Annotated in this window: 59 protein-coding genes and 1 tRNA gene (2 of these 60 only partly in view); 32 read left to right on the forward strand and 28 right to left on the reverse strand. The window is 64.3% G+C overall.

Annotated features, from left to right (window positions below):
• Positions 1-565, forward strand: partial view of an ROK family protein gene (locus B2V17_RS00910; RefSeq protein WP_292994227.1) — the 3' portion only. It extends 329 nt beyond the left edge of the window; only the last 565 of its 894 coding nucleotides appear in the window; the start codon falls outside the window, past its left edge; its stop codon occupies positions 563-565.
• A gap of 20 nt (positions 566-585) precedes the next feature.
• On the opposite strand, the gene B2V17_RS00915 is transcribed toward B2V17_RS00910, so the two are convergent.
• Positions 586-660 (reverse strand) — tRNA-Thr (locus tag B2V17_RS00915).
• Between the two features lie 112 nt (positions 661-772).
• Here B2V17_RS00915 and B2V17_RS00920 point away from each other — a divergent pair.
• The 10 genes from B2V17_RS00920 (at position 773) to B2V17_RS00965 (ending at position 10,016) form a co-directional block, all read left to right on the forward strand.
• On the forward strand, positions 773-916 hold the full coding sequence (locus B2V17_RS00920; RefSeq protein ID WP_292994229.1) for a hypothetical protein: 144 nt from the start codon (positions 773-775) through the stop codon (positions 914-916).
• A gap of 33 nt (positions 917-949) precedes the next feature.
• Positions 950-1,636: a 2,3-diphosphoglycerate-dependent phosphoglycerate mutase gene (gene gpmA / locus B2V17_RS00925; protein ID WP_292994231.1), complete on the forward strand. Its 687-nt coding sequence runs from the start codon at positions 950-952 to the stop codon at positions 1,634-1,636.
• Between the two features lies 1 nt (position 1,637).
• Positions 1,638-2,117, forward strand: coding sequence for a 5-(carboxyamino)imidazole ribonucleotide mutase (gene purE / locus B2V17_RS00930; protein WP_292994233.1), 480 nt, complete (start codon positions 1,638-1,640; stop codon positions 2,115-2,117).
• An 8-nt stretch (positions 2,118-2,125) separates the two neighbouring features.
• Positions 2,126-3,187, forward strand: a complete 1,062-nt coding sequence (locus tag B2V17_RS00935) for a 5-(carboxyamino)imidazole ribonucleotide synthase (protein ID WP_292994235.1) — start codon at positions 2,126-2,128, stop codon at positions 3,185-3,187.
• Complete coding sequence (locus tag B2V17_RS00940; RefSeq protein ID WP_292994237.1) at positions 3,184-3,684, forward strand: dihydrofolate reductase; 501 nt, start codon at positions 3,184-3,186, stop codon at positions 3,682-3,684. Before B2V17_RS00935 ends, B2V17_RS00940 begins: the two co-directional genes overlap by 4 nt.
• Positions 3,685-3,697: 13 nt before the next feature.
• The gene (locus B2V17_RS00945; RefSeq protein ID WP_292994239.1) at positions 3,698-4,894 is read left to right on the forward strand and encodes a dipeptidase; all 1,197 of its coding nucleotides are present in this window, start codon (positions 3,698-3,700) and stop codon (positions 4,892-4,894) included.
• Entirely contained in the window at positions 4,891-5,832 is a 942-nt protein-coding gene (locus B2V17_RS00950; protein WP_414690737.1) for a bifunctional riboflavin kinase/FAD synthetase, read from the forward strand. The genes B2V17_RS00945 and B2V17_RS00950 overlap by 4 nt, the downstream gene beginning before the upstream one ends.
• Before the next feature lie 251 nt (positions 5,833-6,083).
• A complete protein-coding gene (gene ileS / locus B2V17_RS00955; RefSeq protein ID WP_292994241.1) occupies positions 6,084-9,077 on the forward strand; it encodes an isoleucine--tRNA ligase in 2,994 nt (997 codons plus the stop codon).
• Entirely contained in the window at positions 9,074-9,601 is a 528-nt protein-coding gene (gene lspA, locus B2V17_RS00960; RefSeq protein ID WP_292994243.1) for a signal peptidase II, read from the forward strand. The genes ileS and lspA overlap by 4 nt, the downstream gene beginning before the upstream one ends.
• A gap of 4 nt (positions 9,602-9,605) precedes the next feature.
• On the forward strand, positions 9,606-10,016 hold the full coding sequence (locus B2V17_RS00965) for a DUF3035 domain-containing protein (RefSeq protein ID WP_292994244.1): 411 nt from the start codon (positions 9,606-9,608) through the stop codon (positions 10,014-10,016).
• 208 nt (positions 10,017-10,224) lie between these two features.
• Here the strand turns inward: B2V17_RS00965 and B2V17_RS00970 are convergent, their stop codons facing one another.
• Positions 10,225-11,538: a hemolysin family protein gene (locus tag B2V17_RS00970; protein ID WP_292994245.1), complete on the reverse strand. Its 1,314-nt coding sequence runs from the start codon at positions 11,536-11,538 to the stop codon at positions 10,225-10,227.
• 133 nt (positions 11,539-11,671) lie between these two features.
• On the opposite strand from B2V17_RS00970, the gene B2V17_RS00975 reads away from it, so the two are divergent.
• A complete protein-coding gene (locus B2V17_RS00975; protein ID WP_292994247.1) occupies positions 11,672-12,361 on the forward strand; it encodes an OmpA family protein in 690 nt (229 codons plus the stop codon).
• A gap of 60 nt (positions 12,362-12,421) precedes the next feature.
• Here B2V17_RS00975 and B2V17_RS00980 read toward each other — a convergent pair whose 3' ends face one another.
• Positions 12,422-13,207, reverse strand: a complete 786-nt coding sequence (locus tag B2V17_RS00980; protein ID WP_292994249.1) for a 3'(2'),5'-bisphosphate nucleotidase CysQ — start codon at positions 13,205-13,207, stop codon at positions 12,422-12,424.
• 152 nt (positions 13,208-13,359) lie between these two features.
• Here B2V17_RS00980 and sucC point away from each other — a divergent pair, with 152 nt between their 5' ends.
• From sucC to B2V17_RS01005, 5 genes are all read left to right on the forward strand, one after another.
• The gene (gene sucC, locus B2V17_RS00985) at positions 13,360-14,556 is read left to right on the forward strand and encodes an ADP-forming succinate--CoA ligase subunit beta (protein ID WP_292994251.1); all 1,197 of its coding nucleotides are present in this window, start codon (positions 13,360-13,362) and stop codon (positions 14,554-14,556) included.
• Entirely contained in the window at positions 14,556-15,008 is a 453-nt protein-coding gene (locus tag B2V17_RS00990; protein ID WP_292994252.1) for a hypothetical protein, read from the forward strand. The genes sucC and B2V17_RS00990 overlap by 1 nt, the downstream gene beginning before the upstream one ends.
• A 190-nt stretch (positions 15,009-15,198) precedes the next feature.
• Complete coding sequence (locus B2V17_RS00995; RefSeq protein WP_292994254.1) at positions 15,199-15,951, forward strand: electron transfer flavoprotein subunit beta/FixA family protein; 753 nt, start codon at positions 15,199-15,201, stop codon at positions 15,949-15,951.
• A 1-nt stretch (position 15,952) separates the two neighbouring features.
• Positions 15,953-16,882, forward strand: coding sequence for an electron transfer flavoprotein subunit alpha/FixB family protein (locus tag B2V17_RS01000; RefSeq protein WP_292994256.1), 930 nt, complete (start codon positions 15,953-15,955; stop codon positions 16,880-16,882).
• A 141-nt stretch (positions 16,883-17,023) separates the two neighbouring features.
• Positions 17,024-17,893: an energy transducer TonB gene (locus tag B2V17_RS01005; protein WP_292994258.1), complete on the forward strand. Its 870-nt coding sequence runs from the start codon at positions 17,024-17,026 to the stop codon at positions 17,891-17,893.
• Here the strand turns inward: B2V17_RS01005 and B2V17_RS01010 are convergent.
• The 6 genes from B2V17_RS01010 to B2V17_RS01035 all read right to left on the reverse strand — a co-directional run bounded on the left by B2V17_RS01010 (position 17,890) and on the right by B2V17_RS01035 (position 25,274).
• Positions 17,890-18,420 (reverse strand): GNAT family N-acetyltransferase, encoded by a 531-nt coding sequence (locus B2V17_RS01010; RefSeq protein WP_292994260.1) that lies wholly within the window; start codon positions 18,418-18,420, stop codon positions 17,890-17,892. The two genes, B2V17_RS01005 and B2V17_RS01010, sit on opposite strands and share 4 nt — an antisense overlap.
• Positions 18,417-19,625 carry a DUF445 domain-containing protein gene (locus tag B2V17_RS01015; RefSeq protein WP_292994750.1) on the reverse strand — a complete coding sequence of 403 codons (1,209 nt, stop codon included), beginning with the start codon at positions 19,623-19,625 and terminating at the stop codon, positions 18,417-18,419. The genes B2V17_RS01010 and B2V17_RS01015 overlap by 4 nt, the downstream gene beginning before the upstream one ends.
• A 68-nt stretch (positions 19,626-19,693) precedes the next feature.
• A complete protein-coding gene (locus B2V17_RS01020; protein WP_292994262.1) occupies positions 19,694-23,185 on the reverse strand; it encodes an efflux RND transporter permease subunit in 3,492 nt (1,163 codons plus the stop codon).
• A gap of 25 nt (positions 23,186-23,210) precedes the next feature.
• On the reverse strand, positions 23,211-24,389 hold the full coding sequence (locus tag B2V17_RS01025; RefSeq protein ID WP_292994264.1) for an efflux RND transporter periplasmic adaptor subunit: 1,179 nt from the start codon (positions 24,387-24,389) through the stop codon (positions 23,211-23,213).
• Between the two features lie 283 nt (positions 24,390-24,672).
• On the reverse strand, positions 24,673-24,972 hold the full coding sequence (locus B2V17_RS01030) for a DUF1153 domain-containing protein (RefSeq protein ID WP_292994752.1): 300 nt from the start codon (positions 24,970-24,972) through the stop codon (positions 24,673-24,675).
• The gene (locus B2V17_RS01035) at positions 24,972-25,274 is read right to left on the reverse strand and encodes a hypothetical protein (protein ID WP_292994266.1); all 303 of its coding nucleotides are present in this window, start codon (positions 25,272-25,274) and stop codon (positions 24,972-24,974) included. The genes B2V17_RS01030 and B2V17_RS01035 overlap by 1 nt, the downstream gene beginning before the upstream one ends.
• 123 nt (positions 25,275-25,397) lie before the next feature.
• Between B2V17_RS01035 and mnmA the strand changes: the two genes are divergently transcribed.
• On the forward strand, positions 25,398-26,552 hold the full coding sequence (gene mnmA, locus B2V17_RS01040) for a tRNA 2-thiouridine(34) synthase MnmA (protein ID WP_292994268.1): 1,155 nt from the start codon (positions 25,398-25,400) through the stop codon (positions 26,550-26,552).
• Positions 26,553-26,564: 12 nt separating this feature from the next.
• On the opposite strand, the gene B2V17_RS01045 is transcribed toward mnmA, so the two are convergent.
• From B2V17_RS01045 to B2V17_RS01055, 3 genes are read right to left on the reverse strand one after another with little or no spacing between them, the layout of a single operon-like run.
• Positions 26,565-27,359, reverse strand: a complete 795-nt coding sequence (locus B2V17_RS01045) for a class I mannose-6-phosphate isomerase (protein ID WP_292994270.1) — start codon at positions 27,357-27,359, stop codon at positions 26,565-26,567.
• Positions 27,356-28,399: a mannose-1-phosphate guanylyltransferase gene (locus B2V17_RS01050; RefSeq protein ID WP_292994272.1), complete on the reverse strand. Its 1,044-nt coding sequence runs from the start codon at positions 28,397-28,399 to the stop codon at positions 27,356-27,358. Before B2V17_RS01050 ends, B2V17_RS01045 begins: the two co-directional genes overlap by 4 nt.
• Positions 28,400-28,445: 46 nt before the next feature.
• On the reverse strand, positions 28,446-28,793 hold the full coding sequence (locus B2V17_RS01055; RefSeq protein WP_292994274.1) for a hypothetical protein: 348 nt from the start codon (positions 28,791-28,793) through the stop codon (positions 28,446-28,448).
• A 32-nt stretch (positions 28,794-28,825) separates the two neighbouring features.
• Between B2V17_RS01055 and B2V17_RS01060 the strand changes: the two genes are divergently transcribed.
• Positions 28,826-29,941 carry a serine hydrolase domain-containing protein gene (locus tag B2V17_RS01060; protein WP_292994276.1) on the forward strand — a complete coding sequence of 372 codons (1,116 nt, stop codon included), beginning with the start codon at positions 28,826-28,828 and terminating at the stop codon, positions 29,939-29,941.
• Between the two features lie 21 nt (positions 29,942-29,962).
• On the opposite strand, the gene B2V17_RS01065 is transcribed toward B2V17_RS01060, so the two are convergent.
• Entirely contained in the window at positions 29,963-30,877 is a 915-nt protein-coding gene (locus B2V17_RS01065) for a cation diffusion facilitator family transporter (RefSeq protein ID WP_292994278.1), read from the reverse strand.
• Positions 30,874-31,503, reverse strand: coding sequence for a pyridoxamine 5'-phosphate oxidase (pdxH, locus tag B2V17_RS01070; protein WP_292994280.1), 630 nt, complete (start codon positions 31,501-31,503; stop codon positions 30,874-30,876). Before pdxH ends, B2V17_RS01065 begins: the two co-directional genes overlap by 4 nt.
• A gap of 102 nt (positions 31,504-31,605) precedes the next feature.
• Between pdxH and B2V17_RS01075 the strand changes: the two genes are divergently transcribed.
• The 3 genes from B2V17_RS01075 to fabI are packed head-to-tail and all read left to right on the forward strand — an operon-like array spanning position 31,606 to position 34,415.
• Positions 31,606-32,556: a DnaJ C-terminal domain-containing protein gene (locus B2V17_RS01075; RefSeq protein ID WP_292994282.1), complete on the forward strand. Its 951-nt coding sequence runs from the start codon at positions 31,606-31,608 to the stop codon at positions 32,554-32,556.
• Positions 32,557-32,571: 15 nt separating this feature from the next.
• Positions 32,572-33,615, forward strand: a complete 1,044-nt coding sequence (locus tag B2V17_RS01080) for a YihY/virulence factor BrkB family protein (protein ID WP_292994284.1) — start codon at positions 32,572-32,574, stop codon at positions 33,613-33,615.
• Positions 33,612-34,415, forward strand: a complete 804-nt coding sequence (gene fabI, locus B2V17_RS01085; RefSeq protein ID WP_292994286.1) for an enoyl-ACP reductase FabI — start codon at positions 33,612-33,614, stop codon at positions 34,413-34,415. The genes B2V17_RS01080 and fabI overlap by 4 nt, the downstream gene beginning before the upstream one ends.
• 1 nt (position 34,416) lies before the next feature.
• On the opposite strand, the gene B2V17_RS01090 is transcribed toward fabI, so the two are convergent.
• The 9 genes from B2V17_RS01090 to B2V17_RS01130 all read right to left on the reverse strand — a co-directional run bounded on the left by B2V17_RS01090 (position 34,417) and on the right by B2V17_RS01130 (position 41,545).
• On the reverse strand, positions 34,417-34,959 hold the full coding sequence (locus B2V17_RS01090; protein WP_292994288.1) for a hypothetical protein: 543 nt from the start codon (positions 34,957-34,959) through the stop codon (positions 34,417-34,419).
• A 96-nt stretch (positions 34,960-35,055) separates the two neighbouring features.
• On the reverse strand, positions 35,056-35,568 hold the full coding sequence (locus B2V17_RS01095) for a demethoxyubiquinone hydroxylase family protein (protein WP_292994290.1): 513 nt from the start codon (positions 35,566-35,568) through the stop codon (positions 35,056-35,058).
• A 4-nt stretch (positions 35,569-35,572) separates the two neighbouring features.
• A complete protein-coding gene (locus tag B2V17_RS01100; RefSeq protein WP_292994292.1) occupies positions 35,573-36,046 on the reverse strand; it encodes a disulfide bond formation protein B in 474 nt (157 codons plus the stop codon).
• Between the two features lie 8 nt (positions 36,047-36,054).
• On the reverse strand, positions 36,055-37,395 hold the full coding sequence (locus B2V17_RS01105) for a S41 family peptidase (RefSeq protein ID WP_292994294.1): 1,341 nt from the start codon (positions 37,393-37,395) through the stop codon (positions 36,055-36,057).
• Between the two features lie 81 nt (positions 37,396-37,476).
• A complete protein-coding gene (locus tag B2V17_RS01110; protein WP_292994296.1) occupies positions 37,477-38,697 on the reverse strand; it encodes a murein hydrolase activator EnvC family protein in 1,221 nt (406 codons plus the stop codon).
• An 8-nt stretch (positions 38,698-38,705) separates the two neighbouring features.
• Positions 38,706-39,128, reverse strand: coding sequence for a 23S rRNA (pseudouridine(1915)-N(3))-methyltransferase RlmH (locus tag B2V17_RS01115; protein WP_292994297.1), 423 nt, complete (start codon positions 39,126-39,128; stop codon positions 38,706-38,708).
• A gap of 9 nt (positions 39,129-39,137) precedes the next feature.
• Entirely contained in the window at positions 39,138-39,536 is a 399-nt protein-coding gene (gene rsfS, locus B2V17_RS01120) for a ribosome silencing factor (protein WP_292994299.1), read from the reverse strand.
• A 40-nt stretch (positions 39,537-39,576) separates the two neighbouring features.
• Complete coding sequence (locus B2V17_RS01125; protein ID WP_292994301.1) at positions 39,577-40,218, reverse strand: nicotinate-nucleotide adenylyltransferase; 642 nt, start codon at positions 40,216-40,218, stop codon at positions 39,577-39,579.
• Between the two features lie 64 nt (positions 40,219-40,282).
• Complete coding sequence (locus tag B2V17_RS01130) at positions 40,283-41,545, reverse strand: glutamate-5-semialdehyde dehydrogenase (RefSeq protein WP_292994303.1); 1,263 nt, start codon at positions 41,543-41,545, stop codon at positions 40,283-40,285.
• Positions 41,546-41,732: 187 nt separating this feature from the next.
• On the opposite strand from B2V17_RS01130, the gene B2V17_RS01135 reads away from it, so the two are divergent.
• Both B2V17_RS01135 and B2V17_RS01140 read left to right on the forward strand, forming a co-directional pair.
• Positions 41,733-42,899, forward strand: a complete 1,167-nt coding sequence (locus B2V17_RS01135; protein WP_324474623.1) for a M23 family metallopeptidase — start codon at positions 41,733-41,735, stop codon at positions 42,897-42,899.
• A gap of 4 nt (positions 42,900-42,903) precedes the next feature.
• A complete protein-coding gene (locus B2V17_RS01140) occupies positions 42,904-43,260 on the forward strand; it encodes a bactofilin family protein (RefSeq protein WP_292994305.1) in 357 nt (118 codons plus the stop codon).
• Here the strand turns inward: B2V17_RS01140 and B2V17_RS01145 are convergent.
• Both B2V17_RS01145 and B2V17_RS01150 read right to left on the reverse strand, forming a co-directional pair.
• Complete coding sequence (locus B2V17_RS01145; protein ID WP_292994307.1) at positions 43,257-44,948, reverse strand: AMP-binding protein; 1,692 nt, start codon at positions 44,946-44,948, stop codon at positions 43,257-43,259. The two genes, B2V17_RS01140 and B2V17_RS01145, sit on opposite strands and share 4 nt — an antisense overlap.
• A 49-nt stretch (positions 44,949-44,997) precedes the next feature.
• Complete coding sequence (locus B2V17_RS01150; RefSeq protein WP_292994309.1) at positions 44,998-45,699, reverse strand: DUF1013 domain-containing protein; 702 nt, start codon at positions 45,697-45,699, stop codon at positions 44,998-45,000.
• A 158-nt stretch (positions 45,700-45,857) separates the two neighbouring features.
• Between B2V17_RS01150 and B2V17_RS01155 the strand changes: the two genes are divergently transcribed.
• Both B2V17_RS01155 and B2V17_RS01160 read left to right on the forward strand, forming a co-directional pair.
• A complete protein-coding gene (locus tag B2V17_RS01155) occupies positions 45,858-46,604 on the forward strand; it encodes a hypothetical protein (RefSeq protein ID WP_292994311.1) in 747 nt (248 codons plus the stop codon).
• A gap of 10 nt (positions 46,605-46,614) precedes the next feature.
• Entirely contained in the window at positions 46,615-47,295 is a 681-nt protein-coding gene (locus tag B2V17_RS01160; RefSeq protein ID WP_292994313.1) for a hypothetical protein, read from the forward strand.
• Here the strand turns inward: B2V17_RS01160 and B2V17_RS01165 are convergent.
• Positions 47,292-48,296, reverse strand: coding sequence for an NAD(P)H-quinone oxidoreductase (locus B2V17_RS01165; protein ID WP_292994315.1), 1,005 nt, complete (start codon positions 48,294-48,296; stop codon positions 47,292-47,294). The two genes, B2V17_RS01160 and B2V17_RS01165, sit on opposite strands and share 4 nt — an antisense overlap.
• A 92-nt stretch (positions 48,297-48,388) precedes the next feature.
• Between B2V17_RS01165 and B2V17_RS01170 the strand changes: the two genes are divergently transcribed.
• From B2V17_RS01170 to B2V17_RS01195, 6 genes are all read left to right on the forward strand, one after another.
• Positions 48,389-48,589, forward strand: coding sequence for a DUF1192 domain-containing protein (locus B2V17_RS01170; protein WP_292994317.1), 201 nt, complete (start codon positions 48,389-48,391; stop codon positions 48,587-48,589).
• A 131-nt stretch (positions 48,590-48,720) separates the two neighbouring features.
• Positions 48,721-51,120, forward strand: a complete 2,400-nt coding sequence (gene clpA, locus B2V17_RS01175; protein WP_292994319.1) for an ATP-dependent Clp protease ATP-binding subunit ClpA — start codon at positions 48,721-48,723, stop codon at positions 51,118-51,120.
• A 367-nt stretch (positions 51,121-51,487) separates the two neighbouring features.
• Positions 51,488-51,772, forward strand: coding sequence for a hypothetical protein (locus tag B2V17_RS01180; RefSeq protein ID WP_292994321.1), 285 nt, complete (start codon positions 51,488-51,490; stop codon positions 51,770-51,772).
• Positions 51,769-52,122 carry a hypothetical protein gene (locus B2V17_RS01185; RefSeq protein ID WP_292994323.1) on the forward strand — a complete coding sequence of 118 codons (354 nt, stop codon included), beginning with the start codon at positions 51,769-51,771 and terminating at the stop codon, positions 52,120-52,122. Before B2V17_RS01180 ends, B2V17_RS01185 begins: the two co-directional genes overlap by 4 nt.
• A 121-nt stretch (positions 52,123-52,243) precedes the next feature.
• Entirely contained in the window at positions 52,244-52,375 is a 132-nt protein-coding gene (locus B2V17_RS01190) for a hypothetical protein (RefSeq protein ID WP_292994325.1), read from the forward strand.
• Positions 52,376-52,410: 35 nt separating this feature from the next.
• Positions 52,411-53,673, forward strand: coding sequence for a SulP family inorganic anion transporter (locus tag B2V17_RS01195; RefSeq protein ID WP_292994327.1), 1,263 nt, complete (start codon positions 52,411-52,413; stop codon positions 53,671-53,673).
• On the opposite strand, the gene B2V17_RS01200 is transcribed toward B2V17_RS01195, so the two are convergent.
• Together B2V17_RS01200 and B2V17_RS01205 are read right to left on the reverse strand one after the other, a co-directional pair.
• On the reverse strand, positions 53,670-53,945 hold the full coding sequence (locus B2V17_RS01200) for a DUF167 domain-containing protein (RefSeq protein WP_292994329.1): 276 nt from the start codon (positions 53,943-53,945) through the stop codon (positions 53,670-53,672). The genes B2V17_RS01195 and B2V17_RS01200 overlap by 4 nt on opposite strands.
• Positions 53,926-54,327, reverse strand: the 3' portion of a protein-coding gene (locus tag B2V17_RS01205) for a gamma carbonic anhydrase family protein (RefSeq protein ID WP_292994331.1). Its footprint extends 165 nt past the window's final position; 402 of the gene's 567 nt are visible here — the last part of the coding sequence; its start codon lies beyond the right edge, outside the window — the gene reads right to left on this strand; the stop codon is at positions 53,926-53,928. The genes B2V17_RS01200 and B2V17_RS01205 overlap by 20 nt, the downstream gene beginning before the upstream one ends.

Genomic DNA, 54,327 nt, shown 5'->3' on the forward strand with positions numbered 1-54,327 from the left:
CGTCAACGGCGCCGCATTGGGTGAGTGGGAACAGGGCGCTGGGCAAGGCTGCCGGACGCTGGCCTATACCACGGTAGGCACCGGGATCGGCACCGGAGTGCTGCGCGACGGCCAATCGCTGATGGGCTTTTCGCACTTCGAGAGCGGGCACATCCCGGTGCCGCATGACCGCAGCCTCGATCCCTTTGACGGATTCTGCCCCTATCACGGCGACTGCCTTGAAGGACTGGCCGCAGGACCGGCGATCGAACGGCGCTGGGGCACCAGCCTATCCAAGCTGGCCAGCCCGGCCGACAAGATCGAACTGATCGCCGGCTATGTCTCGCAACTGGCGGTCAGCCTGATCCTGCTGCACATGCCCGACCGGCTGATATTCGGCGGCGGGGTGATGAAGACCCCCGGACTGATCCCGGCGCTGCGCAAGGCGACCGAGGCGCGGCTGGCGGGCTATATCCAGGCCCCGCAGCTCGATCCGGGGCTGGAAAGCTACATCGTTCCGCCGGGCCTTGGTGACGAGGCCGGGATCACCGGTGCAATCGCGCTGGGCCGCAAGGCGCTGGCCTAGGCCGCACTGCGGAAGTGGAATGGTGCTGCTGGGGAGGATTGAACTCCCGACCTCAGCCTTACCAAGGATGCGCTCTACCACTGAGCTACAGCAGCACACCATTCCAGAGGGCCCATGAACGGCTGGGCCGTCCGGGCAGGGGCGCGCTATTGGCTGCGCGCCCTTGCTTTGTCAAGCACGAGGCGTGATAGCGCCGAGAGATTGCCGATGCGTGAAGACGATGCCCCCCTGTCCCGCGAGGACCGCCTGGCCGCCAAGCTGCGCGAGAACCTGCGCCGCCGCAAGGAACAGGCACGGAATCTGGCGCGCGGTGAGCAGGCGCAGCTTCCCAAAGGCGAATCGAACAGCTAGGGGCCAAGCATCCTGAAACCGGGGGAGCTAACCGTGCCGCGCCTGATCCTTGTTCGCCATGGCCAGAGCCAGTGGAACCTGGAAAACCGCTTTACCGGCTGGTGGGATGTCGACCTGACCGCCAAGGGTGAGGACGAGGCCCGCGCCGCCGGGGCCTTGCTCAAGGCCAAGGACATGCTGCCCAGCGTGGCTTTCACCTCGTTACAGACTCGCGCAATCCGCACGCTGCATTTCGCGCTGGAAGCGGCCGGACGGCTGTGGATCCCGGAAACCAAGGACTGGCGGCTCAACGAGCGGCACTATGGCGGCCTGACCGGGCTCGACAAGGCCGAGACTGCGGCCCGGCACGGCGACGAACAGGTCAAGATCTGGCGCCGTAGCTTTGATACTCCGCCGCCAGTGCTGGAAGACGGATCGGAATTCGATCTGCGCTCCGACCCGCGCTATGCCGGGATCGCAATCCCCAGCACTGAAAGCCTGAAGGACACGATCGCCCGGGTCCTGCCTTACTACGACGCGGAAATCGCCCCGGCCCTGCGCGCCGGCGAAGTCGTGCTGGTTTCGGCGCACGGCAATTCGCTGCGTGCGTTGGTCAAGCACCTGTCCGGGATCTCCGATGCCGAGATCACCGGGCTGGAGATTCCGACCGGCCAGCCGATCGTCTACGAGCTGGACGAGAGCCTCAACGCGCTGGAGCGCTACTACTTGTCGGAGCGTTAGCATGAGCGCACCCGTTGCAATCGTCATGGGCAGCCAGTCGGACTGGGCGACGATGAAGTGCGCCGCCGACGCGCTCGACAAGCTGGGGGTCGGCTATGATGCCCGGATCGTCTCGGCTCATCGCACCCCGCAGCGCCTGGTCGAATTTGCCGAGGGTGCCGCAGCCGAAGGCTTCAAGGTAATCATTGCCGGTGCCGGCGGCGCCGCGCACCTGCCGGGCATGGTCGCCAGCATGACGCACCTGCCGGTGCTGGGCGTCCCGGTCCAGTCCAAGGCGCTTTCGGGGCAGGACAGCCTGCTCTCGATCGTGCAGATGCCCGCAGGGATCCCGGTCGGCACCCTGGCGATCGGAGAGCCCGGAGCAACCAACGCCGGGCTGCTCGCCGCCGCGATCCTCGCCACCACCGATGAAGCGCTGACCGAGCGGCTCAAGGCCTTTCGCGCCGCGCAGAGCGCCGGCGTGGCCGAGCGGCCGAGCTGACCGGCGCGATGATCCCTCCGGGTGAAACGATCGGCATTCTGGGCGGCGGCCAGCTTGGCCGAATGTTGGCCAAGGCGGCGGCGCAGCTGGGCTACCGCGTCCATGTTTATGCGCCTGAAGCGGATTCGGTCGCGGCCGAAGTCTGCGCCCGCTTCACCTGCGCGCACTGGGACGATGCCGCCAGCATGGCCGCATTCGCCGCCGATTGCGCGGTGATCACCTATGAGTTCGAGAATGTGCCGGTCGGCCCGCTGAAGGCACTGGGCCCAGTGCCGCTCCACCCCAATGCGCGGGCGCTGGAAGTGGCGCAGGACCGGCTGAACGAGAAGGAATTCGTCGAGCAGCTCGGCGGCCGCACCGCGCCCTACATGGCGGTCGATACCCGCGAGGATCTTGACCAGGCGCTGGTCCGGATCGGATCGCCGGGGATCCTCAAGACCCGGCGCGAAGGCTATGACGGCAAGGGCCAGTGGCGGATCAACTATGACCATGAGGTCGAAGGGATATCTCTGGGCGCCCAGCCGCTGATCTACGAAGGCTTCGTCCAGTTCTTTGCCGAATTCAGCGTGATCCTGGCCCGCGGGCAGGACGGAACGGTGAAGTTCTGGGACAGCGCCGAGAACGTCCACGAAGGCGGGATTCTGGCCCGGTCGACCGCCCCCGCCAGTGCCGAGGTCCTTGCCCAGGTCGAGGAAGCGCGGGCGCTGGCCGGCAAGGTCGCCGCTGCGCTGGACTATGTCGGGGTCGCAGCGTTCGAATTCTTCGCCACCCATCAGGGCCCGGTGTTCAACGAGATGGCCCCGCGGGTCCACAATTCCGGACACTGGACCATCGAAGGCGCGGTCACCAGCCAGTTCGAAAACCACATCCGCGCGATCTGCGGCCTGCCGCTGGGCGATACCCGGCTCGCCGCCAGCCGGGTCGAGATGCGCAACGTGATCGGCGAGGCGGCTGAGGACTGGGCCGCGGTGCTGGCCGATCCGGCCAATCACCTGCACCTCTACGGCAAGGGCGCCGCCCGCCCCGGCCGCAAGATGGGCCATGTCACCAGGCTGATCTTCACCCCATGAACCATCCCGAGATCGTGCTGGTGGTTGCCGTCGCCGACAACGGCGTGATCGGGGCGAACGGCGGGATGCCCTGGCACATTTCGGCCGACTTCCGCCGGGTCAAGGCGCTGACCATGGGCAAGCCGCTGGTGATGGGCCGCAAGACCTTCGATTCGCTCCCCGGAATCCTCCCCGGCCGCCGCCACATCGTGATCACCCGCGACGCCGCCTGGGAAGCCGAGGGGACCGAGCGGGCCGCTTCGCTGGAAGCGGCGTTGCAAATGGCCAATGCCCCGCACATCGTGGTGTTCGGCGGCGCACAGATCTATGCCGAGGCCCTGCCGCTGGCCGATCGGATCGAGCTGACCGAGGTCCATGCCTCACCCGAAGGCGATACCCGCTTTCCCGCGTTTGACCGCAGCGAATGGACCGAGACCTTCCGCGAGCACCATCCGGCCGATGGCCGCAACCCGGGGTTTGATTTCGTCACGCTGCTGCGTAAACCGGGGACGGACTGAGGGAGCGGGGCAGATGCGCAAGCGGATTTGGATTGCAGTCGCGGTGGTGGCGCTGGCGGCGTTCGGGTTCTTCGGGATCGCGCCGGGCTATCTCGAAAACAGCATGAACCGGATCGACGGCAAGGAACTGATCCCGGTCAGCCCCGAGGCCGAGGCACTGCACAAGAGCCTGCTGGTGGTCGATCTCCATTCCGATACGCTGATGTGGAAGCGCGATCTGACTCAGCCTGCCGATCGTGGGCATGAGGATCTGGCCCGGCTGCAGAAGGGCAACGTCACGTTGCAGGTCTTCGCCTCCACCACCAAGTCGCCCAAGGGCCAGAATTACGATTCGAACAGCGGTGACAGCGACAACATCACCCTGCTGGCGATTGCCCAGATGCAGCCACGCCGGACCTGGACCTCGCTGCTTGAACGCTCGCTGTGGCACGGGCAAAAGCTTGATCGCGCGGTGGAAACCACGGACGGTCAGCTGCTCAAGGTCAGCGACGAGGCCAGCTTTGACCGGTTGCTGGCGGCGCACAAGCCGCATGGCACGGTCGGCGCGCTGCTCTCGGTCGAAGGGCTGCACAACCTTGAGGGCAAGGCCGAAAATCTCGACAAGCTCTACGCCGCCGGGTTCCGGATGGCCGGGCTGACTCACTTCTTCGACAACGAGCTCGCCGGATCGCTCCATGGCGTGAGCAAGGGCGGGCTGACCCCGTTCGGGCGCCAGATCATGGGCCGGATGGAAGAGATCGGGATGATCGTCGACATTGCCCATTGCAGCCACCAATGCGTGGCCGAAGTGCTGGCCAGCGCGCGCCGCCCGGTGGTTTCCAGCCACGGCGGGGTCCAGGCGGTGTGCAAGGTCAACCGCAACCTTTCCGACGACGAGATCCGCGGCGTCGCCCGCACCGGCGGGGTGATCGGGATCGGCTATTGGGATGCGGCGGTCTGCGACACCAGCCCGCGCTCGATCGCCAAGGCGATCCGCCACGTCCGCGATCTGGTCGGGATCGACTACGTTGGCCTCGGCAGCGACTATGACGGGGCGACCACGGTGCGGTTCGATACTTCCAACCTTGTCCAGATCACCCAGGCCCTGCTGGACGAAGGCTTTACCGCGCAGGAAATCCGCGCGGTAATGGGCGGCAACGCGCTGCGCCTGATCCGCGCCGGGATCGTACCGATGAGCGCGGCGCAGCTGGAGCAGAAGCGCGCGTCATGACGATCCCTCGGCTCGATGCGCGAGCACCCATGCCCGAGAGCTTGCGCGGCGCGATCATCGCGCTGGGCAATTTCGACGGCTTCCACCGCGGCCACCAGGCCGTGGCGGGCGAGGCGATCAGCTGGGCCTGGGCCGAGGGCCGACCGGCAATCATCGCGACCTTCGATCCCCACCCGGTGCGCCATTTCGCCCCGCAGACCCCGCCGTTCCGGCTGACCACGCTCGGCCAGCGGCAGGAACTGTTCGAAGCGGCCGGGGCCGATGCCATGCTGGTGTTCCATTTCGATGGCGCGCTGGCAGCAACCACGGCCGAGGACTTCGTGCTTGAGCTGCTGATCCGCCGCCTGGGCGCGGCCGGGGTGGTGACCGGCGAGGACTTCACCTTCGGCAAGGGCCGGGGTGGCAACGTGCCGATCCTGGCCGAGCTGGGCAGCAGCGCGGGGATGCAGGCCCGCGCGGTCGGCGCGGTCAGCGAGCATGGCGAAGTAGTTTCCTCCAGCCGGATTCGCGAAGCGCTGAAGACCGGCGATTGCGGCACCGCGACGCACCTGCTGACCCGCCCCTTCGCGATCCGCGGCACGGTGGAGCACGGGGCCAAGCTCGGCCGGAGCATCGGTTATCCCACCGCCAACCTGTCGCTCGGCAGCTACCTGCGCCCGGCCTACGGCATCTATGCGGTCACCGGCCTGCTGCCTGGCGGCCAGATCGTCCACGGCGCGGCCAACCTCGGGATCCGGCCCAGCTTCGATCCGCCGATCGAGCTGCTCGAGCCCTATTTCTTCGATTTCTCCGGCGATCTCTATGGGCAGGAGATCGAAGTGGCCCTGCACCACTACCTGCGCCCCGAAGCGAAGTTCGACACGCTGGAAGAACTGACCGCGCAGATGGAGGCCGATTGCTTGCAGGCGAGGGCATTGCTCGGCGCTGCGCAAGGTTAGTTCACTCAGAGGCGCAGAGAAGAAAAGGGAGGCGCGGAGGAGCTGGAAGCGCCGCAGGCTCTCTTTACTTGCGCCAGGTTTCGTCAAGCGTAACACGAGTTGACAAAGGCGGCTTCGCCGTGTGCGCTACCCCTCTGCGCCTCCACTTCCTCTCTGCGCCTCTGCGTGAACCATTCTGCCTTCGGCGTCCTGCCCAAGCCGCGAACCAAAAAATTGCGATTTCCCGCCGCCCCCGCTAAGGCCCGCGCGCCATGACTGAACAGCGCGACTATCGAGACACCGTCTTCCTGCCGAAGACCGAGTTCCCCATGAAGGCCGGCCTCCCCCGGAAGGAGCCGATCATTGCCGCGCGCTGGGAAGCGGAAAAGCTGTACGAGCAGCTGCGCGATGCGCGGCGCGGGCGTGAGACCTTCATGTACCATGACGGTCCCCCCTATGCGAACGGCGACATGCACATCGGCCACGCGCTCAACCACACGATCAAGGACATGGTCTGCCGCACCCAGAACCTCTTGGGCAAGAACGCGCCCTATGTTCCGGGCTGGGACTGCCACGGCCTGCCGATCGAATGGAAGGTCGAGGAGCAGTACCGCAAGGCCAAGAAGAACAAGGACGAGGTCCCCCTTCTCGAATTCCGCGCCGAGTGCCGGGCCTATGCCCAGCATTGGGTCGACGTGCAGCGCCAGCAGCTCAAGCGGCTCGGCGTGATGGCCGATTGGAACAATCCCTACCTGACCATGCAGCCCGAGAGCGAGGCGACGATCGTGGCCGAGCTGCTCAAGTTCGCTACCAGCGGCCAGCTCTATCGTGGGGCCAAGCCGGTGATGTGGTCGCCGGTCGAAAAGACCGCGCTGGCCGAGGCCGAGGTGGAGTATGAAGATATCACCTCGACCCAGATCGACGTGGCGTTTGAGATTGTTGAATGTCCTAATGACCCAAGCTTGGTCGGAGGTTTCGTCGTAATTTGGACGACAACCCCTTGGACTATACCAGTGAACCAAGCGATCGCCTTCGGCCCTGACATTCTCTATCGGCGGCTTTACGTTGGCGATACGCCCTACATCGTTGCCGATGCTTTGGTTGAAGCATTTGCGGTTCGCAAACTGGGGCGCGATTGGCTGCAGAAGCAATGCGATTGGCAGTTCGCAATTGTCGATCAAGAGCTTTACCTAAAGCCAGGAGCTCTCGACGGCGCGGTAGCCCGCCACCCGATGCACCACCTCGGCGGGTTCTTTGCCGAGCCGCGGCCGTTCCTGCCGGGCGACTTTGTCACCACCGACTCCGGCACCGGGCTGGTCCACATGGCACCCGATCACGGCGAGGACGACTTCGAGCTGTGCAAGGCCCACGGCCTGAACCCCAAGTTCGCGGTTGAAGGCGATGGCAAGTACCGTGAGGACTGGCCCTGGCTGGGCGGGCAGGGCTCGGTCATCAACCCCAAGTTCAACGCCCCCGACGGGCCGATCTGCTCGGACCTGCGCGAGGCGGGCGGACTGCTGGCGGCTTCGGCGGATTACCAGCACAGCTATCCGCACTCGTGGCGGTCCAAGGCCAAGGTGATCTATCGCTGCACGCCGCAGTGGTTCGTGCCGATGGACAAAGAACTCCCCTCCCGCTTGCGGGAGGGGTCGGGGGTGGGCCAGTCGGCCAATGCAACCCATTCGCCCGATCAGACTCACCCACCCCTAACCCCTCCCGCAAGCGGGAGGGGGACTACCCTCCGCGAAATAGCCCTTGCCGAAATCGAACGGGTCCAGTTCACCCCCGACAAGGGCCGCAACCGGATCGGTTCGATGGTCGCGGGCCGTCCCGACTGGGTCCTGTCGCGCCAGCGCGCCTGGGGCGTGCCGATCACGCTGTTCGTCAATCGCAAGAGCGGCGAATACCTGGTCGACGAAGCGGTCAACGAACGGATCGTCGCGGCGGTGCGCGAACACGGCATCGATGCCTGGACGCCCGACACCGCGCACAGCTTCCTGGGCGACAAGTACAACCCCGACGAGTGGGAAGCGGTTTCCGACATCCTCGACGTCTGGTTCGATTCGGGCACCAGCCACGCCTATGTGCTGGAATCGGATCGCTGGCCTGACCTGTCATGGCCGGCCGACATCTATGTCGAAGGCTCTGACCAGCACCGCGGCTGGTTCCAGTCGTCCTTGCTGGAAAGCTGCGCTACCCGTGGCCGCGCGCCCTATGACCGGATCCTGACGCACGGGTTCACGATGGATTCCAAGGGCATGAAAATGTCCAAGAGCCTGGGCAATACCATCGATCCCAACAAGGTGATGGAAACCTATGGCGCGGATATCATCCGGCTGTGGGCGCTGTCGGTCGATTTCACCGAGGATCACCGGATCGGCGATGAAATCCTGAAAGGTGTGTCCGACCAGTACCGCAAGCTGCGCAACACCTTCCGCTATCTGCTCGGCGCGCTCGACGGCTTCAGCGAGGCCGAGCGGGTGCCGGTGGAGACGATGCCGGAGCTGGAGCGCTATGTGCTGGCGCTGCTGGCCAGGCTCGACGCGACGCTGCGCAAGGCGACCGACGAGTTCGACTTCAACACCTATGTCCGCGCGCTGACCGATTTCTGCAACGAGGACCTTTCGGCCTTCTTCTTCGATATCCGCAAGGACAGCCTCTATTGCGACGCGGCGACCGATCCCAAGCGGATGGCCTATCGCACCGTGCTCGACACGCTGTTCCACGCCCTGGTGCGCTACGCCGCCCCGGTGCTGGTCTTCACCGCCGAGGAAGTGTGGGGAACGCGCTATCCGGAGGCGGGGAGCGTGCATCTGCTTGAGTGGCCGACCCTTCCCCGTCAGCCCGGGCTTGACCCGGGCCAAGGCTTTTCTTCGGCGACGGCGGCGGAAGGAAGCCAAGCCCCGGATCAAGTCCGGGGTGACGAGCTTTGTTTTTTTGAGAATGGTGAGCCATTAGTTCGTTGGTCCACTCTTCGAGATCATCGTCGCGCCGTGACGGAAATGATTGAACCTCTGCGGCGAGAAAAAACTGTAGGATCAAGCTTGGAGGTGGAAGTGACCGCGCCGTTCGCCGACATAGGTGAGACAGTCCTCGCGGAACTGTTCATCGTGTCTTCGGTCAAACAGGGCGACACGCTTTCCGTCACCCGCACCACCCACCACAAATGCGGCCGCTGCTGGCGGCACCTCCCCGAGGTGACCGAGGACGGCGCGCTTTGTTCACGTTGCGATCAGGTGGTGGCGGGCATGGACGCCGGCGCATGAGCTTCCTCTCCGCCCGCCCCCGCACCATCGGCCTGATCCTGGCCGGGCTGGTCTATTGGTTGGACCAGTGGATCAAGCGCCAGGTCGACGGACCCTGGGGTCTCACCGAAGAATACATGAAGATCGACCTGTTGCCGTTCTTCGACCTGACCCGGACGCACAATCACGGCGTTTCGATGGGATTCCTCACCGCCAATTCGATGGAGATGCGCTGGGGGCTGGTGGCGCTGACCGCCGGAATCGCGCTGATCGTGTTCGTCTGGCTGCTGCGCGAGAAGAAGTTCGGCGACATCCTGCCGCTCGGCATGGTGCTGGGCGGGGCGCTGGGCAATATCCACGACCGCTACCGCTTCGGCTATGTGCTCGACTATGCCGATTTCCACATCGGCACCTGGCACTTTTATATCTTCAACCTGGCCGATGCGGCGATCACCGTGGGGGTTGCGATAATCCTTGCCCGCAGCTTCCTGATCCGCGAAAAGACCGAAACTGAACCGGCGGGCGCCCCCGCTACGGAGAATTGAGACCATGCGTAAGTCAGCCCTGATCGTCCTGTCCGGCAGCGCCCTGCTGCTTTCCGCCTGCGGCGGCGGCGGGCTGTTCAACCGCCAGCGCCCCGATGAATTCGCGGTGCAGCGCCAGGCTCCGCTGGTGGTTCCGCCCGATTTCGCGCTGGTTCCCCCTGCCCCCGGCGCCCCGCGCCCGACCGAGCAGAGCACTGCGGCCCAGGCCCAGGGCGCGCTGTTCGGCCCGGCCCAGCCGCGTTCCGGCGTGGAAACCACGGTCGGCCAGAAGAGCGGTCAGGCCGCCCCTTCAATCCGCTCGACCGTCGGCGATCCGGCAACCCAGACCGTCGCCAAGGGCGAAGTCACCCGCGACATCGTCGCCGCGCCGGAAGGCGATGGCCGCGAAGCCCAGACCATGATCGGCGGTACCTGAGTTACCGTTTCAGTCTGTGATTCAAAAGGGCTCGCGGAAACGCGGGCCTTTTTTGGTTGCACTCGCAAAGGCGCAAAGGCGCAAAGGTGTTGTGCGAGGCCCTGGCCTTTCCCGCGCAAGCGGGAAGAGGGTTGCGTCCCGCTTGCGCGGGAAAGTGGGAGTCTTGGGTCGGATACCACGCCTTTGCGCCTTCGCGCCTTTGCGAGAGCTATTCCGCGTCCGTGCGCGAAGCGGCCTTGCTGACCAGCAGCTTGTCGATCTTGCGGCCGTCCATGTCGACCACCTCGAAGCGCCAGTTCTGTTCGTGGAAGTGCTCGCCTTCGTGCGGCAGTTTCTTCATCACCGACAGGGCAAAGCCGGCGGCGGTGGCGAAATCGCGGTCATCGGGAAGTTCGATCTCCAGCCGGTCGGCCAGGGCATCGGCGGGCAGCGAACCGGCGATCAGCAGGCTGCCGTCCTCGCGCTCGACCACCATCGGCTCGTCGCCTTCATCCTGGTGGCTGGCGAAATTGCCGACGATCGCGCTGAGCAGGTCGGCCGGGGTCACCACCCCTTCGAGATGGCCATATTCATCATGGACCAGCGCCATCGCCACGTCGCTCTGCTGGAGCAGCCGCAGCGCGTCCATCGCGTCAAGCTGGTCGGGGATCACCTCGGCCTTGCGCATCAGCCGGGCCAGCTGGACCTTCTTGCCGGCCAGCAGCACCGCCAGCACGTCCTTGACCTTGACCACCCCGACGATGTTGTCCGGGCTGCCATCGGCCACCGGCAGCAGCGAATGGGGCGAATCCTTGATCGCGGCGCGGACCTCGGCCTCGCTGGCCTTGCGGTCGATCGTGTCGAGTTCGGTCCGCGGGGTCATCAGTTCACGCACCGGACGGTCGGCCAGCCGCATAATCCCGGTCATGATCTGGCGTTCTTCCTCTTCGATCACGCCCGAGCGGGTCGCCTCGGCGAAGACCAGGTGGAGCTCCTCCGCGGTCAGTGAGTGCTCGCCCTTGCCCCGCACCCCCAGCACGCGAACCAGGAACGAGGACGAGCGGTTGAGCAGCCAGACGAACGGCGCGGTCACCCGGGCGACCACCGCCATCGGCACCGCCGCGACCATCGCGATCGGCTCTGCCGCACGCAGCGCAATCTGCTTGGGCACCAGTTCGCCGATGACCAGGCTGAAATAGGTGGTCAGGACAATGACGATCGCAAAGCCTGCTTCTTCGGCATAGCGATCGGGCAGCCCCAGCGCGGTCAGCCGTTCGGCAGTCGGTCCGCCGAGGCTGGCGCCCGAATAGGCGCCGGCAATGATTCCGACCAGGGTGATCCCGATCTGCACGGTCGAGAGGAATTTGCCAGGGTCCGAGGCCAGCAGCAGAGCGGTCCGCGCGCCCTTGTGGCCGCGATCCGCTGCGACTTTGAGCCGCGCTGGGCGCGCCGAAACGATCGCCAGTTCGGACATTGCGAACAGGGCATTGAGCAGGATCAGGCCTGCAATGACAAAAACATCGGTCCAGGGGAATGCTTGCACGGTTCATCCGTTAGCAGACTTGCAGCGCTACGCGAAGAGGCGCGCGGCGATTGACAAAGATGCGATGCAGGGACCATTCATGTTCCGGACGATAGGGTTAATATCAAGTTCCTATGATGGAAGGGGAAATGCCATGATCAAGACCCGTACAATGCTTGCGAGCCTGGCGGCCGCATCGATGCTGACCGCCTGCGTCACCGATCCCAACACCGGTGAGAAGAAGATCAGCCGCACCGCGATCGGCGGAGTTGGCGGCGTGGTTGTCGGCGGCCTGCTGGGCGGGCTGATCGGCGGCAAGACCGGGCGGATCGTCGGCGCGGGGATCGGCGGTGTCGCCGGGGCCGCGGTCGGCTATACCATGGACAAGCAGATCAAGGAGCTGAAGGAACAGACCGCCGGCTCGGGCGTCGACGTGACCGAGACCGACAATGGTCAGGCGATCCTGGTCAATCTGCCCGACGGCGTGACCTTTGACGTCGGCAGCGCCACGCTCAAGCCGGCCTTCCGCGAAACGCTCGACAAGGTGGCGCAGAGCCTGATCCAGTATCCCAACAGCCTGGTCGACGTTTACGGCCACACCGATTCGACCGGTTCGGACGCGTTCAACCAGACCCTGTCGGAAAACCGCGCCCGCACGGTGATGAACTACCTGATTTCAAAGGGTGTCCCCGCCGCACGGCTGCGCAGCCAGGGCTTTGGGGAGACCATGCCGGTCGCCTCGAACGACACCGCCGACGGTCGCGCCAGGAACCGCCGGGTCGAGATCAAGATCGTTCCGGTCACCCAGGAAGACGTGGCCGCGGCTCGCTCTTCCGGTTCATAACGGATCGCGATTCAGCCAATCACCAGAGGGGCTCGCCTGCAAGGGCGGGCCCCTTCTGTTTCAACCTTGCCCGACCAGATCCCTTGCCCGCCCGGCCAGCCGTTCAACGGCCGCGCCGTGGATTTGGGGCGAGCTGACCAGCACCCCGAAGGCGCGCGGATCGCGCTTATTGTAGGTCAGCGGCGCGCCGAAAGCGTCGGTTACCGCCGCCCCTGCCTCGCGCGCGATCAGGGCTGCTGCGCCGATATCCCATTCGTAGCCCCAGCGCAGCGTGGCGACCAGATCGGCCTCGTCGGCGGCGACCATCGCCATCCGCAGCGCGATCGAATTGGGCTGGTCGACCGGGGTCAGATCGGCATCGGTCTTGGGCAGGGCCAGCGCCGGAACCCGCGCGCCGATCAGTTCGGACCGTGTGCTGGCGGCAAGCCGCTCGCCATTGCGCCACGACCCCCGGCCCGCCTCGGCCGACCAGAACTCGCCCCGCGCCGGTGCATCAAGGATCCCGAGCAACGGCTTGCCGGCGCTGACCAGCGCGACCGAAATCGCCCAGCCGGCCCGGCCGCGGATGAAATCGCGGGTCCCGTCGATCGGATCGACCAGCCAGATCAGCCCGCCCTGCAGTCGCTCGGGCGCGTCGACGGTTTCCTCTGACAGCCAGCCGGCCGATGGCAGAAGCAGGCCAAGCTCGCGCTTGAGGAATGCATCGACCGCAAGGTCCGCCGCGCTGACCGGGCTGCCGCCATGCTTGTCCCAAGTTTCAAGCGCATGTCCGTGGCCGGGCCAGGCCCCGAGCGCGAGCTGCCCGGCTTCGCGGACGATCGCTTCGAGGCGCGCGCGGTCGATCAAGCGGCATTCTCCGCGGTTACTGATAACGACTCGCAACTAGCGTTCATATTTCTCACCTTTGCGACCTTCGGAGGCCTTTTCAAGCCCGCCAGCCTGTGCTTAGGCCAGCCGCAATCCCGGTGCCAGCACCGCCCCCCACGGAGTGACCCCTCATGAACATCCACGAGTATCAGGGCAAGGAACTGCTCGCCAAGTTCGGCATCGCCATCCCCAAGGGCATCGCGGCCATGTCGGTTTCCGAAGCGGTCGAAGCCGCCAAGCAGCTCCCGGGGCCGCTTTACGTGGTGAAGAGCCAGATCCACGCCGGCGGGCGCGGCAAGGGCAAGTTCAAGGAACTGGGCCCCGATGCCAAGGGCGGCGTGCGGCTGGCCAAGAGCCTCGAGGAAGTCGAAAGCCACGCCCGCGAGATGCTCGGCAATACCCTGGTGACGATCCAGACCGGCGATGCAGGCAAGGAAGTCAACCGGCTCTACATCACCGACGGGGTCGACATCGGCAAGGAATACTATCTGTCGATGCTCGTTGACCGCGCCACCGGGCGGATCGCGATGATCGCCTCGACCGAAGGCGGGATGAGCATCGAGGACGTGGCTCACGATACCCCGGAAAAGATCGTGACGATCACGATCGACCCGGCCCAGGGCTTCATGCCGCACCATGGCCGCGCGCTGGCCTTCGGGCTCAAGCTCAAGGGCGATCTGGCCAAGCAGGCCCAGGTCCTCGGCAAGCAGCTCTACGACGCCTTCATGGCGCTCGACTGCGCGATGATCGAGATCAACCCGCTGGCCGAATGCGATGGCAAGCTGCTGGTGCTCGACACCAAGATGAGCTTCGATTCGAACGCGCTCTATCGCCACCCGGATGTGATGGCGCTGCGCGACGAGACCGAGGAAGACCCGGCCGAGATCGAAGCCAGCAAGTACGACCTCGCCTACATCAAGCTCGACGGCAACATCGGCTGCATGGTCAACGGGGCGGGCCTGGCCATGGCGACGATGGACATCATCAAGCTCAACGGCGAGTTTCCCGCCAATTTCCTCGATGTCGGCGGCGGCGCCAGCAAGGAAAAGGTCACCGCGGCGTTCAAGATCATCCTCAAGGACCCTGCGGTGAAAGGCATCCTCGTCAACATCTTCGGCGGGATCATGAAATGCGACATCATCGCCGACGGGATCGTCGCAGCGGCCAAGGAAGTGAACCTCTCGGTTCCGCTGGTGGTCCGCCTCGAAGGCACCAATGTCGAACTGGGCAAGCAGATCCTCGAAGGCTCGGGCCTGCCGATCGTCTCGGCCAGCGATCTGGGAGATGCCGCCAAGAAGATCGTCGCGGAAGTGCGCAAGGCGGCGTGATGCGTCCGTTTGCAACAGTGATGGGGCTGGCGACACTCTTGGCTGCCAGCCCCGCTGTTGCTTGCTCGATCATACTTCCGGCGGACTACGAAGGCAGCTCCCAGCAGCGCCGCGATGTTCGTGACTCCATCGAACGCGCTACCATCATCATCGATGGTGAAGTTGTGCGCCCCTGGACGCCCGAGCGACCCGCCCTGGTCCGCGTTGAGCATGTCCTGAAGGGCTATCCTCCCGAGCTTGTTGAAGTGGGCGGGCCCGGAGCTGGCGCGGATTGTTCGATCCCGTTGGCGCACATCGGCGAACGCTCGCGGATGATCCTGTCCAATGGCCCAAGCCCCTATGACCTGTTCCGTGATCAGTCCGAGGCGCGCCACGAGGATCGCGTGCTGCATTCTGATCGTCGCGAGGTTTGGCCTTACTTCCCGGGCATTCAGGCCGCTCCCTCGAACTAGGTTTCTGCCATTGCCCGGCACGTGTAGAAATTTTGCTGCAAGGCATCAGCAAACTCGACTTGACCCGCTGCGGCGGCGTGGCAATGGCTGATGCATCTCGGGGCTTAACCGGTCGATGAAGATGGGTTGACGTTTCCGTAAACGTAAACTAGGCGCGGCAGCGTCATTCAACGGGAAAGGCTGGAACAGCATGAAAGCCCTGGTCTGCGTAAAGCGCGTGATCGATTACAACGTGAAGCCGCGGGTCAAATCCGACGGCACCGGTGTCGACCTCGCCAATGTGAAGATGAGCATGAACCCCTTCGACGAAATCGCCGTCGAAGAAGCCATCCGCCTGAAGGAAAAGGGCGTGGTGGCCGAGATTATCGCGCTTTCGGTGGGGCCGGCCAAGGCCCAGGAAACGCTGCGCACCGCGCTCGCCATGGGCGCGGACCGCGCCGTGCTGGTCCAGGTCGATGACGGCGTCGAGGTTGAGCCGCTCGCCGTGGCCAAGCTGGTCAAGGGCGTCGCCGAGGAAGAAGGCGTCAGCCTGATCATAACCGGCAAGCAGGCAATCGACGACGATTCGAACCAGGTCGGCCAGATGGTCGCCGCGCTGATGGGCCGCCCGCAGGGCACCTTCGCCAACGAAGTCGCGATCGAAGGCGATTCGGTGGTGGTGAAGCGCGAAGTCGACGGCGGGCTCGAAACGGTCAAGCTGGCGCTGCCGGCGGTGGTCACCACCGACCTGCGCCTCAACGAACCTCGCTATGCCTCGCTGCCCAATATCATGAAGGCCAAGTCCAAGCCGCTCGCCACCAAGGCCCCGGCCGACTACGGCGTGGATATCGCTCCGCGCCTCAAGACCCTCAAGGTCAGCGAACCGCCGGTCCGTTCGGCCGGCATCAAGGTGGCCGACGTGGATGCCCTCGTCGCCAAGCTCAAGGAAATGGGAGTCGCCTGACATGAAGACGCTCGTTTGGGTCGAACACGACAACGCCTCGGTCAAGGATGCTACCCTGGCCGCCGTTACCGCCGCTTCGCAGATCGGCGAAGTCCACTTGCTGGTCGCCGGTTCGGGCTGCAAGGCCGTGGCCGATGAAGCCGCCAGGATCGCCGGCGTGGGCAAGGTCCACCTTGCCGATGACGCGGCCTATGCCAATGCGCTGGCCGAAAACGTCGCGCCGCTGGTGGCCAGCCTGATGGCCAGCCACGATGCCTTCGTCGTTCCGGCCACCACCACCGGCAAGAACATCGCCCCGCGAGTCGCCGCGCTGCTCGATGTGATGCAGGTGTCCGACATCCTCTCGGTCGAAGGGCCCAAGACCTTCACCCGCCCGATCTATGCCGGCAACGCGATCGCCACGGTTGAATCGAGCGATGCCAAGCTGGTGATCACCGTACGCGGCACCGCTTTCGCCAAGGCTGAAACCAGCGGCGGTTCGGGCAGCGTCGAGGCCGTTTCGGGCACCGGCGATTCCGGCCTGTCCAGCTTCATGGGGTCCGAAATCGCCAAGAGCGAGCGCCCGGAACTGACCAGCGCCAAGATCATTGTCTCGGGTGGCCGCGCGCTCAAGGATGCGGATACCTTCAAGGCCACCATCTTCCCGCTGGCCGACAAGCTGGGCGCCGCGATCGGCGCCAGCCGCGCGGCGGTCGACGCGGGCTATGTCCCCAACGACTACCAGGTCGGCCAGACCGGCAAGATCGTCGCCCCGGAAGTCTACATCGCGGTCGGCATCTCGGGCGCGATTCAGCACCTCGCGGGGATGAAGGATTCCAAGACCATCATCGCGATCAACAAGGACGAGGACGCGCCGATCTTCCAGGTCGCCGACATTGGCCTGGTCGCGGACCTGTTCAACGCGGTGCCGGAGCTGACCGGCAAGCTTTGATCCGAACCGACAGAAGAATTCGGAGAAGGCCCTGCATTTGCGGGGCCTTTTTCTTTCGGGTCAGGCTTGCTGTAAATGAATAGTGGTTTCCTCTGCCATACAACCGGTTAGGTTGATCACCTAGTGCTTGGAGACATCCCGATGTTGCGCAACATCATTCTGATTCCAGTGTCGCTGGCAGTAACAGTTCAGCCAGCCTTGGCGGCAGTGAAGCCCCCAGTTGCGCTTGCCAAAGTCGGCAAATGGGAGATCAACTATGACAAGGAAGCTTGTCACCTGCTTGCAAAGTTCGGGGCCAGCAAGGAAGAGACGATAGTGCGGTTGACGCGGTATCAACCTGGTAGCGTGCTCAATCTGACACTGTTTGGCCCGCTGTTCAACACGCAGGACCCTATGGCGACTGTGGAGGTGGGATTTGGCTTGGCCCCGGCCGTCAAATACGAGGCGGTAACAGGCACTGCCGGAAACAAGTTGCCACTGATGGTGGTGGGGACGGTGCGGTTGGACGGCTGGTTCAGCCGTGAACCACTGGCCATGCCCCCGAACGTAACGACCGAGCAGGAAGCGAGGGCTACGGCAATTGATCTGACACTGCCCGGCAAGCGGCGTTACCGCCTGGAGACAGGTTCATTGGCCGCGCCGATGCGCGCAATGCGCACCTGTGTAGACAATCTGGTCAGCAACTGGGGTTATGATCCGGCTCAGTATGCCGCTTTGCGTCAGGCTCCGGTGCCGGCATCATCACCCTCAACCTGGCTTGGCACCCAAGACTATCCCTACCGCTCACTCTACCGCGGGGCAAACGGGATCGTGCAATTCCGGCTGGCGGTCGATGCGGCTGGTGCCGTTTCAGGCTGCCACGTGCTCTACCGGACCAATCCTGATGATTTCGCCGATCTCACCTGCAAGCTGCTGACCAAGCGGGCGCGGTTCAACCCCGCACTGGACTCATCAGGAGCACCGGTACGCTCCTTTTATGTAGGCAAGGTCCGGTGGATAATCCCCGGCTAGGTCCGTTGATACAGCAGTAGAGGCGCCGCGCCCTCGCTCTCCTGCCGGCCATATTCGACGAACCCCAGGTGCCGCGCCAGCTTGTCCGAAGCGGCGTGGCCCTCCTCGATCATGCAGGCGATCCGCTGCTGGCCATGGGCGGCGTCGAACCAGGCCAACGCGGCTTCCATAGCCTCGCGGGCAATCCCCTGACCCCAGTGATCCTGGTGAACGATCCAGCCGGCTTCGGGGACATTGTCGAGGCCTTGCTCCGGGCCAAAGCCACGATGGCTTCGGAACACGCCGCAGGTGGCGATAATCTTGGACCCGCCCTGCAACCGGACATTGAAGATGCCATACCCGTAAAGTGCCCAGCCACCCGCATTGCGCAGCAGACGGTTGAAGGCATCCATCTCGGTCGGCACGAAGCTGCCGAGAAACCGGCGGGTTTCCTCTGCAAGGGTCAGGTCGAACAGATCGGCCAGATCGCCGATCTGCGGCTGCCACAGCTCGAGCCGCTTGGAGGTGAGAAGCGGCCCGGCGCTCATAGCAGTTGGTCGATCGCATGAATCAGCACCCCGACCAGCCCGCCGACCAGCGTGCCGTTGATGCGGATGAATTGCAGGTCGCGGCCGACCGCGCCTTCGATCCGGCCGGTAACGGTCTGGGCGTCCCACCGCTTGACCGTTTCCGAAACCAGCCGGACGATCTGATCGCCATAACGCACCGCCACCCCGACCAGGGTGCGGCGGGCAAAGCGGTTGATCTGATGTTGCAGCGCGGGATCGTCACGCAGGTGGCGGCCCAGTTCGGCCAGCGCTTCGCCGAGCTGACCGCTGCCTTCGCCGGCGGGGCGGCGCAGGCGGCCCAGCATGGCGCCGCGGAGCCGTTCCCATACGCCTTGCCACCAGTTCGATACCGCCGGATTGGCGATCAGCTCGCGCTTCATCCGTTCAACCTTGCCGCGCAGCTCCTCGTCGTGCTGTAGATCGTCGGTCAGTTTGGCCAGCCCTTCCTCGATCTTGCCGCGCAGCGGATGGTCGGGATCGACGATGACTTCGGCGAGAAGCTTGTAGAGCCCGTCGATCACCGATGTCGCCAGCCGCTCATCCAGCCCGGTCCAGCGCAGCACCGCATTGGCGCGGCGGTGGATCAGGTCGCGAATCAGCTCTTCATTGTCTTCCAGCGTCAGCCCGGTCCAGCGGATCAGCGAGTCCATCACCGGTAAGTGCCGCCGGTCGGCGATCATTGTGCGGAGCATCTGACCGAGCAAGGGCGAAACTTCCAGCTTCTCAAGCTGGCGGAACAGCCCGCTCCGCACCTGGTTGCCAAGCCGCTCGGGATCGAGCGACTCAAGCACCTGAGCGAGCAGTTCGGCCGCGCCGTCGCGCAGCCGGGTGCTGCCCCCTTTGGCGGGATCGGCCAGCCAGTCGCCCGCCGCTGCGGCCAGGTTCATGTTCGCGAGACGCCGCGCGACCACCTGAGGGGTCAGGAAATTCTCGCGCAGAAACTGCGCCATCGTCTCGGCGATGCGATCCTTGTTCTCGGGAATGATCGCAGTGTGGGGGATCGGCAGGCCAAGCGGGTGGCGGAACAGCGCGGTGACCGCGAACCAGTCGGCCAGCCCGCCGACCATCCCGGCCTCGGCAAAGGCCAGGACCCAGCTCCAGACCGGGTGGGAGTCCATAAAATGCCGCGCGACCAGATAGAGCGCAGCCATCGCCACCAAGAGGCCAGTGGCCATTCGGCGCATGGTGCGGGCCCGGTCGGGCAGTATTGCGGCGACCGGACGGCGCCAGCGCAGTCTGGGCGCCTGCTGGTTCACTCGGCCGGCAAGGGTCCGTCATCCCGCCGCGTGGCGGGGGTGGCGACGGGCTTGGTTGGATCGGGCACGGCGGCAGGCTGGGACTCGGCTTGCGCGCCGCCAGTCTTCGACGGCTCCCAGGTCAGGAACGTCCGGCGCAGCTTTGGTCCGATCCGCTTTTCGAACCCGTCGGCCAGGCTGAAACCCGCAGGCACGATCAGCAGGGTCAGCAGGGTCGACAGGATCAGGCCGCCCATCACCACGGTGCCCATCGGCTGGCGCCAGGCGCTGTCACCATGGATCGAAAGCGCGGTCGGAACCATCCCCGCGGTCATCGCCACGGTGGTCATCACGATCGGCTGCGCACGTTTGTGTCCGGCATCGACGATCGCCTGGTATTTCGGCACGCCTTTGGCCATTTCCTCAATCGCGAAGTCGATCAGCAGGATCGAGTTCTTGGCCACGATTCCGAACAACATCAGGATCCCGATGAACACTGGCAGGGTCACTTCCTGCCCGGCAATCCACAGCGCGATCAACCCGCCAAGCGGGGCCAGGAACAGCGACGCCATGTTGACCAGCGGCGAGACAAAGCGATGGTAGAGCAGCACCAGCACCGCAAACACCAGCAGTACCGCCGATCCCAGCGCAATCTGGAAACTGGTGATCAGCTCTTCGAAGATTTCGTCCGAACCAAAGGGCTTCTTGCTCAGACCCAGTGGCAGGTTCTCCATCACCGGCAGCTTGTCGATCGCTTGCTTGATCGGACCTTCCTGGAAACCCGGCGCCAGGTCAGCACCAACGAAGACGCGGCGTTCCTGATTGAAGCGGCGAATCGAGACCGGGCCGGAGCCATAGCTGACATCGGCGACCCGCGAGAGCGGCACCGAGCCGCCGCTGGCGGTCTGCACCGGCAGGTTCATGATCACCGACAGATCGCGCCGCGAATCTTCCGACAAGCGCACCCGGATCGGGATCTGGCGGTCAGAAAGCGAGAACTTGGCTGCGTTCTGATCGATTTCGCCGATCGTGGCAATGCGGATCGTCTGGCTGAGCGCGGCGGTGGTCACGCCCAGGCTTGCTGCCAGTTCCTGACGCGGGGTGATGACCAGTTCGGGTCGGCGGGTATCAGCGGCAACCCGTGGGGCAACCACCCCGGGGATCGATTTCATCTGTTCAGCCAGCTTTGCAGCGGTCGCCTCCAGCAAAACCGAATCCGCACCAGTCAGCATAACCGAGATCGGCCGCCCTATTCCCGGAGGACCCGCTTGGAACAGGGCCTGAAAGTTGACCCGGGCATCGGCAAATTTTTGCAATTCAGGAGTCAGTCTGCGCTCGAAATCCTGGCTGGTGCCTTCGCGGTCGGCCTTCAAGGTGATGAACAGCGAGCCATTGGCTTCGCGGACCCGCTCTTGAACCGTAAGAACTTCGGGCTGCTTCGCAATCAGCGCGGCAACCTGCGCCGAAACGTCTTCGGTCTGTTTGAGCGTGGTCCCCGGGACCATTTCGATCGTGATGCGGCTGAAGTCGCTGTTCTGCTCGGGGAACAGCTTTTGCGGCAGCACGCCAAACAACACGCCCGAAAGGATCAGCGCAAAGAAGGCTATTCCCAGCATCCAGACCCGGTGATCGCGCAGCCGCGCGTTGAGGCGCAGCGCCCAGAACCGGTTCCAGGCGAAGAACCCGGCGTCGCGCTGACGGATCGCCAGATTGACCAGCGAGACCAGCAAGGATTGAAGCAGGAATACCAGCCCGTAGGCAATCGGCCCGCCAAGGATCATGGCCGACAGGATCAAGCCCACACCCGGGCCTTTGGCAACTTCGCCAATTGCAGGTTCGCTGCGCATGATGAACGGCGACAGCGCCGCGAATATCCCGGCCAGCGCCGGCAACAGGTGATAGCCGGGCCGCCCGCGGACCGATTCAACTTTGGCACGAAACGCACGCTGCTTGTTGTTATCAAGGCTGAAGTGCAGGAGCCGTTCATAGCGGTCCATCCACGGCCCGCCGCCGTGCTCGGCAGGGCCGGCCGGCTTGAGGAAGTAGGCCGCGATCATCGGAGTGATCATCCGCGCGACCGCCAGGCTGATCAGCACCGACACCACGACGGTCCAGCCGAAGTTGAAGAAGAACTGGCCAGGAATCCCCGGCATCAGCCCGACCGGAAGGAACACCGCAACGATCGAGAAGGTGGTAGCCACCACCGCCAGGCCGATTTCGTCGGCCGCGTCGATAGCTGCCTGATAGGCGCTCTTGCCCATCCGCATATGCCTGACAATATTCTCAACCTCGACGATCGCATCATCGACCAGGACCCCCGCGACCAGGCCGAGGGCAAGCAAGGACATCTGATTAAGCGTGATCCCCAGCATGTCGATGAACCAGAAGCTGGGAATCGCCGACAAGGGAATTGCGATTGCAGAGATCATCGTTGCGCGCCAGTCGCGCAGGAAGAAGAACACCACGATCACCGCGAGGATCGATCCTTCGACCATCGCCGCGATCGAGCTGGTGTACTGTTCCTTGACGTAAGGCACTGTGGTGAACAGCTTGGTGAACTTGATGCCTGGGTTGTCGGCCTCGATCTTTTCGAGTCGAGCCACTGCCGCGTCATAGACCGACACATCGGATTCGCCGCGACCACGCTGGATCCCGAAAGTTACCGCCATCTTTCCGTTGGTTTTGCCAAGCGAAGTGACTTCGCTGTAGCTGTCGGTCACTTTGGCAATGTCAGCCAGTTTGATGACCCGGCCTCCGGCCAGCGGGATATCGGTCTGCGACAGCTGGTAGGCGGTCGCCGTATTGCCCAGCACGCGAACCGATTGCCGCGAACCGCCAATTTCCGAGCGTCCGCCCGCCGCGTTGAGGTTGAGCTGACGCAGGACCTGATTGATCTGGCCGGCGCTCACGCCGTTGGCCTGCATCTTGCCCGGATCGAGAATGACCGCGATCTCGCGGGTCACCCCGCCGCCGCGATTGACCTGGGCCAGGCCCGGGACACTGAGCAGGTTCTTTGTCACCGTGTCGTCGACAAACCAGGATAGCTGCTCAATCGTCATGTCGTCAGCAAGGACCGAGAAATAGCCGATTTCGTCACTGGAAATGTCGATCTTGGTCACTTCGGGCTCAAGAATTCCGTCCGGCAAGCTGCCCCGGACCTGATCGACCGCGTTCTTGACGTCGTTCAGCGCCTCGACGACATCGGTGCCGATTTCGAATTCGATCTCGGTCTGACTGGCGCCTTCGCGCGCGGTTGAGCTGATGCTCTGGACGTTCTGCAACGATCGCAGTGAAGATTCGACCTTCTGGGTAATCTGGTTTTCGATCTCGGTCGGTGCCGCGCCGGGCTGGCTGATGAAGACCACCACCAGCGGAAATTCGATATCGGGATCGTTCTGCACTTTCATTCGCGAGAACGTGACCATTCCGCCCAGAATCAAGGCTATAAACAGGACGATCGGCACCACCGGGTTGCGGATGCACCAGGCCGAGATGTTTTGAAAATTCATGTTTGCGCTCCCGCCCGGTTCCGCATCAATTGCGCGGCGCGACGGGTTTGATCGTCTCGCCCGGCTGGAGGAACCCGCCGGCCCGCACCACCACGCGTTCGGAACCGTTCAGACCCTCGGTGATCACGATACCCTGGGCGGTAATCTGGCCTTGCTTGATGGGCCGCCGTTCAGCCTTGTTGTCTTTGCCGACAACAAAGACGTAACTTCCCTGCGCATCGGACAAGATCGCGCTTTCCGGCAGAACTGAAGCAACCATGGTGCCCGACTTGATTGTCACTGAGGCAAAGCCGCCAGGGCGCAGTTCCGGGGCATAGGCCAACGCGATCCGCGCAGTGCCTTGCTTGGTTGCCGGGTCGATCACCGGAGCGATCTGCCAGACCTGGCCGCTAAAAGATTTCGCGGCTCCGACCGGCGTGACCGAAGCACTAACCCCCTGGCTCAGTGCGGCGAGGTCAGTCTCGCCGAGCAGTGCCTTGAGTTCCATTTCGCCGCCCTTGGCCAAGCGGAACAGCACGCCCGATCCAGCGCTGACGATCTGGCCGGGTTCCACCCGGCGTTCAAGCACCAGGCCGGCGGCAGGCGCGACAACGTTGAGTCGGCGAACCTGGGCATTGAGCACGCCCAGCTGCGCCTCGGCAACGCGGACCTGGGCAACGGCGCCATCGCGATTCGCGGTCAGCCGGTCGATATCGGCCTTTGACACGAAGCCCTTGCTGACCAGCTTGAGCGCACGATCGAGATTGGCTTGGGCGAGGCGGGCGTTGGCCTTGGCCACCTGAATCTGAGCGACCTGACTTGACTGTTGCTGGCTTTGGACTGAGCGGTCAATCACGGCGAGAACTTGTCCTGCACGGACCCATTGACCAGGCTCCACCAGCACGGCGACGATCTGTCCGCCCTCGCCAGGGACGCCGACCGGCATCTCGCGTCGGGCAGCAAGGGTGCCAGTCGCGGTGATCTGCCCTTCAATCGTCGTACGGCCAGGCGTCACCACGGTGACGACCGGCGCTTGATCCTTCTTGTCATCGGCGGGTGTCGCAGTGCCACTGCGGTTTACGTAATAGGCAATCGCGATGATCACCAGCAAGACCCCCAGGGCCAGCAGGATCAGGTTGCGGCGCGAACGGCGATCTTCCTCGCCGCCTTCCAGCAACGGATTTCCGGCTGCCCGTTCTGCCTCAATTCCCGTTTCGTAATTCATCACTCAATCGCCTTTGCCCCGGACCAGAAACGGTCGATCCCGCCGCCAACGGCAGGAAACCGGCCAAACTGTATTACATGGCTAACTCACTAACCGCAAGCCGCGAGTTGCGTCCGGCTTGGCTGCTTCGAGCCACTGTTGGCCTTAGTCGGGAAGCGGCACGAGGGCAATCACGGGGTCGGCAGACGGCAAAGGAGCTTCGGCAAACCGCATGGTGCAGAAACGGCAACGGCCGGGGCAGGTTTTCACCCGTCCCGGCCGCGCAGCCCTCCGCAGGAGGAATTCAGTACTTGAGCTGGCGTTCGTAGAGATCGCGGTAATGCTGGATCCGTGTGACCCGCAGGCCCTGCATGCCCGAACGATCAACCGCGCGCTGCCACGACGCGAACTCTTCGAGCGTCAGGTTGTAACGCTCGCAGACCTCGTCGATGGTCAGCAGTCCGCCGTTGACGGCGGCCACGACCTCGGCCTTGCGGCGCACCACCCAACGGGTCGTGGTCGGAGCCGGCAACGAATCAATGGTCAACGGCTCGCCAAGCGGGCCGATTACCATCGCGGGTCGAATCTTCTGGTTCTCGATCATCATTGTCCTCGACCGCCGGCGGTGGTTTTTCCGGCGAAGGCAGCTTCCATGCCTTGGGCACGTTTGCCATCTGCTAAATCAGTTCGGTTAACGGAGCGTGAGGTATTGGCCCCCGCTGAATTCCACTGTTCAAAACTGCCCGCCCGAACAGATCCGTTTCGCCCAAGCTCCCCTGCAGCTGCGTGCGCGGCGGTGAGCCGGGCGTGCAGGTCCGACCAGGCGAGTCCGGTTTCAACCGAACCCGGCAGCTGCGGCCCAAGTCGGCCGCGAAGGCTGGCAATAAGGTCTTTGGCGATTTCCATGAGCCTGCTTCTACGCGGCTATGGTCAAGATCGGGTAAAGCCGGGGTTTACCCCTCGTTGACATTGCTTACCGAATTGCAGCAAGCTTTCCCGCGCCGCCTTCCCGGTGTAAGGCGCGCCGCGATGACCCCCGCCCTGCCCCTTTCCGCGACCCTCCCGGACGCCGCCGAGCTGTTCCAGCTGTCTGGGCCGATGGCGGGGAAACGGATCGTCGTCGCCATGTCGGGCGGGGTCGACAGCTCGGTGGTGGCCGCGCTCGCCGCGCGCAGCGGGGCCGAGGTTCTGGGCGTGACGCTGCAGCTCTACGATTCGGGCGCGGCCGCCGCGCGCAAGGGCGCTTGCTGTGCCGGAGACGATATTCGCGATGCCCGCGCCGTCGCCGACCGGCTGGGCATTGCCCATTACGTGATCGATCACGAAAGCCGTTTCCGCGAAGAAGTGGTCGAGCGTTTTGCCGACGATTACCTTGCCGGACGCACCCCGATCCCCTGCATCCGCTGCAATATGGGACCGAAGTTCACCGATCTGCTGGCGATGGCGCGCGAGTTTGGGGCCGATTGCCTGGCCACCGGGCACTATGTCCGCCGCCAGATTGGCCAGGCCGGGCCTGAGCTACACCGCGCACTCGATCCGGCCCGCGACCAGTCCTATTTTCTCTACGGCACCACCGATGCCCAGCTCGATTTCCTGCGCTTTCCGCTGGGCGGACTGCCCAAGTCGCAGGTCCGCGTGATCGCCGAGGCCGAAGGGCTGCGGGTTGCCGCCAAGCCCGACAGTCAAGACATCTGCTTCGTGCCCGATGGCAACTATGCAAAGATCGTCCGCGCGGTCCGGCCCGAAGGCGGCGAGCCGGGCGAGATCGTTCATGCTCAGAGCGGCGCGGTGCTGGGTGAGCATCGCGGGATCATCCACTACACTGTCGGCCAGCGCCGCGGGCTGGAGATCGGCGGTCAGCCCGAGCCGCTTTACGTTACCGGGATCGATGCGCCGAACCGCCAGGTCCTGGTCGGCCCGAAGCACCTGCTGGCGGTCAGCGCGGCACGGATCAGCGAAACCAATCGAATCGGCCCGCTGCCCGATGCGCCGCTGACCGCCAAGGTCCGCTCGCTGGCGCGGCCAGTTCCGGTCGTGCTCGAGGGATTGCTGGGCGACGGCGCGGAGGTAACGATTCGCTTTGCCCAGCCCGAATATGGTGTCGCCCCTGGCCAGGCCGCAGTACTCTATGCGGGCGACCGCGTGGTTGGTGGCGGCTGGATCGAGACTGCCGAACCGGCCTGACCTGCAAAAGGTTCAGGCGCAGGGCTGGGCGATCAGGCTGCGACCGGCAAAGCTGACCTCGCCCAGCGAATCGGCCAGCGCGCAGTCACCGCCGCGAATCGCCGAGCCGTCGATAGTTGCGGTTCCATCGAGCGGGATCACCAGCAGGGGGCCGGCATAGCGGCGTAAAACTTCCGGATCGGGAGCGCCATCAACCCGATCGAGCCGGAAATGCGGCCCTTCGACCAGCCCGGCTGCACCCTCTTCTGCCACTTGACTGGCCAGACCCGGATCATACCGCTCGCCCAGCGCCACTGCCATGCCCGCATCAAGGTGCAGTTCGCGCGGACGGCCATAGTCATATAGGCGGTAGGTGATGTTGCTGTTCTGCTGGACTTCGATCAGGCTCAGGCCGGGCCCGATCGCATGAACCGTTCCGGCGGGAATATAAAAGAAGTCCCCGGCCTTGACAGGATGCCAATCGATCAGGTCCTCGATCGAGCCATCCAGCGCGGCGGCTCGCATCGCATTGGCGGCGATCGGACAGCGAAAACCGATGCCCAGTCTGGCGCCGGGCTCGGCCGCCAGAATCAGCCAGCATTCTTCCTTGCCGCGGTGGCCTGAAGGCGCCTGCGCGTCCGAAGGATGGACCTGCACCGACAGGGCCTGGCTGGTGAAGATGTATTTGACCAGCAGGTCATCGAGCCGCGCTGGCGGCTCAAACCAGACTTCACCGATCGTCTTGCCCGGCGGCGCAACGAACGGCGGCGGCAGATCCTGCCGTCCCCAAGGCCGTTCGACCATTCGGGTTGGCAGCTTGCCGCTCACTGGTTGGCGGCTCCATCGAGTTTGCCGACCAGCTGCGCTCCGGCGCGGGTCGTGACCAGCACTTCGTTGCCATCGACCACGATCACCACGTCTTCGAGCCCGATCGCGGAAACCCGCGGGCCATCGCTCTCGATCAGGACATTGCGGCAATCGACCAGTTCGGCGGGGCCCTTGACCGCGTTGCCCGACGCGTCGCGGGGCCGCGCGGCCAGCAGCGCATCCCAGTTACCGATATCTGACCAGCCCATCGCGGCCGGAACCATCGCGGCACGGGCGGTGTTCTCCATCACCGCATAGTCGACCGATTCGCTGTTGATGGCCGCGAAAGCTTCCGGATCGGGATGGAACCGTGCGCCTTGGCTGTGCCCGCCCGCTACAGCCTTGCGCGCCATAGCCGCAATCTCGGGCCGGTGCGCTGCCAGTTCATCCAGAAAGGTCCCGGCGCGAAAGGCAAAGATCCCGCCGTTCCAGGCATAGCCGCCGTCGGCCAGGAATTGTCTCGCCCGCTCAAGATCGGGCTTTTCGACGAACTGCGCCACCTTGAAGCCCAGCGCGCCAATCGGCTCGCCCCGGCGCAGATAGCCGAATCCGGTTTCAGGCGCGGTCGCTTCGATTCCGAAGGACACCAGCCAGCCTTCTGCTGCCAGCTCCGCCGCAGCATGAGCCGCAGCCTGGAATGCCGCGGCATCGGCAATGTGATGATCGCTCGGGCAGACCAGCATCACCGCGTCTTCCGGCAGGCGCAGCGCCGCCAACGCAATCGCGGCAGCGGTATTGCGGGCGCAGGGCTCGACGATCGTCTCTCCTCCCACGCCGGCGGGCCATTGCGCCTCGACATGGGCAAGATGCGCGGCGCCGGTCACCACGATCGGCACGGCAAAACCTGCGGCAGCAGGGCAGCGCGCGAGGGTCGCCTCGAACAGGGTGCCGTCGCCGACCAAGGGCAGGAACGGCTTGGGCTTGGCCACCCGGCTGCGCGGCCACAACCGTGTGCCGCTGCCGCCGCAAAGCACCACGGGATGGATTTGGGGGTTGTTCATGGCCAATCGACTAGCATAACTTCCACGCGATGGAATTGTTTCGGCGTCAGCTCTGCCACGGCTCAAGCTGGCAGCCCGGCCCTTCGCGGTAGGTTGCGGTCTGGCTGGAAAGCAGCGGAAAGCTGGCGGTGACGCTGCGGGCCTTGGCATCTTCGCTCAGGCGCACAAGCTCCATGCCCGGTTCGAAATCCTTCTTGCAATCGCTCAGCTCGCGCCCGCCGACGAACCGGCACGAGCAGGCGACCCGCGCACCATAGGCGGTCCCGGCCTGAGCATAGCCGTTGAGCGGCTTCCAGAACACTGCGAGCAGTGCCACGATAAGCGCCAGCCCCAGCATCAGCATGCGGCGACGCCACGGCGATCTGGTGGCAGGATTCGGTTTGACGGTTGCCATTGTCGAGCCTTTGGGCGAGGGAAGCGGGCACCATGCCCGGCGTTTCAAAGTCCTTTATCCTTCCCATGCTGGCTCTGCCAGCCCTGATCGGTTGCGGACAGCAAGCGCCGCAGCCGCAGCCGGAATTGGCCGAAGCCGCAGTCAAGGCGGTGATCGAAAAGCCCGGGGTCAACCGTGAGCAGCTGGCCCGATCGGTCGACACGCTGTTCAGCGCGCCCGAAAATGCAGAGACGCGGGCCGTGGTGGTGCTTCACAACGGCCAGATCGTGGCTGAACGCTATGCCCCTGGCTACCACGAAAATACCCGCTTCGTATCATGGTCGATGGCCAAGACGGTGACGGCAGTGATGATCGGGCAGCTGGTTGCAGACGGGCGGCTGCGACTGGATGAAAGCGTGCCGATCCCGGCCTGGCAGCGCCCCGGTGATCCGCGCGGTGAGATTACCCTGCGCCAGCTGTTGCAGATGCGTTCGGGCCTGCGCCACACCGAAGCCGGCGATCCGCCCTACAACAGCGACGAGGTGCGGATGCTGTTCCTCGACGGACGCGACGCCATGGCCGCCTATGCCGAGGCCCAGCCGCTGGAAGCCGATCCAGGTTCCAAGTTCGAATATTCTAGCGCCACGACAGTGATCCTGGCTGACCTAGCCACCCGCGCCTTGACAAGCAGCAACGATCCGCAAGAGCGGATCCGCATTGTCCGCGAATACCTCCGCACCCGCCTGTTCGAACCGATCGGCATGAAAAGCATGGTCCCCGAATTCGACGCCTCGGGCACCCTGATCGGCGGCAGCCTGATCCACGGCAGCGCGCGTGACTGGGCCAAGTTCGGCGAATTCCTGCGCAACCGCGGCGCGGTGAAGGGCGCCCAACTGGTTCCATCAGCCTGGATCGATTTCATGACCACCCCCAGCCCGCGCAACCGCAGCTATGGGGCGCAGACCTGGCTCAATCTGCCTGGACCGGACGGCTTGGTCCAATGGCCCGGGGCCAGCCCGGCAACCTTTTCAATGAACGGCCATCTGGGCCAGTATGTGGTGATCAGCCGGGACAACGGCGTGGTCGCGGTCCGGCTGGGCAAAACCCAGGACGGCGTGCACGAGCCTGTCCGTGCCGCGATTGCCCGGATTGTGACCCTTTTCCCATAGCGCCGCAATTCGAGAGCATATCTAAAGCTTGGCGAGCAGGTCTTCCGACGACAGGTCGGTCGGATCGACATGGCCTTCGGGATCGGGATGGATCAGGATCTCCACGCCCGGAAATTCCTTTGCCAGGATCGCCTCGACCTCGTCCATTACCACATGGGCTTCGGCAATCGTCATGTGGGGATCGACCGCCAGGTGGAACTGCACGAAATCGCGATCCCCTGAAGTGCGGGTGCGCAGATCGTGCAGGCCCTTGATCTCCGGATGGCGCGCCACTGCCTCAAGGAATGATGCCTTGCGTTCATCCGGCCATTCATGGTCCATCAGCTGGTCAACGGCTTGCTGCGAAGCACCCCAGGCCCCCCAGCCGAGCCACAAGGCGATGGCGAGGCCGAAGAACGGATCGGCTCCCGCGATCCCCGCATACTGATCAAGCGCCAGCGCGGCGATCACCGCGAGGTTGAGCAGCAGGTCGGACTGGTAGTGGACATGATCGGTGCTGATCGCGAGGCTGCCGGTCTTGCGGATCACGTGACGCTGCCAAGCCAGAAGCGCAAAGGTGGCAGCCATCGCAATCAGCGAAACGGCGATCCCGCCCTCCGCCCCTTGCGGCCGGGTTCCCGCGATCCACTGCTCCACTGCGCGGAACGCCAGGCTGAGCGCCGAGATCGAGATCAGCACGACCTGGAACATCGCCGCCAGCGCCTCGGCCTTGCCGTGGCCGAAGCGGTGATTCTCGTCATCGGGCTGGGCCGCAACCCAGACCCCGGCCAGGGTGGCGAGACTGGCGACGAGATCGAGCACCGTATCGGCCAGGCTGCCGAGCATGGCGGTCGACCCGGTCGCAAAGACCGCCCAGACCTTGAGCCCGACCAGCAATAGCGCGACTGCGATCGAAGCCAGCGCGGCGCTGCGATTGAGACTGGCGCTGGTACTCATGGATAAAGCAGCGCGCTGGTCCAGCCGCCATCGGCCGCGCGCTCGAACCGGCGGCGCTCATGCAGACGGAAGGGGCGATCCATCCAGAATTCGAAGGCGCTGGGGGTCAGGCAGAACCCAGTCCAATGCGGCGGCCGCGGGACCTGGCCGACAAGATGCCGGGCAGTTGTTTTGGCGATCCGGGCGAGGAATTCGCCGCGCGAGGCGAGCGGTGCCGACTGGTCCGAAGCATGGGCACCCAGCTGCGAATCGCGGCTGCGGCTGGCGAAATAGGCATCGGCCATCGCGTCCGGCACCTGGGCGATCGTGCCTTCGATGCGGATCTGGCGGCGCAGCGACTTCCAGTGAAACAGCATCGCCGCCTGCGGATTGGCCAGCAGTTCCCCGCCCTTGCGGCTGTGGCTGTTGGTGTAAAACACGAAGCCGCCCTGCGGACTGAGCAGGTCCGGTCCATGATCCTTCATCAGCACCATTCGGACCGACGGAAAGGCTTCGGCAGTGGCTGTTGCCAGCGCCACCGCCTCGGGATCGTTGGGTTCGCTCTTGCGCGCCTCGGCGAACCATTCGTCGAACAGCGTAAAGGGTGCAGAATCTGGGATCGCGTTGCTGGCCTGAGCTTCATCCATGCCCCCGCGCATAGCGGCCCGGCCGCGCCGAAGGAAGCGCAACCGTCTCGCAACAAGCGGCGAAACCTTGCCCTATGGGCATAACACACCTAGCTAAGCGCCATGGCCGATCCCTATTCGATCCTCGGTGTGGCGCGCGGCGCGAGCGAGAAGGACATCAAGTCCGCCTATCGCAAGCTGGCGAAGGAACTCCACCCGGACCGCAACAAGGACAATCCAAAGGCTTCGGAACGCTTCTCCGAAGTCACCCGCGCCTATGACCTGCTGTCCGACAAGGACAAGCGCGCCCGGTTTGACCGCGGCGAGATCGATATCGACGGCAATCCCAGCATGGGCTTCGGCTATGGCGGTGGCGGCGGCCCGGGAGGCGGGTTCGGCGGGCGCGACCAGCGGGGGTTCCGGGCCGATGGCTTCGAAGGCTTCGGCGGGGCCGAGGGAATCGATCTTGGCGATATCTTTGATGGGCTGTTCGGCGGCCGGGGCGGAATGGGCGGGGGCTTTGGCGGCGGCCAGCAGCGTCGCGGCCCGGCACCGAAGGGCGCCAATGTACAGTACAAGCTCGGCGTATCGCTGCCCGACGCGGCAATGCAGGCGACCCAGCGGATCACCCTGGCCGACGGCAAGACGATCGATCTGAAGCTGCCTGCAGGGGTTGAAGACGGCACCCAGATGCGCCTTGCCGGCAAAGGTGAGCCCGGCCCGGGCGGCAACGGCGATGCGATCGTGGTGATCCACCTGCAGCCGCATCCGTTCTTTCGCCGCGATGGCGACAATCTGCGGCTCGACCTTCCGATCAGCCTCGATGAGGCAGTGAACGGGGCCAAAGTCAAAGTGCCGACGCCTGAGGGCGCGGTGATGCTGACTGTCGCGCCGGGGACCAGCTCGGGCAAGACCCTGCGTCTCAAGGGCAAGGGCTTCAGCCGCAAGGACGGAGCCCGCGGCGACCAGCTGGTGACAATCGAGGTGCAGCTGCCGGAAAGTGACGACGACCTCGCCCGGCGGCTCGACGGCTGGCGCGATCCACGCAACCTGCGCGCCCGGCTGGGCGTCTGAGGTCGGACGGCAAGCGTGGAGGAGCGAGCACCGGACGATGCGCATCTGCCGCCGTTGGCAATGCCCGACCTGTCGCCAGAAGCGCGCCGGAAACGGGCCCGCGATCACCTTAAAGAGGCTTACGACGAACATGTCGGGCCGCAGGGCCGGTTCTGGAACTCGCGCCCGTTCAGGGTCCTCGCGCGGGTTTGGACCGGGGCCTATCACGATGGCTTCATCCACGCCGGGAACCTCGCCTATATGGCGATCCTGGCGCTTTTCCCGTTCTTCGTCACGGTCGGCGCGGTGTTCAGCCTGATTGGCGAGCAAGCCCAACGCGAAGCTTCGGTCCATGCTTTCCTCAAGGCCATGCCGCCAATCGTCGCGACTGCACTGGAGCCGGTCGCGATGGACGTGATCGTGGCCCGCAGCGGCTGGCTGCTGTGGATTGGCGGGCTGGTCGGGCTGTGGACCGTCGGCAGTCTGATCGAGACTATTCGCGATATCCTGCGCCGCGCCTATGGCACACGTGAAACCTATGCCTATTGGCGCTACCGCCTGATTTCCACCGGGGTGATCGTGGTCGCGGTGGTGGCTTTGCTGTTCAGCCTGATCGTGCAGGTCGCGATCGGGGCGACGCAAGAAGTGATTCAGGCAGGGTATCCCCGCTTTGCCGACTGGATTGGCACCCTTGGCACTTCGCGGCTTGCTCCGGCGCTGGTGATTTATGCGGCGCTCTATTTTCTGTTCTTCACGCTCACTCCAAGCGCCTATCGCAAGCGCCGCTATCCCAAGTGGCCCGGCGCGCTGCTGGTAACCGTGTGGTGGGCGGCGGTCAGCGCGGCCTTGCCGGCGCTGCTTCACCGCTTTTTCACCTATGACCTCACCTATGGCAGCCTGGCCGGGGTGATGATCGCGCTTTTCTTTTTCTGGCTGGTTGGCTTAGGACTGGTAGTAGGTGCTGAACTGAATGCCGCATTGGCCGAGAGTCCCGAAGAACAGGATCTGCTTGGCCGCTGGCGGGAAGAACACCGGCAAAAGAAGTCCGCCGCAAATACCGATGACGGGGTGAACGCATGACAGGATTGATGAAGGGGAAACGCGGGCTGATCATGGGCCTGGCGAACGACAAGTCGCTGGCCTGGGGGATCGCCCAGAAACTGCACGAGGCCGGCGCTGAGCTGGCCTTTTCCTATCAGGGTGAAGCGCTGGAAAAACGCGTGCGACCACTCGCAGCCAGCCTGGGCAGCGATTTCCTGATCGATTGCGACGTTTCCGATATGGCTGCGCTCGACACTGCCTTTGCGACACTTGCTGCGCGCTGGCCGACCATCGACTTCGTCGTTCACGCGATCGGCTTCTCCGACAAGAACGAATTGCGCGGCAGGTATTATGATACCAGTCTCGATAACTTCCTGATGACAATGAACATTTCCGCCTATTCCTTGGTCGCTGTAACCAAACGGGCCAAGGAGATGATGCCGATTGGCGGGTCGATCCTGACGCTCAGCTACTACGGCGCAGAAAAGGTCGTGCCGCATTACAACGTGATGGGTGTGGCCAAGGCGGCGCTGGAAACCAGCGTCAAATATCTCGCCAACGACCTCGGGCCCGAAAATATCCGGGTAAACGCAATCTCGGCCGGCCCGATCCGCACTCTGGCGGCCAGCGGGATCGGCGATTTCCGCTACATCCTGAAATGGAACGAGCTCAATTCGCCACTGCGCCGCAATGTGACGATTGAAGATGTCGGCGGATCGGCGCTGTACCTGCTGTCTGACCTGTCATCGGGCGTGACCGGCGAGACGCATCATGTCGATGCCGGTTACCACCTGATCGGAATGAAGCAGGAAGACGCGCCGGATATCGCGCTTAGCTGACCTATTTGGGCGGGACGGGGGCTGCCGCGGCAGCCTCTTCCTCGGCCTTGCGCCGGTCTTCCATCTGCTTTTCGACCTCTTCGACCCGCGACTGGGTATCGGCGGCATCGGCGTCGATCGTCGACAGGCGCTTGGCCCGTTCCTCGGCGATCAACTGGCCGAACTTGATGTTGGGATCGGTCGCCTTCTCGCCGGCTGCCTGCTTGAGCATCTGCCCGGTGCAGCCGGTCCAGCCGCCCGCGCCGACCGGCGAGCAACTCATCGTGCCGGCGCGGCCGACCGTTTCATAAGCGATGACCTTGTTGTTCCAGGCTTCGTTCGACGGGCTGGAACTGGTCCGCAGCGGCTCTGGAATGCGAAAGCGCTCGGCCTCGGCCTTGCGGGCGCAGACGGTGATCGTGTCGCCGCCGGATTCGGGGCATTTGTCATCGCCATAGATGATCACCATGTTCATCTTCGGCTCGGGCGCGGCATCCTGCGCGATAGCCGGGGCGGCGAGCGCGAGGCCAAGTGCAATGGGCAGGGCAGCGATCAGCGGACGCATGGTGAAACTCCTGTTGATGACCCCGATATAGAGGCCCTTGGCACTGAATGACAGATGAAGCGGCAGCGCGCTTTGCTGTGCATCAAAACCGCAGTGTCAGATCCGTTCGGCAAGCCGGATTGCAACACGGCAGCCGAGCCGGATCGCGCCTGACAGCAGCGGATAGGCCGGGGCCTGCTCGGCCCCTGCCGCCAGCGCCGCGTCACGGTGCGCGCGCTCGTCCTCGCGAAACTCTTCGATCAGCCCGGACAGTTCGGGATCGTCTTCGCCCAGTTCCTCAAGCTGCTGGGTATAGTGGCGGTCGATCTCGGTTTCGACCGCGGCGGTGCAGGCCATGGCCGCCTTGGGCCCGATCAGCGCAGTTGCCGCGCCCAGGGCAAAGCCGGCAAGATCCCAGAACGGCTGCAGCGCCGTGGGGCGGACTCCGCGTTCGGCCAGCAAGGCATCGAACTTTCGCCGGTGCGCGGCTTCCTGCTCGGCCATGTGCTGGATTTCCGACGAGATTTCGGTCCGGTCACCCAGTACGGCCAGCTGCCCTGCATAGATCCGGGTCGCGCCATATTCACCGGCCTGATCGACCCGCAGCATCCGAGCGGTGCGATTGCTCATTCCGTCACGCTCCCTTGCGCAGGCCGGCAAGGCCCACCAGCGCCAACGGGACGGAGATCAGAAAGTTCCAGCCGGCCAGCGAAATCCCCAGCAGGCTCCACGGTGCGACGTCGCAACGGATCACCGGCGCATCGAGGATCGCATCGAGCGCATTGCCCGCGCCGGCCTTGACCCCGGTCGAGCAGGCGGTCAGCCCTTCCCACCAGCCATATTCGACCCCGGCGTGAAAGCCGCCGATCAGCCCGCCGGCCAAGATACCGAGCAGCGCCAGCGCGGTGACCAACCGGAGCGACGGGCGCAGCCAGCCCAGCACGGCAAACGGCAGAGCGGCGATCAGGGCATAGCGCTGCCACCAGCACATCTCGCACGGCGCGAGGCCGAAGCCGTACTGGCTGAGGTAGGCCCCACCCAAAAGTGCCAGCGGCACGCCCAGCGCGATCCGGTTGGGCAGCGAAGCCCGGCGCAATACTTCGGTCATCGCTGGCCTCAGCGCTTCTTGGCCATCGCCGGGGGAGCGGTGCGGCGCAGGGTCTGGATCGCGTAGTACAGCTGGAAGTCCTTGATCCCCTTGGTCTTGAGCTCTTCGGCGGTCATCTTGAAGCGCGGATCCTGCTGGCGGTCAGCCTCAAGCTTCTTGTCGTCCATCGCCACTTCGTTGACGAGGTGGCGGCGCAGGTCGCTTTCGCGGATCGACAGTTCGGCCCGGCGGCGCGCATCGGGATCGGACAGCTGCGGCACGGCGATGTCGGGCACGATCCCGCCTTCCTGAACCGACCGGCCGAGCGGGGTGTAGTAGCGCGCGGTGGTGATCTTGACCGCGTTGGTCCGGCTGTTGTCGAGGAAGAACAGCGACTGGACCGAACCCTTGCCAAAGCTGCGCTCGCCCATGATCACCGCGCGGCGCTGATCCTGCAGCGCCCCGGCGACGATTTCGGAGGCCGAGGCCGAGCCCGAATCGATAAGCACCACCACCGGCAGACCCTTGACGAGGTCGCCCGGGATCATGCTCTCGGCCTTGAAGTATTCATCATCACGGGTGTTGCGGCCGCGCTGCGAGACGATATCGCCCTTGGTCAGGAAGATATCGGAAAGCGCCACCGCCTCTTCCAGCGCCCCGCCCGGGTTCTGGCGCAGGTCGAGCACCAGACCGGCGAGCTTGCCGCCCGACTTGGCCTTGAGGTCGTCGATCGCCTTGGCGACATCGGTGCCGACATCGGCGCTGAATTCGTTGACCGAGATTACCCCGACCCCGTCGTTCAGCTCCCAAGTGACCGGCTCAAGCTTGATCACCCCGCGGGTGACCGTCACGTCGAACGGTTGGTCGCGCCCGGACCGGAACAGCGTCAGGCGGATCTTGGTTCCCGCTTCGCCGCGCATCTGCGCCACGGCATCGTCCAGTTCGCCGCCATAGATCAGCTTACCGTCGAGGTGCGTAATATAGTCGCCGGCCTTGACCCCGGCGGCCTCGGCCGGGCTGCCCTTCATCGGCGCGATCACCTTGACCGCCCCGTCATCCATCACCACCGACAGGCCCAGGCCCGAGTAGTTGCCGTCGATCATGGTATTGAGCCGCTGCATTGAGGCGCCCGAAAGATAGGACGAGTGCGGATCGAGCGAGGCCAGCATTCCGTCGATCGCGCCATCTTCCAGCTTGGTATCGTCGACCTTTTCGACATAGCGCAGCTTGACCAGCTGGTAGACCATCGAAAGCCGTTCGAACTGGCTCGACGAGCGGCCGTCGACCGCAGCCAGCCCGGCAGTGGTGGCGGGGATCAGCGCTACGGCCGAAACCAGCGCAGTGGCGCGGAGCAGGGAAGAAAGCTTCATCGGTCAGCGGGCCTTTTGCAATTGCAGATGCTTCTTATCGCGCGGCGCAGGTTAACGCCAGATGGCGGATTGGGCAGACATTCAGCGCCGCAGGAAGTCCAGCGGGTTGACCGGATTGCCGTCCTTGCGCAGCTCCAGCGTCAGCACCGGGCGTCCGGGCCCGGCCTGCCCGAGCGGCGATCCCGCCACCACCGAACGCCCAACCCGGGTATCGAGCAGGGCTAGCCCGGTGACCAGCGAGGTCCACCCGCCACCGTGTTCGATGATCACAATAGAGCCATAGCTTTGATAAGGCCCGGCAAAGACGATTCGTCCGGCTCCGGGCGAAACGACCTGGGCTCCGCCCCGCGCGGCAATCGAAATCCCGCGCGACTGGGCGCGACCGGCCCCGCCATCGCCGAACCCCGCGACCAGCCGCCCGCCGACCGGAAGCAGATACTGCGCCGGGGCATTGGTCGGCGCCGGAGCGGCCTCGGTTACGGTTGGGGCCGCGGCATTCTGCGGCTGACCGGGGCGCAGCAGCGGGCCGGGCAAGGCCGCCAGCTGATCGCGCAGACGCCCGGCCTTGTCGAGTTCGCCGACCAGCCCGGTCAGGTCGCGGGCCTGCTCGGCGAGAGCCAGTGCACGTTCCGCCTCGCGGTCGGCAAAGCCGCTGGCACTGCGCGAATCGAGCCGCTGACGGGCCTCGAGTGCGGCCAGTTGCTGACGGCGGCGATTGAGTTCGGTCTGACTGTTGCGCAAATCTGCGCTGGCCTGAACGGCCTCGGCCTCAAGCCGTTTGCCGCGCTCGATCGCGGCTCGCAGGCCGGCGGTGCGGCGCGCGACTTCGGGCAACATCGTTTCCAGCACCGCCCGCAGATAGACCGCGTCCTGCAGCGATCCCGGGCGCAGCAACGAGAACACCGCGGGTCGGCGTGATAGCCGCTGCAGCGCGGCGGTCAGCTCGACCAGCGGACGCTGGCGCTGGGCCAGTTCGGCGCGCAGCACCTGGCGCTGCTGGCCGATCAGCCGGATCTTGGCTTCATTGGCAGCGATCTGGGCCTCGGCCTCCTGTACGCGGGCGGCCAGAGCGGCGCTTTCCTGCGCGGTCTTGTCCGCAGCGGCGCTGGCGGTTGCAGCCTTGGTTTCCAGCGCTTCGGCGCGGGTCCGGGCGTCCTTGCCCTGGGCCTCGGCATTGTTCAGCGCTTGCTGGGCATCTTCGGTGCTTTCATAGACCTCAAGCCGGTTCTGCGCCGACGAACCATGGATCCCGGCAGCCAAGGCCAGGACGGCAAGAGCAGACAGGGCAAAGCGGCGGCGCATCGCGGCACTTATCCCGAACGATGATAGGGATGGCCAGCAAGAATGCTGGTTGCGCGCCACAATTGTTCGGCCAGCATCGCCCGGACCATCAGGTGCGGCCAGGTCATCGCCCCGAAGCCAAGCAGCAGGTCGGCCTTGGCGCGCGCCTCTTCCCCATGCCCGTCAGCCGCGCCAATCAGGAACCGCGCTTCGCGCACGCCATCATCGCGCCAGCGCCCGAGCAGCGCGGCGAATTCTTCCGAAGACATCTGCTTGCCATGTTCGTCGAGCAGCACCTCTCGTGCTTGGCTTTGCGGCGCTGGCAATGTCCCGCCGACATCCGGCAATTCGGTCAGCTTGATCGGCCAGGTCACGCGCTTCAGATAGCGCGCCATCAGGTCGGCCTCAGGCGAGCGGCCAATCTTGCCGCGCGCGATGACGTGCAGCAGCATCGCGGTGGCTCAGGCGGTGCCCGAGTCCCCGAATGCCCACATCCGTTCCAGATTGTAGAAACTGCGTACTTCGGGCCGGAACAGGTGAACCACAACGTCACCGGCATCGATCAGGACCCAGTCTGCCGCAGGCAGGCCTTCGATCCGGGCATGGCCGAACCCGCCGTGCTTGATCCGCTCGGCGAGCTTTTGCGCCATGGCGGCGACTTGGCGGGTCGAACGACCCGAGGCGATCACCATATGATCGGCGATCGAGCTCTTGCCTTCGAGCGGAATGGAAACCAGCTCTTGCGCCTGGTCGTCGTCAAGCGACTTGAGCACCAGTTCGTGGAGCGAACCCGGCTCTGACGGAGGGAGCGGGGCGGGGGTGCCGGCGGCAGCGGCCGGGGCAGGTTGGGCAGATGTCATGTAAGCGGGAACCGCTCCTCAATAAGGGCTTCGCAGGGGATCATGCGATGTCGGGATCGACCGGATGGTGCGTCAATGGATCCCGCAGGCGCTTGCCGGAAAACCGGTTGGCCCATTCTGGATCGGCACGGCGAATAGCAGTCGCCGAGCGCGGATCGGGATCGAATCGCAATTGTATCAGCGCGGGTGCGCTCCATCCTGCCCGGTGCTTCAGACTGGCTGCGGACCGCCGGTATCGGCCGAGCCAGGCCCGAGCGGGGCTCGCCTGGGCAGCGCCATCATAGCCCGGACGGGCGATAACCGCAATCGGCATGGCACGGGCGATCGAACGCCAGTCTTTCCAGTGGTTGAATTGGGCCAGATTGTCGCTTCCCATAAGCCAGACGAAGCGGTGTCTGGGATAGCGCGCCTGCAGTTTGCGCAAGGTATCGACGGTATAGCGCGTACCCAGTTCGCGCTCGATCTGCGTCGGCAGGATCGGCACGCCGCGCGCGGCCCGGATCGCCGATCCAAGCCGCGCAGCCAGCGGGGCCATGCCGGCCTTGGGCTTGAGCGGATTGCCCGGCGAAACCAGCCACCAGACCGCATCGAGGCCAAGAGCTTTGCGCGCGAACAGGCTGATCCGGCGGTGCCCGCCATGCGCGGGGTTGAAGCTCCCGCCCAGAAGCCCGATGCGCTTCATTGGCTGTCGCGACAAAGGCGACAGGTCCCTGGCCGGCCCGGGTTCATGGCAATGAACCTCGCCATCACGGCCGGATCTGACCTGTTCCGCGGACCAGCCATTTGTAGGTGGTCAGCCCTTCAAGCGCGACCGGGCCGCGGGCGTGCAGCCGCCCGGTGGCAATGCCGATTTCCGCGCCAAGCCCGAATTCGCCGCCATCGGCGAACTGGGTGCTGGCATTGGCCATGACGATCGCGCTGTCGACTTCGGACAGGAACCGCTCGACCGCCGTTTCATCCTCGGAAACAATCGCTTCGGTGTGCTGCGAGCCATGCGCGGCGATATGGGCCAGCGCGGCATCCAGACCATCGACCACGGCAACGGACAGGACCGAATCGAGGTATTCGGTATCCCAGTCCTCCGCACTGGCGGGGCCGATCCGCGGATCGAGCGCCCGGGCTCGGGCATCCCCGCGCAGCTCGCAGCCCGAATCGAGCAGCGCCGCCACCACGGCCGGCGCAGCCGGGAACTGCGCATCAAGCAGCAGCGTCTCCATTGCCCCGCAAACCCCGGTACGGCGTAGCTTGGCGTTGATCGCGATTTGGATCGCCTTGGCCGGGTCGGCGGCGGCGTGAATATAGGTATGGTTGATCCCGTCGAGGTGCGCCAGCACCGGAACTCGCGCATCGGCCTGAACCCGCGCCACCAGGCTCTTGCCGCCGCGCGGGACGATCATGTCGATCAGCCCCGCCGCGGTGAGCATCGCGCCGACTGCCGCGCGGTCCTGGGTCGGGACCAGTTGCACTGCCGCTGCGGGTATGCCCGCGGCGGTCAGCCCGCGGACCAGCGCGGCATGGATCGCCCGGTTCGAACGCACCGCCTCGCTGCCGCCGCGCAGCAGCACGGCATTGCCCGAGGCGACGCACAGCGCTGCAGCATCCGCCGTCACGTTGGGCCGGCTTTCGTAGATGATCCCGATCAGCCCGACCGGCACTCGCACCCGGCTCAGCACCAGCCCGTTGGGGCGGGTGCTGCGCTCGATCTCCTGCCCCACCGGATCGGCAAGATCGGCAACATTTTCAACCGCATCGGCAATCGCGGCAAGCCGCCAGGAATCGAGCATCAGCCGGTCGAGCATGGCCGGGGAAAGGCCGCTAGCCTCGCCCGCAGCAAGGTCCTCGGCATTGGCGGCAAGCACTTCGGCTTCAGCCTTTCGTAACGCGGCCGCAGCGACGCGCAGCGCCTGCGCCTTGGCGTCATGGCTCATTCGTCCGAGCGCGCGCTGCGCCTCTCGGCCGGCCCTTGCCAGCTGGGCAATCAGGTCATCGGGAGGCAGGAGCTTCGACATGGCAGGCGCCTAACATCCCGGCCCGCGCTTGTCACCGCTTCAGCGACTTTCACAAATGTCAGCAACAAAAACGATTCGTCGCGTCAGCACTTCGATTCGGCGAGTCCGGCCACCTGCGGATTCGCCACCGCATTAACCCTCTGCTAGCGCGCGGCCTATAACAACTGGGTAGGGACTCGGGGTCGTCTTGCAAAATCTTTCCGTCGGCGGATTCAAGGACCGCCTGCGGACCTGGTTTCCGGATCGCGAGTTCTTCATGCGGTCCGAAGGACAGGTCCGTTTTATCAAGGTTTCTTCGCGGGTTCAGATGACCGCGGCCGGCGTGGTTGCCGCGCTGCTGCTGTTCTGGATTCTGTCGATGGCCGGGATGGCCGCATCCAGCTATTTGGCGAATCGCGACCGCGATTCGCTGCTCGATCGCGAGGCCAAAGTCGCCAGCTCCGAATCGCGGCTCAAGGCCTATGGCGACGACATCGGCAAGGTGGCCGACGATCTGAAACGCCGTCAGGATTTCATCGACAAGGTAACCCAGGCCCATATCGGTGACCTTCCCAAGGACGAGCAAGTCGGCGAAACCGTTTCCAACAGCCAGACCGAAGCATCGGCCACGGTCAAGAAGGTCAGCCTGTTCCTGCCCGAAGCGGCCGCCTTGGCCGAGATCGAGGCCCGGCAGCTGGCTTTCATCGAAGGGCTGACCCGGCTGGCCGATCGCCGCTCGGCCGCAGCCGAAGCCAAACTGGTCCGGCTGGGCCTCAATCCGCAGGCAATGCTCGCCTCACTCGACGACAAGAGCGCGCAGGGTGGTCCCCTGATCATGCTGGCCACTGCCGCCGATGGTTCGATCGACCCGCGCTTCCAGCGTTTCGGCCTCAGCCTGGCAAGGATGGAAGCGCTGGAACGGTCGGTCGCCGCTTTGCCGCAGGCGCTGCCGGCCAGCCTCGAATATATCTCATCGGGCTTCGGCTATCGCGCCGATCCATTTACCGGCGGGGCCGATTTCCATCCCGGGCTCGATTTCAAGGGTCCGATGGGCGCGCCGATCTATGCCGCCGCGCGCGGCACGGTCAGCTTCGTTGGGCAGCGCTCGGGCTATGGCAATGTGGTCGAGATCGATCACGGCAACGGCCTGATCACCCGCTATGCCCACATGTCGGGCTTCCGCACTGTGGTCGGCAAGCCGGTCATGCCGGGTGAACTGATCGGCCTGATCGGCAGCACCGGCCGCTCGACCGGGCCGCACCTGCACTTCGAGGTCCGGATCAACGACCGGCCGGTCAATCCCCGCCCCTTCCTGGAGGCTGTTCCCAATGTTTTCCAAAAAGCCGGCGGCGACGCCGCACAGCCCAGGCGGTAGAGCGATGGCCAATTCGACCTTCTCGGTGTTCGGTGCCGACATCCGCATCAAGGGCGATGTCAAGGCATCGGCCGATCTTCACGTCGACGGCCGGGTTGAGGGCGACGTTTCCTGCACCTCGCTGGTCCAGGGCGAGAGCGGCGAGATCGTCGGCGGCGTGACGGCGGAAAGCGCCCGTCTGTCGGGCACAGTGCGCGGTACGATCTCGGTACGCGATCTGGTGGTTTTGAAAACCGCGCGGATCCACGGCGACGTCAACTATGATTCGCTGACGATCGAACAGGGCGCCCAGGTCGACGGCCGATTCGCGCCGCGCGCGGTGGGCGAGGAAAGCGCGGTTGTCGCGCTGGCGGCGAGCTAGACCTCTTTCGCCAGTTCTTCACGCAAGGCCTTGCGATCGAGCTTGCCGATCATCGTCTTGGGCAGGCTTTCGCGCACCACCACCGAATCGACCCGTTCGTGCTTGCCGATCCGGGCATTGAGCCAGTCGCGCAGCGCCGGGCCATCGACCCCGGCACCATCGCGCAATGTCACATAGGCGCGCGGCACTTCGCCGAGCCGCTCTTCGGGCACGCCGATCACCAGCACTTCCTTTACCCCCGGATGCTCTTCCAGCACGGCCTCAACCTGGCTGGGGAAGACCTTGAAGCCGCCGACCGCGATCATGTCCTTGATCCGGTCGACGATCGAAATGTAGCCCTGCGGGTCGATCGTCGCGACATCGCCGGTGCGCAGCCAGGGCCCGTCATCACGCTGGGCAAAGGCGCCGGCGGCTGCATCGGGGCGCTGCCAATAGCCTTGCATCACCTGCGGGCCTTGGATCGCCAGTTCGCCGGGCTCGCCCCGCGCGGCATCGCGGGTGGGGTCTTCGCGGTCCAGCAGGCGGACCCGGGTGGCGGCCAGCGGCTGGCCGATCGTTCCGGGCCGCTCCTCACCTTCATAGGGATTGCACGAGACCACGCCCGAGGTTTCGGTCAGGCCATAGCCTTCAACTAGCCGGGCACCGCTCAACGCCTCGAAACGCTGCTTGAGCGGCAGCGGCAGCGGCGCCCCGCCCGAAATGCAGACCCTGAGCGAGGAAAAATCGGTCTTGGCTGCGCGCGGATGATCGAGCAGCGCCTGGTACATCGTCGGCACGCCGGGGAAAGCCGTAGCGCGGACCCGCTCCAGCGTCTTCAGGGCCTGACCAGCGTCAAAGCGCGGCAGCATCGCGATGCAGCCGCCGTTGATCACCGTCCGATTCAGCACCGAGACATTGGCGAAGACGTGGAACAGCGGCAGCACCCCGACGATCACATCGCGCTTACCGGCCTGCGGATCGAGAGCGTTGACCTGGCGGGCATTGGCGGTGATGTTCTGGTGAGTCAGCATCGCTCCCTTGGGCGTGCCGGTTGTGCCGCCGGTATATTGCAGCAAGGCCAGATCGGTTTCGGGATCGATCTCTACCGGGGCCGGAACTCCCTTGGCCAGGACCGCCTCCCAGTGCAGCACTCCGGACTGGACCGGGATCGCCGTGATCGCCTTGCGGCCCAGCACGGCCAGCAGGAGCCGCTTGGTCAGCGGCAGCATCGCGCCCAGCGAGCCGACCACCAGCGTTTCAAGCGAAGAGCTGCGCTGCACTTCAAGCGCGGTCGGCAGCAGTGCGGCGGAATTGAGCGTCACCAGCAGCCGGGTGCCCGAGTCCGCAACCTGCGCGGCCAGTTCCTGGGCGGTGTAGAGCGGGCTGAAATTGACCAGCGTGGCCCCGGCCATGGCCGCGCCAAAATAGGCCGAAACATAGATCGGAACGTTGGGCAGATAGAGCCCGACCCGGTCACCCTTGCCGATCTCCAGCTGTTGCAGCCCCTTGGCGAAAGCCGCAGCCTCGGCATGCAGTTCGGCGAAGCGATAGCGCCGCCCCAGAAAATCGACCAGCGGCCGCCCGGGATATTTGGCCGCAGCCTCGCCGAACATCTCGGCCAGGGTCAGCGGCGGCAGTGCCAGCTCCCAGGATCCGGGATGCGCGAAGTGTTCGCGCCAGGGTTCCGCGTCGGTCTTATTGACAGCCATGTCAGCGACATAGGCCTTTGCAGGGCAAAAGCCTAGCGGTCAGGCGAAATTACTCTTCGCCCGCCGCTTCGGCCGCGCGCTTTGCTTCAAGCCAGGCGGCGGCTTCGGCTTCCTGTGCGGCTTCGCTGGCGGCCTTGGCCTGAACTTCGCGTTCGGCGCGCAGCTCCTCGATCAGCGAGGCGCGGTCATCGCCCAGCCGGGCATCATCGCCGGCCTGATCGATCAGACCAGCCTTCTTGGCGGCCTTGGCGACGATTGCATCAAGCTCGCGCTGGCTGCACAGGCCCAGGGTCACCGGGTCCTTCGCCTGGATGTTGGCGATGTTCCAGTGGCTGCGATCGCGGATCGCGGCGATGGTGTTACGGGTGGTGCCGATCAGCTTGCCGATCTGCGCGTCGGAGATTTCCGGATGGTTGCGCAGGATCCAGGCGATGCCATCGGGCTTGTCCTGGCGCTTCGACACCGGAGTATAGCGCGGGCCCTTGGTGCGGCTGACATTGACCGGCGCCTTCTGCATCACCAGCGCATAGCCGGAATCGTTCTGGCCCTTTTCGATTTCAGCCATGGTCAGCTCGCCCGAGCGGACCGGATCGCGTCCGGTGTACTTCGAGCTGGCCAGATCATCGGCCATGGCCTGGACCTCAAGAATGTGCAGGCCGCAGAAATCGGCGATCTGTTCGAAGCTCAGCGCAGTATTGTCGACCAGCCACGAAGCGGTGGCATGCGGCATCAGCGGGGTCGGCTTGGTCACGGGGTTTTCTCCGGCTCTAAATAGAAGGGCCGCCCCTTTCGGAGCGGCCATTTGTCGCGCATCTAGGCGCAATTCGCACCTCAGGCAAGCATGCAAACCGCATGTTAGTGATTCGCAACTATAAGTTTCTGCGCCAAACCGTGCTTTGGGGGGATTCAATGTTGCGCCGGATCGTGTTTGCCGCTTTCGCCAGCCTGCTGCTTGCCGCCTGCGGGCGCGGGAGCGAGGACTTCGCCATCCATGTCGGCCGGCCTGTCGATAGGGTGGCCGCCGCCTTTGACGGAACCGGTGTCGATCCCGAGATTTCAGGTTTGTTCCCAGGCCTGAAAGTGGTTCGCACCCGCCCCGCCAAGAATGAGATCCTCTATACGATTCCCGGCGACGGCGAATTCGAGACGGCGATCAAGCTGACTTTTGAAGGTTCGGAAGACGGCCAGAGCACGGTGATCCATGGCGCGGTCGACGTACCGAGCACTGAAGTGACCTATGACGGCAAGTCGATGGTGATCAGCGAAACCAAGGTTGAGATCATCATTCGCGCGCTGATGCGCTCCGCCGCCAAGAAGCTGGAAGCCGGCAAGTCGATCGAAGAGGAACGCCGCGACTTCTCGCGGATGCTGACGGTTTTGGCGATCATCACCGACAGCAAGAAGCTGCGTCTGGCCCAGGACATCAGCAAATATCCCGAATGGTACATGGCCGGCCTCGGCTGGCTCTCAGGTCTGGGTGAGAGTGGATCCAATCCCTACGGTGAATATGTTGGCGGGGACGATCCCGGCTATGCGGCCCGCCAAGAGGAATACCGTCAGGAAAGCGCCGAGCGCGCCGAACGCGCCCAGGCCGAAGAAAACGCCCGGCCGATGGACGATGCCCAGGGCGACTATGCCGGCCCCAACGAAGAATAGTCTGCGATCGATGCGGAGTATTGTTCCGCTTGCGGCGATCCTGGCCTTGCCCGGCTGCGGCTCTGGCCCGAACGAAGTGACAGGCAGCCGCGCGGTCAACATAACCGAAGCGGCGATGCGGACGCGGATTGCAGCGCTGGCGGCCTGCCCTTCGCCGCTGGACCGGCTCGGCATCGGGCGGATCGCCCCGCGCGTCGCAGCGGCCACACCGGGATCGGCAACGATCCGAATTCCCGCCGCCGAAGATGCCGAAGGCAGCACGATTCGTTTCGACCTCAAACCCTCGGGGGAATCGAGCGGGCTGCTACAAGTGCGCTGGACAATCCGTATCTCTGATAGAGCACACGAGCTGGACCTTGGCGAGGACCGGCTGCTCAACCCGGCGCGATTCGGCAAGGAAATCGACGATGCAATTGGTGATTTTGCCAACTACTATTACGAAGCAGGCCAGCCCGATCAGCCCTATGCTCGCAACAAGCAAGCCCTGAACAAGGCTTGCCGCAAGTTCGGGCGGCTGCTCGATGCCGTGGCGATCTCGACCAATCCGGGCCTCAGGGCCACAGTCGAACGGCAAAAGCGCCGCGATGCTCTGGGCTGGCTGTTTGCCGATAACTATCGGCTCAAGACCCAAAGTCCAGACGAGGCCTATTGGGAAACCGAGCCGGATTACGGCGGGTTTTACGAGAACTAGCCGACCGCCAGCACGATCTTGCCAATATGGGCCCCGGCTTCCATCCGGGCGTGGGCCGCGGCAGCTTCGGCCAGCGGAAAGGCCTGGTCCATCACCGGGCGCAGCTGGCCATCGGCCACCAGGGGCCAGGCAAGCTGGGCAATTTCATGCGCCAGCAGCGTCTTGAACTGGTCCGAGCGCGGCCGCAGGGTCGATCCGGTCAGGTGCAGGCGGCGACGCATCACTTCGGCCATGTTGATGGTGGCCTGCAGCCCGCCCTGGACCGCGATGGTCACGTGCCGGCCATCCTCGGCCAGGCATTTCAGATTGCGCGCGACATAGTCGCCGGCGACCATGTCGAGCACGATTTCGACCCCTTTGCCGCCGGTGATTCGGGCCACTTCCGCGACAAAGTCCTGCGCCTTGTAGTCGATCGCGTGATCCGCACCGATCTGCAGCGCTTCGGCGCATTTGTCGGCTCCGCCGCAGGTGACGATGACGGTCAGCCTGAACAGCTTGCCCAGCATGGTCGCCATCGAGCCGATCCCGCTGGTCCCGCCATGGACCAGGATGGTTTCTCCTTCGCGGGCATAGCCGCGTTCGAACACGTTGTGCCAGACGGTGAACAGCGTTTCGGGCAGGGCGGCGGCCTGGTCGAGCGGCAGACCGTGGGGCACCGGCAGGCAGTGCCCGGCGGGAACCCGGCAATATTCGGCATAGCCGCCGCCGGGGGTCAGCGCGCAGACCGGCTGGCCGAGCAGAGCGGGATCGGTGCAATCGCCCAGCGCGACAACCGTTCCCGAAACTTCCAGTCCGGGAACCGGTGAGGCTCCGGGCGGCGGGGGATAGAAACCCTGACGCTGGATCACATCGGGGCGGTTGACCCCGGCGAAGGCCACCTTGATCAGCACGTCGCCGGCCTGGAGCGCGGGCAGCGGCAATTCCTTCAGGTGGAGAACTTCGGGCCCGCCCGGCGCATCGCAATGCGCGGCACGCATCGTTTCGGGTAACTTTTCAGCCATTTGTCGATCCCCTGTTGCCGAAGGGCCACGGCCAGCGCCCTAGCTGCTTGGCCGGTTGACAGCAAGCGCCGACCGTCCGATTCTGCCCCCCGATGGACGAAGACCTGCCCCGGCCCAAAGGCGATGCCGCCAGTCTGCTGGCGAAGGAGCTGCTCGATCCCTATTCTCAGGACGAGCTGGCCGAACGGATTGCCTTGCTTGAGGCTGAGGTCGCCCGGATCAAGGCGCACCGGGACAAGGTCAGCGCGCACCGAGCCGCCGCCGATGCCCTGTTCAAGCCGCGATCAAGCTGATGAAGCGTGCCGCCCCTTTTTGCTCGGCGGAAGCTTCCCATATAGGTTTGGTTAACCCTGCTTCTTCATATTCTCTGACAGTGCCAAATTCACCGTCCGGAGTGTCTACCCTCCCTTGGAGACCCAACTAGATGCCCAGTTTCGCCCAGAGCCTCGAAAAGACGCTGCATGCCGCGCTGACCAATGCGTCGGACCGCAGCCATGAGTATGCGACGCTGGAGCATCTCCTGCTCGCCTTGATCGACGATTCGGACGCCGCCCAGGTAATGACCGCCTGCGGGGTCGAACTGGGCGAGCTGACCGAGGTGGTCAAACAGTACCTCGATCAGGAATACCAGTCGCTCAAGACCCAGGAAAAGGGCGATCCCTCGCCCACGGCGGGGTTCCAGCGGGTGATCCAGCGCGCGATCCTGCACGTCCAGTCGAGCGGCAAGGACACCGTCACCGGCGCCAACGTGCTGGTCGCGCTGTTTTCCGAACGCGATTCCTATGCGGTCTATTTCCTCCAGCAGCAGGACATGACCCGGCTCGATGCGGTCAGCTTCATCAGCCACGGGATCGGCAAGGGCGGCAAGCGGATCGAGGATCGCAGCCCGCAGGGATCCGAATCCCCCGAAACCCCGCAGCCCGAGGAAAAGGCCCAGGCCAAGGACAAGAAGGATTCGGCGCTCGACCAGTTCTGCGTCAATCTCAACGAACGGGCGATGGCCGGCAAAATCGATCCGCTGATCGGACGCGGACCCGAAGTCGACCGGACGATCCAGATCCTCTGCCGCCGCTCTAAGAACAATCCGCTCTATGTCGGCGATCCCGGCGTCGGCAAGACCGCGATCGCCGAAGGGCTGGCGCGCAAGATTGTCGAAGGCGAAGTGCCCGAGGTGCTGCAGGACGCGGTGATCTATTCGCTCGACATGGGCGCGCTGCTGGCCGGCACGCGCTATCGCGGCGATTTCGAGGAACGCCTCAAGCAGGTCGTCAGCGAGCTTGAGAAGATGCCCGATGCCGTGCTGTTCATCGACGAGATTCACACCGTGATCGGGGCCGGTGCGACCAGCGGCGGGGCGATGGATGCCTCCAACCTGCTCAAGCCGGCGCTCAGCAGCGGGGCGATCCGCTGCATCGGCTCGACCACTTACAAGGAATTCCGCAACCACTTCGAAAAGGACCGCGCGCTGCTGCGCCGCTTCCAGAAGATCGACGTCAACGAACCGACGGTCGAAGATACGATCAAGATCCTCAAGGGCCTGCGGACCGCCTTCGAAGAGCATCACAAGGTCAAATATACCCCCGATGCGATCAAAACCGCGGTCGAGCTTTCGGCGCGCTACATCAACGACCGCAAATTGCCCGACAAGGCGATCGACGTGATCGACGAGGTTGGCGCGATGCAGATGCTGGTGCCGCCTTCGAAGCGCAAGAAGACCATCACCGCGCGCGAGATCGAGGCAGTGATCGCGACCATGGCCCGCATTCCGCCCAAGTCGGTCTCCAGCGACGACCGCAGCGCGCTTGAGCACCTTGAAAAGGACCTGAAGCGGGTCGTGTTCGGCCAGGACAAGGCGATCGAAGTGCTGTCTTCGGCGATGAAGCTCAGCCGCGCCGGCCTGCGCGATCCGGACAAGCCGATCGGCTCGTTCCTGTTCTCCGGCCCGACCGGCGTCGGCAAGACCGAGGTGTCCAAGCAGCTGGCCCAAATCCTGGGCATCCCGATCCAGCGCTTCGACATGTCGGAATATATGGAGCGCCATTCGGTCAGCCGCCTGATCGGCGCGCCTCCGGGCTATGTCGGGTTCGACCAGGGCGGCCTGCTGACCGACGCGGTCGACCAGCAACCGCACTGCGTGCTGCTGCTCGACGAAATCGAGAAGGCTCACCCTGACCTGTTCAACATCCTGCTGCAGGTGATGGACAACGGCCGCCTGACCGATCACCACGGCAAGACCGTCGATTTCCGCAACGTCGTGCTGATCATGACCACCAATGCCGGGGCCAGCGACATGGCCAAGCAGGGGATCGGGTTCGGCGACGTTTCCAAGGCCGATGCCGGCGACGAAGCGGTCAAGCGGATGTTCAGCCCCGAATTCCGCAACCGGCTCGATGCGATCGTGCCGTTCGCATATCTCGGCACCGAAGTGATCGCGCGGGTGGTCGAAAAGTTCGTGCTCCAGCTCGAACTGCAGCTGGCCGAACAGAACGTCCACATCCAGTTCGACAGCGATGCCCGCGAATGGCTCGGCAAGCGCGGCTATGACAAACTCTATGGCGCGCGGCCGATGGCCCGCCTGATCCAGGAGAAGGTCAAGCAGCCGCTGGCCGAGGAACTGCTGTTCGGCAAGCTGCGCAATGGCGGCGAGGTCCACGTCTCGGTCAAGGAAGAAGCTCTCAGCTTCGAACTGACCCCGGCTCCGCCCAAGCTGGACCGAAAGGCCAAGAAGGCCGCCGAAGCAGCGGCCGAGGCGGCAGCCGAGGCCAAGCCAAAGCCAAAGCGCAAGGGCAAGGCGGGGCCAACCACCAATCAAGATCAGAGCTAGCGAAAGAACGAATGGTTTTTCAAAAACAAGTTTCGAAACTGAACAGGTTCGAAAAATCTATTCCGAGGTATTCTGATGGTGAATAGAAGCCCGGTGTTTGTTGACACACTACCTGACTCGGACAATGCTTCGATCGGAGTTGCAATGATCTCGGGGGGGGAATCGATTGCCGCTAATTCTGTACAGCACCATCACGCAGCTAGCTTACCTAATCGGGGCGAGGTTTTATCGCGACGTTCACTATGTTTGGTGTGCGCCGTGCCCAACGCCGGATCGATTTGGAAGAACAAATCCCGCGTCTTCGCATCCGATTAAGTTGTATGACCGGTTTGCGGAAGATGTCCGCAGCGGTGAGAGGCATAGTGCTATGATATCACAGAACAAAATAGGACTGATAAAAGGGGCGGAATCTCGTTTTCGGCAAAATGTCATCGACTCGGATGCCCGAGATAGAATCATAGAAATGGTTAATGCGGCAGATAACAATGAATTCAGCCCGCTTTTATTAGCTATACCCTTTGGATTAGTTAAAAATATTTGCGAGCCCGCACCCGTTTCGGCTTCCGCCAGGCCAACGTCCGAAGAATATATAATTGAAAATTTGCCGAGAAAGAAGTTCGATATCATTCGTTTTGAGGAAGATGCGAGATGACTGTCAAAGTGGATCTTAAAATCGACGACCTTGATAGATCTTCCATTATTGAAACGATCTATCAAGCTTCTCTAGCAGTATCGAAGAGTGGTTATAAAATTGATAGCAACAAGATGACTCCGTCTTATATTTCAAACAGAGATAGAAAGAAAATTGCCTCTACTGTTGCGGAGATTGTGACTCAAATTGAAGGTGCTTCAAATATAAAGCTCGATGATCTTCCGCAAAATCAGCGCGCTAAATTGCTAACTGATCTTTATACCCAGTTGAGCGCTTATATTCTTCGTGGCGCCCCAGAGAATAGTGCCCGTGGCAAGCGTCTTTTGGAAGAGCTGCATAGAGAAAATTAGAGTCGGCGTTCGGCAAGCAGGAAAGTTTTCGTGGATTTGGTGGGCATGCGCCTGCTCGCAACTGATCGCGAGATCGATCCTGCGCAGGACGGGAAGAGAGACCGCTTCAGGATGGTGGTGGTTGCTGTTTCCGATTCAATGGGCCGAGGCAATGACCCGGGTGATCGCCGAAACCGACCTTTCCGACCGTGAAATCGCCGATGCCATGGCCGATGTGCTGGCCCGGATGGCCAAGGGCATGGCGCGGGCCTGATTGCATTTCATGCAAGTGCTGCCTAGCATCGGGTCATGAAGCCCAAACTGCTTTCCACCCTGCCGACCTATACCAGGGCGCAGTTTACCGCTGATCTCTTTGCCGGAATAACCGTGGCGATGGTGGCCCTGCCACTGTCAATCGCCATCGCGATCGCCTCAGGCACCGATCCGGCCAAGGGCCTGGTGACGGCAATCATCGGCGGCTTCCTGATCTCGTTGCTGGGTGGAAGCAGGGTTCAGATCGGCGGGCCGACCGGCGCTTTCATCGTGGTGGTCTATGGCGTGATCGCCACGCATGGTTATGACGGCCTGGTCCTCGCCACCCTGATGGCTGGCGCGATCCTGGTCGTGGCGGGGCTATTGCGGGCCGGCAACCTGATCGCGCTGGTTCCCGAAGCCGTCGTCAATGGATTTACCATCGGGATCGCGATCATCATCGCATCGAGCCAGCTGAAGGATTTCCTGGGTCTGGGCGGCGCCCCCATGCCGGCAGAGTTCATTCCGAAGCTGCAGGCCCTGTGGGCCGCGCGCGGCTCGCTTGCGCCGCTGGCCTTTGGCACCGGGCTCGCCGCATTGATCCTGATTATCGCCATGCGTCGCCTGTTTCCACGCTTTCCCGGCCTGATCGTTGCCATGGCGGTGATTTCCGCGATTGCGGCCTTCGGCCATCTGCCGGTCGATACGATCGCCTCGCGCTTTGGCGAGCTGCCCGCCGGCCTGCCGATGCCGGTACTACCCTCGATAACCTGGGCCCGGCTGGTCGAATTGCTGCCCTCCGCCCTGGTGATCGCCTTCCTCGCTGCGATCGAATCGCTGCTTTCGGCAATGGTGGCTGACCGGATGATCGAGGGCAGCCATCGCCCCAATGCCGAGGTCCTCGCCCAGGGCTGGGCCAACATCGGCTCGGCCCTGTTCGGCGGTCTGCCCGCGACCGGCGCCATCGCCCGCACCGCCACCAATGTCCGCGCCGGAGGAACAACTCCGGTGGCAGGCTTGGTTCATGCCTTGACGATCCTGCTGGTGATGCTGGCTGCGGCACCGCTGGCCGGATACCTGGTCATGCCGGCGCTGGCTGCGCTATTGCTGACGACTGCCTGGAACATGAGCGAGCCGCACAAGTGGCGGTCCTATTGGGCCAGCCCGATCGAGGACCGCATACTGCTGCTGCTGACGCTGGCATTGACCGTGCTGGCCGACCTGACCGTCGCGATTGGCGTGGGAGTGGTTCTGGGGCTCGCGCTAAAGCTGCGCAAAGGGCGCATTGCCGCAGCGGATTGGCATACGCCCGATCGTTAGAGCTGGACCAGCTTGTCGCGCCCAGTTGCGCCGCGCAACATCCGAAGCCGTGACGTCGCCACACCCAGCGCCTCGGCCAGCAGTTCCAGCACCGCTGCGTTGGCCTTGCCGTCCTGCGGCTTGGTCCGGACCTTGATCAGCAGCGCCGCTTCGCCCAGCTCGATGCCCTCCACCCGCGCGCCTGGGGTAACGCGCAGCGCCAGCCGTCCTTCGGCATCGGCCAGTGCGCGGATCGCCTCAGCTGGCGGGAAGTCAGCCTTCGGTTTGGCCATCGTATAGCGCAGCGTGGTGTTTCGCGTTTTCAACGTAGTGCGCGACGCCCATCTGCAATCCGGCGATCATCCGATCGTCGAGATCGCGCATGAAGACTGCGGGCCGCCCCGTCCAAAGCTGGCGCGAGGGGATCCGCTTGCCCGGCGCCAGCAAGGCCCCGGCAGCGAGCATGCCTTCGCGCTCGATCACGCAGCCGTTCATGGTCTGCGCGGCAAAACCGACGAAGCCCTTGTCTTCAATAACAGTGCCATGGATCATCGCCATGTGCCCGATCAGCACATCTTCACCGATCAGCGTCGGGAAACCCTCCGGCGCGCCGGGCTGGGGTCCGTCACAATGGATTACCGTGCCGTCCTGAACGTTGGTCCGCGCCCCGATGAC

Origin of the sequence: Novosphingobium sp. UBA6272 (assembly GCF_002440635.1) — a bacterium.
GTDB lineage: Bacteria > Pseudomonadota > Alphaproteobacteria > Sphingomonadales > Sphingomonadaceae > Novosphingobium.

What these genes read in the sequence shown, in the direction of transcription:
- B2V17_RS00920 (WP_292994229.1), top strand. Translation starts at nt 773, where the DNA reads ATGCGTGAAGACGATGCCCCCCTGTCCCGCGAGGACCGCCTGGCCGCC.
- purE (WP_292994233.1), top strand. Translation starts at nt 1,638, where the DNA reads ATGAGCGCACCCGTTGCAATCGTCATGGGCAGCCAGTCGGACTGGGCG.
- B2V17_RS00935 (WP_292994235.1), top strand. Translation starts at nt 2,126, where the DNA reads ATGATCCCTCCGGGTGAAACGATCGGCATTCTGGGCGGCGGCCAGCTT.
- B2V17_RS00940 (WP_292994237.1), top strand. Translation starts at nt 3,184, where the DNA reads ATGAACCATCCCGAGATCGTGCTGGTGGTTGCCGTCGCCGACAACGGC.
- B2V17_RS00945 (WP_292994239.1), top strand. Translation starts at nt 3,698, where the DNA reads ATGCGCAAGCGGATTTGGATTGCAGTCGCGGTGGTGGCGCTGGCGGCG.
- B2V17_RS00950 (WP_414690737.1), top strand. Translation starts at nt 4,891, where the DNA reads ATGACGATCCCTCGGCTCGATGCGCGAGCACCCATGCCCGAGAGCTTG.
- ileS (WP_292994241.1), top strand. Translation starts at nt 6,084, where the DNA reads ATGACTGAACAGCGCGACTATCGAGACACCGTCTTCCTGCCGAAGACC.
- lspA (WP_292994243.1), top strand. Translation starts at nt 9,074, where the DNA reads ATGAGCTTCCTCTCCGCCCGCCCCCGCACCATCGGCCTGATCCTGGCC.
- B2V17_RS00965 (WP_292994244.1), top strand. Translation starts at nt 9,606, where the DNA reads ATGCGTAAGTCAGCCCTGATCGTCCTGTCCGGCAGCGCCCTGCTGCTT.
- B2V17_RS00975 (WP_292994247.1), top strand. Translation starts at nt 11,672, where the DNA reads ATGATCAAGACCCGTACAATGCTTGCGAGCCTGGCGGCCGCATCGATG.
- sucC (WP_292994251.1), top strand. Translation starts at nt 13,360, where the DNA reads ATGAACATCCACGAGTATCAGGGCAAGGAACTGCTCGCCAAGTTCGGC.
- B2V17_RS00990 (WP_292994252.1), top strand. Translation starts at nt 14,556, where the DNA reads ATGCGTCCGTTTGCAACAGTGATGGGGCTGGCGACACTCTTGGCTGCC.
- B2V17_RS00995 (WP_292994254.1), top strand. Translation starts at nt 15,199, where the DNA reads ATGAAAGCCCTGGTCTGCGTAAAGCGCGTGATCGATTACAACGTGAAG.
- B2V17_RS01000 (WP_292994256.1), top strand. Translation starts at nt 15,953, where the DNA reads ATGAAGACGCTCGTTTGGGTCGAACACGACAACGCCTCGGTCAAGGAT.
- B2V17_RS01005 (WP_292994258.1), top strand. Translation starts at nt 17,024, where the DNA reads ATGTTGCGCAACATCATTCTGATTCCAGTGTCGCTGGCAGTAACAGTT.
- B2V17_RS01010 (WP_292994260.1), bottom strand. Translation starts at nt 18,420, where the DNA reads ATGAGCGCCGGGCCGCTTCTCACCTCCAAGCGGCTCGAGCTGTGGCAG.
- B2V17_RS01015 (WP_292994750.1), bottom strand. Translation starts at nt 19,625, where the DNA reads ATGCGCCGAATGGCCACTGGCCTCTTGGTGGCGATGGCTGCGCTCTAT.
- B2V17_RS01020 (WP_292994262.1), bottom strand. Translation starts at nt 23,185, where the DNA reads ATGAATTTTCAAAACATCTCGGCCTGGTGCATCCGCAACCCGGTGGTG.
- B2V17_RS01025 (WP_292994264.1), bottom strand. Translation starts at nt 24,389, where the DNA reads ATGAATTACGAAACGGGAATTGAGGCAGAACGGGCAGCCGGAAATCCG.
- B2V17_RS01030 (WP_292994752.1), bottom strand. Translation starts at nt 24,972, where the DNA reads ATGATCGAGAACCAGAAGATTCGACCCGCGATGGTAATCGGCCCGCTT.
- B2V17_RS01035 (WP_292994266.1), bottom strand. Translation starts at nt 25,274, where the DNA reads ATGGAAATCGCCAAAGACCTTATTGCCAGCCTTCGCGGCCGACTTGGG.
- mnmA (WP_292994268.1), top strand. Translation starts at nt 25,398, where the DNA reads ATGACCCCCGCCCTGCCCCTTTCCGCGACCCTCCCGGACGCCGCCGAG.
- B2V17_RS01050 (WP_292994272.1), bottom strand. Translation starts at nt 28,399, where the DNA reads ATGAACAACCCCCAAATCCATCCCGTGGTGCTTTGCGGCGGCAGCGGC.
- B2V17_RS01055 (WP_292994274.1), bottom strand. Translation starts at nt 28,793, where the DNA reads ATGGCAACCGTCAAACCGAATCCTGCCACCAGATCGCCGTGGCGTCGC.
- B2V17_RS01060 (WP_292994276.1), top strand. Translation starts at nt 28,826, where the DNA reads ATGCCCGGCGTTTCAAAGTCCTTTATCCTTCCCATGCTGGCTCTGCCA.
- B2V17_RS01065 (WP_292994278.1), bottom strand. Translation starts at nt 30,877, where the DNA reads ATGAGTACCAGCGCCAGTCTCAATCGCAGCGCCGCGCTGGCTTCGATC.
- pdxH (WP_292994280.1), bottom strand. Translation starts at nt 31,503, where the DNA reads ATGGATGAAGCTCAGGCCAGCAACGCGATCCCAGATTCTGCACCCTTT.
- B2V17_RS01075 (WP_292994282.1), top strand. Translation starts at nt 31,606, where the DNA reads ATGGCCGATCCCTATTCGATCCTCGGTGTGGCGCGCGGCGCGAGCGAG.
- fabI (WP_292994286.1), top strand. Translation starts at nt 33,612, where the DNA reads ATGACAGGATTGATGAAGGGGAAACGCGGGCTGATCATGGGCCTGGCG.
- B2V17_RS01090 (WP_292994288.1), bottom strand. Translation starts at nt 34,959, where the DNA reads ATGCGTCCGCTGATCGCTGCCCTGCCCATTGCACTTGGCCTCGCGCTC.
- B2V17_RS01095 (WP_292994290.1), bottom strand. Translation starts at nt 35,568, where the DNA reads ATGAGCAATCGCACCGCTCGGATGCTGCGGGTCGATCAGGCCGGTGAA.
- B2V17_RS01100 (WP_292994292.1), bottom strand. Translation starts at nt 36,046, where the DNA reads ATGACCGAAGTATTGCGCCGGGCTTCGCTGCCCAACCGGATCGCGCTG.
- B2V17_RS01105 (WP_292994294.1), bottom strand. Translation starts at nt 37,395, where the DNA reads ATGAAGCTTTCTTCCCTGCTCCGCGCCACTGCGCTGGTTTCGGCCGTA.
- B2V17_RS01110 (WP_292994296.1), bottom strand. Translation starts at nt 38,697, where the DNA reads ATGCGCCGCCGCTTTGCCCTGTCTGCTCTTGCCGTCCTGGCCTTGGCT.
- B2V17_RS01115 (WP_292994297.1), bottom strand. Translation starts at nt 39,128, where the DNA reads ATGCTGCTGCACGTCATCGCGCGCGGCAAGATTGGCCGCTCGCCTGAG.
- rsfS (WP_292994299.1), bottom strand. Translation starts at nt 39,536, where the DNA reads ATGACATCTGCCCAACCTGCCCCGGCCGCTGCCGCCGGCACCCCCGCC.
- B2V17_RS01125 (WP_292994301.1), bottom strand. Translation starts at nt 40,218, where the DNA reads ATGAAGCGCATCGGGCTTCTGGGCGGGAGCTTCAACCCCGCGCATGGC.
- B2V17_RS01130 (WP_292994303.1), bottom strand. Translation starts at nt 41,545, where the DNA reads ATGTCGAAGCTCCTGCCTCCCGATGACCTGATTGCCCAGCTGGCAAGG.
- B2V17_RS01140 (WP_292994305.1), top strand. Translation starts at nt 42,904, where the DNA reads ATGGCCAATTCGACCTTCTCGGTGTTCGGTGCCGACATCCGCATCAAG.
- B2V17_RS01145 (WP_292994307.1), bottom strand. Translation starts at nt 44,948, where the DNA reads ATGGCTGTCAATAAGACCGACGCGGAACCCTGGCGCGAACACTTCGCG.
- B2V17_RS01155 (WP_292994311.1), top strand. Translation starts at nt 45,858, where the DNA reads ATGTTGCGCCGGATCGTGTTTGCCGCTTTCGCCAGCCTGCTGCTTGCC.
- B2V17_RS01160 (WP_292994313.1), top strand. Translation starts at nt 46,615, where the DNA reads ATGCGGAGTATTGTTCCGCTTGCGGCGATCCTGGCCTTGCCCGGCTGC.
- B2V17_RS01165 (WP_292994315.1), bottom strand. Translation starts at nt 48,296, where the DNA reads ATGGCTGAAAAGTTACCCGAAACGATGCGTGCCGCGCATTGCGATGCG.
- B2V17_RS01170 (WP_292994317.1), top strand. Translation starts at nt 48,389, where the DNA reads ATGGACGAAGACCTGCCCCGGCCCAAAGGCGATGCCGCCAGTCTGCTG.
- clpA (WP_292994319.1), top strand. Translation starts at nt 48,721, where the DNA reads ATGCCCAGTTTCGCCCAGAGCCTCGAAAAGACGCTGCATGCCGCGCTG.
- B2V17_RS01180 (WP_292994321.1), top strand. Translation starts at nt 51,488, where the DNA reads ATGATATCACAGAACAAAATAGGACTGATAAAAGGGGCGGAATCTCGT.
- B2V17_RS01185 (WP_292994323.1), top strand. Translation starts at nt 51,769, where the DNA reads ATGACTGTCAAAGTGGATCTTAAAATCGACGACCTTGATAGATCTTCC.
- B2V17_RS01195 (WP_292994327.1), top strand. Translation starts at nt 52,411, where the DNA reads ATGAAGCCCAAACTGCTTTCCACCCTGCCGACCTATACCAGGGCGCAG.
- B2V17_RS01200 (WP_292994329.1), bottom strand. Translation starts at nt 53,945, where the DNA reads ATGGCCAAACCGAAGGCTGACTTCCCGCCAGCTGAGGCGATCCGCGCA.